The organism is Dermacoccus abyssi (assembly GCF_003515945.1).
Classification (GTDB): Bacteria; Actinomycetota; Actinomycetes; order Actinomycetales; family Dermatophilaceae; genus Dermacoccus; species Dermacoccus abyssi.
Map to the genome: position 1 here is coordinate 1 of NZ_QWLM01000006.1, position 56048 is coordinate 56048.

Consider the following 56048-nt stretch of genomic DNA (forward strand, 5'->3'; position numbering starts at 1 on the left):
CTGCCGAGCTCAACGGGCGCCCACGCAAAACGCTCAACTGGGACAACCCAGCCGAGCGCCTGCGTGATCTACTTCAAACCACGTGATCAATCAGGTGTTGCGAGGACCACGAGAATCCGCCGACGCTGCGGGGCCTTCGTCATGTCCCGGTTGCTTCAGGCGCGCACGCGTTCCGCACCGGCATACACGTTGAAGTGGTCGCGGCGCATCATGCCGACGAGCACGAGCCCGTACTCCTCGCAGAGATCGACGGCCATCGACGACGGCGCCGACACCGCGACGATGCCGCTCACGCCCGCGGCGACGGCCTTCTGCACGATCTCGAAGGACACACGTCCCGACACGACGAGCAGACGGTCGCGCGCAGGGAGCAGCCCGTCCATGAGTGCTCGGCCGAGCACCTTGTCGACGGCGTTGTGACGGCCGACGTCCTCGCGCACGACGTCGATCCGCCCGTCGTAGGTGGCGAGCCCGGCGGCGTGGAGACCTCCCGTGCGTTCGAACGCCCTTTGCTGTTCGCGGAGGGTGTCGGGCAGGTCGCGTGCGACGTCGACGTCGAGCACCTGAGCCGAGCGCGGCCCGACGGCGCCGAGCGTCAGTTGGTCGGCACTACAGACGCCGCAGGCCGCGCCGGTGACGAAGGATCGGGGGCGGGGTGGTGTCGTGTGCGGCGCGAGCGCGATCTCGATGACATCGACGTCGTTCTTCCAGCACCCGCGCAGCTGCGTGACGTCGGCCGGAGCCTCGACGCCGGATTCGACGAGGAGCCAGCCGGCAGCGAGTTCCGTGTCGTGCCCCGGGGTTCGCATGAGCACGGCGAGCGTCGTGTCACCGAGGTGGAGTTCGAGGGGCGCCTCGACGACGAGGTCGTCGGCGCGTCCGCTCATGCCACCGGCGTTGACGCGGTGGACGCGGCGACGGGCTGTCATCTGCGACACGCGGAAAGCGTACAGTCGCGAACATGGCTGACGCGAGAACCCATGTGAAGGAACGCACTTCGGCGCCTGAGGGCTTCTTCGAGACCGAGGCCGCCGGGTTGCGGTGGCTCGGTGAGGCAACGGCGAGTGGCGGAGCGGACGTCGTCGAGGTGCTCGACGTCGACTCGCGTTCGCTCACCTTGGCTCATGTCGAGTCGGCCTCCCCATACGCCGAAGCGGCTCACGCCTTCGGCAAGGCGCTTGCCGCGACGCACGCCGCCGGAGCCCCCGGCTTCGGCGCCCTTCCGCCGGGCGCGGGTCACTACTATTTCGGTCCGCTCAATCAGCCGATCTCGCTACCCACGGACGTGTACGACGACTTCGGCACCTTCTACTCGCGTGCCCGCCTGCACCCCCTGGCGGGGCGCGTCGACCTTCCCGGGCGGGAAACTCGCCTCCTCGACGATCTCTGCAGGGCACTGGAGAACGGCGCAGCCGAGTTCGGCCGTTCCGCCGTCACGCCGGCACGGGTGCACGGCGACCTGTGGAGCGGCAACGTCATGTGGTCACCGAACGGCGTGGTACTCATCGACCCGGCAGCGTGCGGCCACCACCCGTTGGCGGACCTCGCGATGCTCATGATGTTCGGCGCTCCGCACGTCGAGGAGATCGTCGCGGGCTACGAGGCGGCGCGACCGTTGCGCAGCGGTTGGCGTCAGGAGATCCCCCTGCACCAGCTCTTCGGCTACCTCGTGCACCTTGATCTCTTCGGTGGCGCCTACCTCTCCCCAACGACTGATGCGCTACGAGCAAGTGCCGAACTCTGCGGCGTCTGAGACGGAACCGATGTGACTGCGCTCACGTCGTAGTGTTGGCATATCAACCACGGGGCAGGGGAACATCATGTGCGAGCATGACGCCTTCACTCACACGCCAGGATCGGGCCACGGCACGACGCGACGAACGTTACTCACTGGCGCCCTCGCCGCGCCGCTCGTGGCGGGTGTCTCCGCCGGATCGGCCACGGCAGCCACCACGGTGACGCGCTGGGTGAAGCCGCCGTACACCGACGCCTACCCGGCGATGCAGGTCAAGAACGCCGTGGGCCGTCTCGGTGAGGCGGTGCCGGTCACCGGCTACTTCGTCAACACGACGTGGTTCAAGATCACCACCGGCGAAATGGCGGGTACGTACGTCTCCGGTTCGGGGCTGACCACGACGAACCCGGCCACCCAGACCTTCGCCTACCCCTCACCCGACCCGTTCTCGCTCCCCCCGGTTGGCTCCCGCCTCACGCGTTACGTCATCAGCCGCGACTTCTATGTCAGCACCCGCGCGTCCGCGTCCTTCTCCGCCGCGCGCAGAACATCGATCGCGCCCCCGCACGAAGGTCACCGGCAAGCTCGTCTCGAGCGACTGGGTGAGGCTGGACGACGGCCGCTACATCACGACCGCGCTGCTCGCCACCGCACCAGTCGTCCGTGCCTTCAACGGCCGCGTGCCGAGCGGAAGGCTCCGCGCGTTGCCCGCCTACCTACGAGCACCGTCGGCCGCCGCATCGTCCCTCGAGCGCGTTGCGGCCATGCAGTTCATCCGGATGGACACGGCGTTCGCGAAGGTCTTCGGCTACCACATCACCGTCGAAGAGGGCTACCGCTCGCTGTACTGGCAGAAGCACTGGTACGCCCAGTACGGCGCGCCTCGCGCTGCCTATCCGGGTACGTCGAACCACGGCATGGGGCTGGCCGTCGACATCCGAAGCGGTGCCGGATCGCCCTTCATCTTCGGTACACCTGCTGACAAGTGGCTGACCGCGAACGGCGCAGGTTTCGGCTTCGACCGCTCGTGGTGGCTCGACCAGGGCCGCCCGAACGCCGAGTTCTGGCACTACAACTTCATCGGCTGACAGAGACGGCGAACCTCAGGCGAGGTTCGCCGTCCACCACTGCGCGAGGTCGCGGGCCGAGGTGTCGACGGCCGTCGCCCAGTCGAGCGCCGATTCGTCGGCGTCGTCGGAGACGTGCTTGACCACGCGCACCGGCACCCCAAAGGTCTGGCAGGCCATGACGACCGCGTACCCCTCCATGTCGACGAGCGACGCGCGCTCGGCGAGCACGTCACGCACCGCAGGGTCGCTGACGAACAGGTCACCGGTCGCGAGAACGAGCTCGGGGTCGCCGAAACCCGTCGTCAGTCGCTCACGCGGGTCGTGGCCGAGCGCACGGATGGCGTCGGCACTCATGTCGTGGTTCAGCACGACGCCCGGCTCGAAGGCACCGCGCAGCACGGGCCGGAGCGCCCCGCAGCTGCCGAGGTTGACCACGGTGAGCCCCTCGCGACCGGCTTCCCCGCGCTCCGCGAGAGCACGCGTCGTGGCGATCGCCGCCGCCGCCTTCCCGAGCCCGGTGATGACGACCTCGACATTGTCGGGCAGATAGCGCGTCTCGCTGCGGGCAGCGGCAATGACGAGGAAACGCTCGCTCATGCCTCGAAGCGCTCCGTGTCACCGGAACCCACACGAACGACCTCCGGGTAACCCTCGGTGAAGTCGACCACCGTCGTCGGACGAGGCTCCACCGACTCCGCGTCGATGACGATGTCGACGAGGTGATCGAGTTCCTCCTTCACCGCCCAGCCGTACGTGAACGGCTCTTCCTGATCGGGCAGGATGAGCGACGTCGACAGCAACGGCTCCCCCAACGCCTCGACGATGGCACGCGCCACCGGGTGAGTGTCGAGACGCACGCCGACGGTCTTCTTCTTGGGATGGACAAGCTTGCGCGGCACCTCGCCCGTCGCCGGCAGAATGAAGGTGTACGGTCCGGGCGTCGCCGCCTTCACCGCGCGGAACGCTGCGTTGCTCAACTGCACGAGCTGCCCCAACTCCGCGAAGTCACGGCACACGAGCGTGAAGTCGTGCTTCGCGTCGAGCTTGCGGATCCGAATCATCCGCTCCTTCGCCTCGGCATTGCCGAGCGTGGCACCGAGCGCGTAACCCGACGACGTCGGGTAGGCGATGAGCGCGCCGTCACGCAACGCGACCACGACCTGCGCGATGAGACGCGGCTGCGGGTTCTCGGGGTGGATGTCGAGGAAAGTGGCCATGCCTCACGCTACGCCGCGCTGCTGCTCCCCGTCGATGCGTGGATCCTGGTCGAAACCCCGCCGGCGGGTGTGCAGAACGTAGGCCGCCATGATCAGGGGCCACTGCTCGTACGCCGCGCGGAACGCCGCGTTCGCCTCGCGCCATCCGTCGTGCTCGAAGTGCACCCGACTCCCCCAGTCGTTCTCCGAGAAGCGCACGGACACGTGACTCGGCGCGTCCTGTTCGCCCTGCCACCAGCACCACCACGTGACCTGCTCGCCGGGTTGGAGCACCTCGATTCGTCCCCACACGTCCACCCCGCCATCGGACGACGTCCACGTGACATCGGCGCCTGCGACACCGCCCAGTGAGGCGCTTTCGAACGTCAGGGGGTCGCGGCTGAACTCACGCGGCCACCATCGGGAGAACTCGTCGACGAAGAGAGCAAAGGCGAGCGACTGCGTCACCGGGACGTCGTACGTCAGCCGGATGGGATCCACGAAACGTCGCCCCCTTCTCACTCAACGGGTCGCTCCATCTGACCACAGCGGCTCCGTGTGTCGGGGGGTTTGGGCGCACCCGTTCGTCGTCAGGATTCGTTGGGCCACCGTCAGGGTTCGACGTGCATCCGAACGTCGGTCGGAAGGAGCACGGTACGGCTCACGGTGCACAGGCGTTCGTGCGAGAGCTCGACCGTCTCCGGGTACACCTTGCGAGCAGCGTCGCCCGCTTCACCCTCCGGGAAGCGCACGCTGAAGGTGACGTCGATCGGACCCATGTGGTTGCCCTGCTCGTCACGCAGCTTGTCGCCCTCGGCGACGACGTCGAACTGCTCGGGCTCGCTGCGGCGCGAGGTGAAGATGTCGACGTCGATCGCGCTGCACCCGGCGATGGCCGTGAGCAGGAGCTCGACGGGCGTGAACTGCTCGTCCTCGCCCGAACCGAAGTCGAGCGTGCCGCCGCGCGCGTTCGTCGCGGTGAAGCGACCGGCGCTCGTACGGGTGAGGGAAACACTGCGGTGGGCATCGGTAGAAGTCATGGGGCCATGGTGCCACTAGGCTCTTCGGGTGCCCCTCGTCACCGCTCCTCAAGGTCCCCCGCCCGGCAAGGGCCAGCTCGTCCTCGTCCGTCACGGCGAAACCGAATGGTCGCGCGACGGGCGTCACACCGGAACCACCGACCTCCCACTGCTTCCGGCCGGCGAAGCCGTTGCGCGCGCGGCGGGGCAGGCGCTCGCCGGTCGTCACTTCGTCGCCGAGTTCGTCTCACCGCTGACCCGGGCGCTGCGCACCGCCGAACTGATCGGCCTGAAGAACCTCGAGATCGACGAGGACCTGCGCGAGTGGGATTACGGCGGCTACGAAGGCAAGTCCACGCCGCAGATCCGCGACGAGGTCGGTTACGACTGGGAGATCTTCAGCCACGGCGTCGTGCCGGGTGAGACCCCGGGTGAGACGGTCGAGGACGTCGCGGCCCGCGCCTCGCACGTCCTGAACCGCGTCATGCCGTTGCTGGAGAGGGGGGATGTCATCCTCGTGGCCCACGGCCACCTCCTGCGCATCCTCGCAGCCGTCTACCTTCGGCAGGAGCCCCGCTTCGCCGCCCAGCTCATGCTCGACGCCGGCGCGGTCTGCGCCCTCGATCACCACCACGACGTGCCCGGGATCCTCAGCTGGAACACGACGCACCTGCCGTCGGCATGACCTGCGGGATCGGGTTGTCGGTGGTCGCTCCTAGGGTGTGAGCCATGCGCATCCTCCACACCTCCGACTGGCATCTCGGCCGGTCCTTCCACGGTGAAGGCCTCGGCGATGCGCACGCGCGCTACCTCGACCACCTCGTCGAACTGACCCGCGAGGAGAAGGTCGACGCCGTCGTCGTTTCCGGTGACATCTACGACCGGGCACTGCCGAACCCGCGCACCGTCGAACTGCTCGACGACGCCCTCGTGCGACTGCTCGACACCGGGAGCCGCGTCGTGGTGACCTCCGGCAACCACGACTCGGCCACGCGCCTCGGGTTCGGATCCCGCGTCATGGAGCACTCCGGGCTCCACATCCGCGCCGCCTACGAAGGCATCGCGCGCCCCATCGCGATACCGGGTTACGGCAGCCAGGACACCGCCGGCCATGTGGTGGCGCTCCCCTACCTCGAGCCGTCCGTTGCGGCCGGGGCGTTCGACACAGAGTCGACGCACCGGGCCGTGCTCACCGAGGCGGTGACGCGCGGTCGCACCGCGCTGCCTGACGACGGGCTGCCGGTCGTCGGCATGGCACACGCCTTCTTCGCAGGCGCCACGACGAGTGAGTCCGAACGCGACATCTGCGTCGGCGGTCTCGGCGTCGCGCCCCGCTCCGTCGTCGACGCCTTCGACTACGCGGCACTCGGGCACCTCCACGGCGCGCAAACCCTCAGCGAGTCGGTGCGCTACAGCGGCAGTCCGGTCGCCATGTCGTTCAGCGAAGCGGCCCACACCAAGGGCACGTGGCTCGTCGACGTCGCCCGCGGCAGTGTCTCCGCCGAGTTCATCGAGGCACCGATCCACCGTTCGCTCGCCATCCTGCGCGGCGAACTCGACAACCTGCTCGCCGATCCCAAGCTCGAACACGCCGAATCGGCCTGGTGCCAGGTCACGCTCACCGACGAGATCCGGCCCGCAGCGGCCATGGATCGCGTGCGAGCGCGTTTCCCCCACACCCTGCGCCTCATCTTCGACACGCCTCGTACCGAGACCCAACCGATCACCTACGCCGAGCGACTCAAGGGCCGTGACGACGTGGAGCTGTGCTGCGACTTCCTCGCCCACGTGCGTGGCGGACGCGGCCCCAACGCCACCGAGCGCACCGCTATCGGCAAGGCCGTCAGCGCGGCTCTGCGACGCGGTGACGAACCGATGGCAGACGACGGCTCGATGTTCTCCCTCGAGGATCTGCGATGAGACTTCACACCCTGCGCCTGGAGGCGTTCGGGCCCTTCCCTGACCGTGTGGACGTCGACTTCGGTGAACTCGACCAGGGCATCCTGCTCGTCAACGGCCCCACCGGCTCGGGCAAGAGCTCGCTCCTCGATGCCGTCGCGTTCGCGCTGTTCGGCGACGTTCCGGGCAGTCGACGCAGCCTGCGCAACGCTCTGCGGAGCCACCACGCCGCGCCAGAGACGGCGCCCTGGGTCGAACTCGAGTTCAGCGTCGGCCCCGAGCGCTGGCGCGTACGCCGGGCGCCCGCGTGGGACGCGCCGAAGCGCCGCGGTTCGGGAACCACCACGCGCCCCGCGTCGGTGAGGCTCGAGCAGTGGCGGGAGGGCCAATGGCACCTCGTCTCGTCCCGTATCGACGAGGCGGCCGACATGGTCACCGACACGCTGGGCATGGGTCTCGAGCAGTTCGCCCAGGTCGTCCTGCTCCCCCAGGGCGAGTTCGCCCAGTTCCTGCGCGCCAAGCCCGAAGACCGCCGGGCCCTGCTCGAGCGGCTCTTCGACGTCGCCCGCTTCGACGCCGTGGAGCGATGGTTCGCTGAGACGAAGAACGAACGCCTCCGTGCCAGTGAGGCCTCGCTCGAACACATCCGGGGTCACATGACGGTCGTCACCGACACGCTCACGCGTCTTGACGACGACGAGTTGCCACCGGCCGTCTGGTCCGACGAGAGCGTTGCCGACCTTCCCGAGGTGTTGCGGACCCTCCTCGCCGCCCTGCGCGGGCGCCGTGACGACGCGGGCACGCGGGCGGCCGAGGCCGCGGCCGCAGCCAAGCAGGCCGAACGCGCCGTCGAACGCGCCGGCGCGTTGCTGGCCCTGCGTGAGGCCCACGAGCGGGCGCGCACCGACCTCGACGCCTGGCCCGCCGAAACCGTCACCCAGATGAAGAATGACGCGGACGCCGCCGATCACGTGGCGGGCGTGCTTCGCCTCGCGCAACGCAGTGGACGCGCCGACAAACAACTCGAGCAGGCACGTGCCCGGCGCATCGAGACCGCCGGAGCACTCGCGGAGATCACCGGGCTCGAGGCGCCTGGCGAACGTCACGATGCCGACGCCGTTCTCCCGGCCGAGGCGCTGAAGGCTCGGTCACAAGCGCTTCAGGCGCTGCAGTTGCACCTGCCGCGAGCCCTGCGCGCCCTCGACGACGTCGCCGCCGCTCGGCGCCATGCATCAGCGGCCGAGCAGAAGGCCGTCGCCACGAGGGAGACGATGGGGACGGCGAAGGAGGAGGGCGAACGTGCCGACGAAGCTGTCGTCGTCGCGGAGGAGACGCTCAGCTCGCTGCCTGACGTGCGAGGCTCCCTCAACGCCGTTCACGCTGCGCGTCGGATTCTTCAGGAAGTCCCTGCACACAGCAGGGCCGTGACCACAGCAACCGAAGCGCGCGACGCAGCAGTGGCCACCTTCACCGAACGTGAGCACGACGCGGTGGCCCTGCGTCTGGCCCGGCTGGCCGGTATCTCCGCCGAGATCGCCACCGATCTCACGCCCGGCAAGGCGTGCCCCGTGTGTGGCTCGTGCGAACACCCGAACCCTGCGACTGCGTCACCGCAGGCACCCGGCCCGCAGGCGATCGAGGCGGCGGAACGGGCTGCCCGGGATGCTGACGAGAAGCGTCGCCGTGCCGAAGCCACACTCGCCGGCGCCGAGCAGGCCTGGGCGAGCCACCTCGCGCACCTGCAAGCCCGCCTCGACGACGTCGTGGCCGCTGTGCCGGACGGGGAGACATCCCCTGCGGGGAGCGATGACACAGCCGAAGCCCTCGTTGCCGCCGATCTCGTCGATGACGACAGCGCGCTGCGTCAGACCGAGCGCGACCTGAACGAGCGAGCCCAGCGTCGGGAAGAAGCGGCCGTGACGCTGGAAAAGGCTCGATCGGCACAGACGCGAGCCCACAGAGGCATAGCAACCGCGGAGAAGGACGCTGCCGCCGCCGTTGCACGCCGCGATGGCGCGAAAGAAGCACTGGCGGCTGCCCTCCAGCACCTCGCGGAAGCCGAGTCGTCCACACTGCAGTTCGTTTCGGACTACACCGACTCCAACAACTCCCCCGTGCTGCGCGGCACCACGCTGCCCGAAGGTGCCACCGACGGCACGAGCGTGGTTGCCACGGCCACCGGCGACGATGACGCTGCGCAGAACCTCGCGGACGAGGAGCACGAGGAGGCCGTGCGCACCCGCGTCCAGCAGCTCGCTCGGTCGGTCGACGACGCGCGTCGACAGCTGACTGCGATCGACCGCGCGCGTGACGCCTTCGCCCGCGCGGACGCGACCTTCCGTACCGCAGCGACGCAGAGCGAGAGCGCCCAAGTCGAGCTGTCCGACGAACTCGTCGCCAAGGGTTACGACGACGTCGAGGCGGCCTTCGCCGTCGCCCTCGACGAGGACGAGCTGACGAGTCTGCGCGCCACGTGGCAACACGCCATCGAGGTCCGCGCGGCCGCGGGCGCCACCTTGGCCGACGACAGTGTGGCGTCTGCGGCGCACTCCCCCGCTCCCGATCCTGCGCGGCTGCGGCGGAGGGCCGACATCTACGCACGCCGCGCGAACGAATCCTCCACCGAGGCGTCCCGATGGGCGCAGGCCTACGAGATCCTCGACTCGATGCGTGACCGCATCGCCGACGCCGTGCGCGAGCATCTCCCCGTCGCCCAGGCGGCCCGGGAGATGAGCGACCTCGCGAGCACGTTCTCCGGCATCGGCGAGAACACGCACCGCATGAGGCTCACGAGCTACGTGCTCGCCGCCCATCTCGAGACCGTGACGGTGATGGCGAACGAGCGCCTGCACTACATGACCGACGGGCGCTACCAGCTGAAGTACACCGACGAGCGGGCCAAGGGCACCGCCCGCAGCGGACTCGGTCTGGTCGTTGTCGATGCCTGGACCGGCCGCAGCCGCGACACCGCCACGCTCTCCGGCGGCGAGGCCTTCATGGCCTCCCTCGCCCTCGCGCTCGGGCTCGGTGACGCCGTGCGTGCCGACTCCGGCGGCATGGAACTGCACACCCTCTTCGTCGACGAAGGCTTCGGCTCGCTCGACCAGGACACGCTCGAGCAGGTGATGGAGGTACTGGACGGGCTGCGCGAAGGTGGGCGTCTCGTCGGCGTCGTCAGCCACGTCACCGAACTGCGCGCCCGAATCCCCTCTCAGATCGAAGTTCGCAAGACCTCCGAGGGTTCCACGGTTCACCCGATCGTGTCCGGATTCGCCGTGTCAGGCGCGGTCTGAGCGCCGCCCTGTGAAACGCTGGGCGCATGCGTGCGATCCGTCAGTCCAAGAAGCTTCAGAACGTGCGTTACGACGTGCGCGGCCCGATCCTCGAAGAGGCCCAGCGCCTCGAGGCCGAGGGCCACAAGATCCTCAAGCTGAACATCGGCAACACCGCCCCGTTCGGCTTCGAGGCACCTGAGGCAATCCTGGCCGACATGAAGCACCACCTGCACCACGCGCAGGGCTACAGCGACAGCCGCGGCATCTACTCGGCGCGCACCGCCGTCGCGCAGTACTACCAGAGCCGCGGCCTGCGCGAGACGCTCGTCGATGACGTCTTCATCGGCAACGGCGTCTCGGAGCTCATCAGCATGGTGCTGCAGGCCTTCGTCGACGACGGTAACGAAATCCTCGTTCCTGCCCCCGACTACCCCCTGTGGACGGGTGCCGTGACGCTCACCGGCGGCAAGGCCGTGCACTACCTGTGCGACGAGGAGAACGGGTGGAACCCGGACCTTGCGGACATCGAGAGCAAGATCACCGAGAACACGCACGCCATCGTCATCATCAACCCGAACAACCCCACGGGCGCCGTGTACTCCGAGGACGTCGTCAAGGGCCTCGTCGACATCGCACGCCGCCACAACCTCGTCGTCATGGCCGACGAGATCTACGAGAAGATCCTCTTCGAGGACGCGGTGCACCACCACGCCGCCACCTACGCAGGTGACGACGTGCTGTGCCTGACCTTCAGCGGCCTGTCCAAGGCCTACCGGGTGTGCGGCTACCGTGCCGGCTGGGTCATGATCTCCGGCCCAAAGCACCTCGCGGCCGATTTCCTCGAGGGGCTCACCCTCCTCGCCAACATGCGCATGTGCGCCAACGTCCCTGCCCAGCACGCCATCCAGACTGCCCTCGGCGGCTACCAGTCGATCCAGGAGCTCATCGGTCCGGAAGGTCGCTTCTACGAGCAGTCGATGCTGGCGTGGCGCATGCTCAACGACATCCCGGGTGTCAGCTGCGTCAAACCGATGGGCTCGCTCTACACGTTCCCGAAGCTCGACCCAGAGGTCTACCCCATCGAGAACGACCAGGACTTCGTCATCGACCTGTTGCGCGCGAAGAAGATCCTCGTGACGCACGGAACCGGGTTCAACTGGGTCAAGCCCGACCACTTCCGGCTCGTCACGCTGCCCGACGTCGACATGCTCGAAGAGGCCATCGGACGTATCGGGGACTTCCTCGAGGACTACCGCTCCTGATGCCCCGGTGCGGGTCGAACCTCCGCCCCTGAGCATGGAACGAAGCCCCATCGCCTTCTCGGCAATGGGGCTTCGTTCGTTCTCCGTCACACGGTGAGGATCAGTCCTCGAACGCCTCGGGCGGCGGGCACGAGCACACGAGGTTACGGTCGCCGTACGCACCGTCGATGCGACGAACCGGCGCCCAGTACTTCGCACGCGGGTCGGTGCTGCCCGGGTAGACGGCCTCGCGACGCTCGTAGGGGTGGTCCCATTCGCTCGTCAGCGACAGCGCGGTGTGCGGTGCGTGACGCAGGGCCGAGTCCTCGGCCGCGACCTTGCCGTCGATGACGTCCTGGATCTCGGCGCGGATGGCGAGCATCGCCTCGACGAAGCGGTCGAGTTCCTCGAGCGACTCCGACTCCGTCGGCTCGACCATGAGTGTGCCCGCGACGGGGAAGCTCATCGTCGGGGCGTGGAAGCCGTAGTCGATGAGGCGCTTCGCGACGTCGTCGACCGTGACGCCGGATTCCTTCGTCAGGGCGCGCAGGTCGAGAATGCACTCGTGCGCGACGAGACCGTCGGTGCCCGCGTAGAGCACCGGGTAGGCCTCACGCAGACGAGCGGCAACGTAGTTGGCGTTGACGACGGCGAACTGCGTCGCGCGCGTCAGACCCGCGCCACCCATGAGGCGCACGTACGCCCACGAGATCGGCAGGATGCTCGCCGAACCGAACGGCGCCGCCGAGATCGGACCGACGCCCGTCGCCGGGCCAGCCTCCGCGAACAGCGGGTGGTTCGGCAGGTGCGGAGCGAGGTGCTCACGCACTGCGACCGGGCCGACGCCGGGGCCACCGCCGCCGTGCGGGATGCAGAACGTCTTGTGCAGGTTGAGGTGCGACACGTCGCCGCCGAACTTGCCCGGCTGGGCGAGGCCGACCATCGCGTTGAGGTTGGCGCCGTCGACGTAGACCTGGCCGCCCGCCTCGTGCACGAGCGAGCAGATCTCGGTGATCGTGTCCTCGAAGACACCGTGCGTCGAGGGGTAGGTCACCATGATCGCGGCGAGGTTCTCGCCGTGCTCCTTGAGCTTGCCCTTGAAGTCCTCGAGGTCCACCTCACCGGAAGCCGCCGTCTTGACGACGACCACCTTCAGGCCGGCCATGACGGCGGACGCCGCGTTGGTGCCGTGCGCCGAGGCGGGGATGAGGCAGATGTTGCGGTGCCCCTCGCCGTTGGCCTGGTGGTAGGCGTGAATGGCGAGAAGGCCGGCGAGCTCACCCTGCGAGCCGGCGTTCGGCTGCAGCGATATGTCGTCGTAGCCGGTGATGTCGCACAGCCACTGCTCGAGGTCGGTGATGAGCTCGCGGATGCCCTCGTTCTGGTTCGCCGGAGCGAACGGGTGAAGGTTCGCGAACTCGGGCCACGTGATGGATTCCATCTCCGTCGTGGCGTTGAGCTTCATCGTGCACGAGCCGAGCGGGATCATGCCGCGGTCGAGCGCGTAGTCGCGGTCGGCCAGACGGCGCAGGTAACGCAGCATGGCCGTCTCGCTGTGGTGGCTGTTGAAGACGGGGTGGGTGAGGTACTCGTCCTCACGCACGAGCGCCTTGGGCAGCGCCGACGCCTCGTCTGCCTCGCGGGTGCGGAAGCCCCACGCGGCGCCGAGGGCGTCGATCTCGCCCTGCGTCGTCGTCTCGTCGAGGCTGATCAGGACGGTCTCCTCGTCAGCCTTCCAGACGTTGACGTCGTGCTCGAGCGCAGAGTCGACGAGCGCCTGCGCGCGTCCCTCGCTGCGAACGGCGAGCGTGTCGAAGAAGGTGTCGTGGACGACCTCCAGGCCGGCCTTCGGCAGCGCAGCGGCGACGAGACGCGCCTTGGCGTGAACGTCCTCGGCGATCTTCGCGAGCCCCTGCGGGCCGTGGTAGACCGCGTACATCGACGCCATGACGGCGAGCAGCACCTGCGCGGTGCAGATGTTCGACGTCGCCTTCTCACGGCGGATGTGCTGCTCACGCGTCTGCAACGCGAGGCGGTAGGCCTGGTGGCCGTCGGCGTCGAGCGAGACACCGACGAGGCGCCCCGGCATGTTGCGCTCGAGCCCGGCGCGCACCGACATGTAACCGGCGTGCGGCCCGCCGAAGCCCATCGGAACACCGAAACGCTGCGAGGTACCGACTGCGACGTCCGCACCCCACGAGCCGGGCGACGCGATGAGCGTCAGGGCGAGCAGGTCAGCGGCAGCCGTGACGAGCGCACCGTGCTCGTGGGCGGCCTCGGTGAGCGCCTTCCAGTCGACGATCTGACCGTCGGCGCTCGGGTACTGCACGATGACACCGAAGACGGACTTGCCACCCGCAGCTTCGACGAGCGCGTCCGCGTCCTTGACGTCGCGCAGGTCGGCGACGACGACCTCGATGCCGAGCGGCGTGGCACGCGTCTGCGTCACGGCGATGCTCTGCGGCATGACCTGCTCGTCGACGACGAGCACGGCGTCCTTGGCCGACTTGCTCGCACGGCGCATGAGCGTCATGGCCTCGGCGACGGCGGTGGCCTCGTCGAGCAGCGACGAACCGGCCGTCGTGAGACCCGTGAGGTCGGTGACGACGGTCTGGAAGTTGAGCAGAGCCTCGAGGCGACCCTGGGAGATCTCCGGCTGGTAGGGCGTGTAGGCCGTGTACCAGGCCGGGTTCTCGAGAATGTTGCGGCGGATGACGCCCGGCGTGTGCGTGCCGTAGTAGCCGAGGCCGATCATCGACGTCAGGACGCGGTTACGCGAAGCCTTCTCACGCAACTCGGCGAGCACCTCGGCCTCTGAACCGGCGGCCTCGAGGGTGAGCGGCTCCTTCTGGGCGATGGCCTGAGGAACGGCGCGAGCCACGAGGTCGGCGACGTCGCTCGCGCCGATCGTGGAGAGCATGTGCTCGAGGTCGGAGTCGCCCGGGCCGATGTGGCGGGCGACGAAGGGGGCGAACGAATCGCTTGTCATGGGTGACTCCCTGACGCGTGTCGATGGGCGACGGCCGACGGTCTGGTCGGCTGCTCCCCCTCTGTCACGCACGACGGCGCTTCAGAGTTGCTTCACCCGATGGTCCACTTCGCCTGAGAGGTTGCGGGGAGGCTTGCCCCTTCGGCGCCCCGGCTCGCGGCCGGAGTCTCTCCCACCGGATTCGACAGCGAGCACAACAGTACCCGACACCGCCGTTGCGGTGTCGGGTACGAGAAGGCTGGTGGAAGCGGTTCAGCCGGCGCGCTTCGCGGCGCGGCGCTTGCGCAGTTCGTCGCCCGGGTGCTCGGCGATCTCGGTGGCGTCGGGACGCTCACCAGGGAGTTCGGCAAGGGTGCCTTCGACCTCGGCCCAGACGCTTCCGAGTGCGATACCGAACACGCCCTGGCCGCCGCGCAGAAGGTCGATGACCTGGTCGTCGCTCGTGCACTCGTAGACCGACGCCCCGTCGGACATGAGCGTGATGCCCGCGAGCTCCTTGACGCCGTGGTCGCGCAGTGCTGCCACCGCGACGCGGATCTGCTGGAGCGAGACACCGGCGTCGAGCAGGCGCTTGATGACCTTGAGGACGAGGACGTCGCGGAAGGAGTACAGGCGCTGGTGGCCGGAACCGCTGACGTTGCGCACCGACGGTTCGAGCAGGCCGGTGCGGGCCCAGTAGTCGAGCTGGCGGTATGTCACACCGGCAGCGCGGCAGGCAGCCGGGCCGCGGTAGCCGAGCATCGCGTCGTCGATCTCGACCTCGCGCGTGACATCGGCGTCGATCGGCGCGGGAGCCTCGGAGTGAGACTCGGGCGCTTTGCCGGTGGAAACCACGGCGACCTCCTGGAAGAAACAAGGCGTGAGCACGTTGACCCGCGCCCTCTTGACTCCTCAAAGGTAGAGCCGATTCAGGGTCCGATCAATGACAGCGCGCACGACACGCCGGATAAATTTCCCGAAATTTCGCGGATCACGACTCGATCACAAACACTAAAGGTTCACTTGACGCTTAGTTTTGTCGAATCATTGGGGGGTCAACCAACACTTCACTCTTCGGGTTCTTCGAAGTCCTCTGCGCTGACATGGTCAAGGAATTCGCGGAACTTCTCGACCTCTTCCTCCTGCTCGTCAGCGACCTGAACGCCCACTTCGTCCACGATGGCGTCCGCGATGAGGATGTCCACAGAAGCGCGCATCGCGAGAGCGACGGCGTCACTGGCACGAGAGTCGACGCGTCCGCCGTCGTCGAAGACGAGGCTTGCTTCGTAGACGTCGTCGCGTAGCGCCGTGATCTCGACACGTTCCAGCGAACGGCCCGCCGCGCCCGCAACGTCGAGGACGAGATCGTGTGTGAGGGGCCGCGGGGAATCAACACCTTCGGCGAACAACGCGATCATCGAGGCCTCGGGCGAGCCGATCCAGATGGGTACGTGCGTCACTCCACCTTCAATACGCAGAAGGAGGACGGGGCTGGTCGTCGGCAACTCGACTCGGATGCCGGAAACTTCGGCGCGCTTCACATGTCCACGCTACCGCGCAACCGCGACCGGGAGCGACCTGCGGAACACCTCGGGTGCCACCGACCGGCGACACCTGCAACGTCAGTGACGCAGGCCGGCCTTCACGAGGGCCACGTGCAACGCGAGGCAACGCTGAGCGATGACGGCGCGCTGCGACTCGTCACGCAGTGGAACCTGCTCGACAAGACCGATCTCGCGGTCTGCCGCCAGGCGGAAAGGACGCAGATGACGGCCCTGAACACCGAACTCGGCAAGAGCGGCTGCAGCCGTCGCCACGGCGAGAGCCTCACCGTCGAAGTGCCCGTCCGCGCCGGGGCGCACGAGACCGAACGTTTCGAGCTCGGCGATGAGGGCGTCCGTGCCGCCGGCCCCACGAGCAAGCTCTTCGCGGGTGAGCGAGAGTGTCTCGGTCGCATCCGCGGCGAGCGTCTCGACATCAGGCACGTCGGGGTCGGCCGTCGGCGTCGGAACGCTGGGAACGGCGCTGACGAAGTCGGCGTCCTGCGGGGTGAGGCCACGGTCGTAGGCGTCGAGCGCCTCACGGATGACCTTGAGGGGCCAGAATCGATCGCGCTGGGCCCGCAGGACGAAGCGCAGACGCTCGACGTCCTCGTCGCTGTAGCGGCGATACCCGGAGTCGGAACGTTTCGGGGAGACCAGACCTTGGGCGTCGAGGAAACGAACCTTCGAGACCGACAGGTCGGGGAACTCCTCGCGCAGGGTCTTGAGAACCGCGCTGATCGTCAGGCCGTGCTGTGCCATGGAGCGGAAGTGCCTCAGCTCTGCTCGGGTGCGGAGTGTGCGGCGGCGTAGTACGTGAGTCGGTACTTGCCGATCATCACCTCGGCGCCGGTGACGAGCGGCAGATTGTCGACGAGCTTGCGGTCGACGTAGGTGCCGTTGAGCGATCCGATGTCCTGCACGCTGTAGCCGTTGCCGGAGCGAACGAAGATGGCGTGACGGCGCGAGACCGTGATGTCGTCGAGAAAGATGTCGCTCTTCGGGTGACGCCCAGCGCTGACCTCGTCTGCGTCGAGCAGGAATCGCGCACCGGAGTTGGGTCCGCTCAGCGCGATGAGCAGCGCGGTGTTCGGGCGTAGCGCCTCGACCATCGCCTGGTCGGCCGGCGAGAGCACACGGGGTGCCTCGTGCGACAGCTCACGCGGCTCCCAACCAGCTTCGCCGGGCACGCCGATCGTCGTGGCATCACCGGAATAGCCGTTGTACTCGTCAGCCATGGTGTACCCCATCCCCTGCGCCTTGCGGCGCCGTGTCGTGAGCGACTCGTCCGCACGGGGCGAGCCGTTCGATGTGGTGGTCAGACTACCGTCACCCGACGGAACCGAGGAACCGCCGGGTGACGAGAAGACTTACAGGACGTGTCAGTCGAGCGAGCCGGTGTAGGCGTCGGCGTCCATGAGGCCGTCGATCGCAGAGGCATCGCTGGGGCGGATCTCGAACATCCAGCCGGAGCCGTACGGGTCGGAGTTGACCGTGCCGGGCTCGGCGTCGAGCGTGTCGTTGACGGCGACGACCTCACCGTCGAGCGGCGAGTACAGGTCGCTGACGGACTTCGTCGACTCGACCTCGCCGCAGGATTCGCCCGCCGTGACGGAGTCACCGACGGACGGGAGGCTGACGTACACGACGTCGCCGAGGGCGTCCTGGGCGTACGCCGTGATGCCGACGCGCACGACGCCCTCGCCCTTGTCTGCGACCCACTCGTGGTCTTCGGTGTAACGAAGGTCGGCCGGGTACTGCAACTCGCTCATGGTTCTCCTCGAGTCGGTCGGTGAGCAGGCGTCTGGTCAGTCTCTTCGGTGCAGCGAGGTGATCTGCATCGAGGTTTCCTCGGAGACCTTAACGCGAGCGCCTGCTTGTGTCAGCGTATCGGTCACACCGCCCGGAATGGCCATCGCGGTGCTCATGGTGTGCGGATCGCCGATGGCGCTGATCGTGAACTTATCCGGCAGGCTTCGGCCTTCGACGCTCGGGCGGCCGTCCACGTCGGTGAACCAGGACGACGCGACGATGCGGTTGCCACCGACATCGATGGACTCGGCGCCGGCGTCGCGTAGCTCCTGGACAGCGTCGAGGATGTTGGCCGCTGTGACGTCTCCGCCGGCGGAATCGACCTCGATGATGATGCCGGGGCCCTTGACCTGCACCGTTCCGTTGAGGATGGCGAGTTGGTCGAGACGCTTCTGCGCGTCGGCCACGGCTGCCCGGTCTCCGCCGCGAGCGAGCTGTTCCTTGCTCGTCGTGAGGTCGTCGAGTTCCTTCTCCAGGCGCGCGGACTGGTCGTTGACGTTGCCCAGGAGCGCCACGAGGTCGGCCTGCGAGAGGTTGTCGAGGCCGGACTTCTCGTTCTGCTGCACCTGCGTCATGACAGCGAAGCCGAGGCCCAGGGCGAGCACCGCCGCCGTCAGACCGCCCGCGAGGGAACGCGGACCTCCGAAGGCGTAGCGTCGCCAGGGTTGGGCGGGAGCCTCGTGCCCGTCATCGGGCGTCGCGTCGGACTGCTCAGCCGAGGTCGCGATCGACGGGGAGGTCTCGGCGCCTTCCTCAGGAACGTGCTTCTCCCCCGGCAACGCCGCGTCCTCGGCCGGCTCCGACGACGCCTCAGCGGGGTCGATTTCGGTCGGTGCGTCGAGGTCTGGCGCCTCGGGCGTCTTCTTCTGCTTCTTGCTCATGCCTTGAACACGTGTCGGCGGATCGAAGCGACGTTGGTGAAGATACGCAGGCCGAGCACGACCACGACGCCGGTGGACAGCTGGTTACCGACACCCAGTTGGTCGCCGAGGAACACGATGAACGCGGCGACGACGACGTTCGACAGGAACGAGACGACGAAAACCTTGTCGTCGAACAATCCGTCGAGGGCTGCACGGATACCGCCGAACAGCGCATCGAGCGCGGCGATGACGGCGATCGGCAGGTACGGCTGCATCCACAACGGAACGTCGGGGTGCAGCCACAGGCCGAGCACGAGGCCGATCACGAGGCCGATGGCGGGAATCACGTCAGCTCCTAACGAGGGGAAGGGCGAAGTCAGCGCACCGGCTGAGCGTGGGCGATACGGATGGTTCCTTGCGCAGGCACCGTGACGTTGCCACGGGAGGTGGAGATGGTGAAATCCGATTTCCGCAGCGACGTGAGGTAGTCCCCCGAGAACCCGCTCTCGAACTTGTTCTGCATGTCGCTCGGACCGATCGCGGTGACGGTGTACGGCGTCGCGAGCGGACGGTAGTTGACGAGGATGGCCGAGCCGGCGAAGCGCACCGCGCTGAGTGATGTGATGCGCTGACCGTTGACGCTGACGGCGGTCGCCCCCGAGGACCACAGACCGTTGATGACGTGCTGCAGATCGCTCGAGGTGAGGGCGTTCTCGTCCTCACCGGTGCGCGGATCGCTGTCGGCTGCATCGGCCTCGGCGTCCTCGGGGTTCTCGATGACGACGGTGAGCCCGGGCCCGCTGACGGCGGCCGCTCCAGCGGTGCGCTCACCGGCCGTGAGGTCGGCGCTCAGGTTCGAGCGCTCCTGGCGGGTCAACGCTGACGAACGGTTCGAGTCCAGTTCCGTGCGTAGTGCCTCCACCTCGGCGGCGGAGTCGTCGTTCGCCTTCTGTTTCGCCTCGACCTGTTCCGCGAGTTGCGCGTGACGATCGGCCTGCACCGAATCCGGCACTCGCAGGGCATGGGCCGCCGCGCCGAGAAGGAAGCCGAGGGCGATGACCGTCACGACGAGCAGCGGCGAACGGCCCGGACGACGAACCAGCCCCTCACCCGTTGCCTCGCGCTTGCGGGCCACGTCTTCGTAGAGGGGGTCGATCGGCCGCTTCATGGCGTCGAAGATGAGCGCCATGCTCGCGGCCGGGTCCTGGACACGTACCTCGCGCGTCGTTCCCGGCGAGCGCGGCTTGCGTCGGATGAGTCGGTGCGGTGCCATCACACCGCCCGCGCGCGAACGACCTTCAGCATCTCGCGCACCTGGACGGCGTACAGCAGGCCGGCGAGCCAGTACAGGCACACACCCCACAGGACGAAGGCCCAGGCGGTAGGGCGCGCCAGGTCACCGGCAGCGCCCTCGATCTCGGCGAGCAGGAGAAGGGGGAAGGCGTACAGAAGGTTGAAGGTGGCCGCCTTGCCGATGAAGTGCACCGGCGGCAGCGGAAGGTTGTGCCGACGGACGGTGGGCGCCATCGTGAGGATGAAGACTTCGCGCAGAACCAGGGCGAGCACCACCCACATCGGCAGGATTCCACGCATCGCGAGGCAGACGATCGTCGCGACGATGTAGAGCCGGTCAGCCATCGGGTCGAGGATGGCTCCGAGACGCGACTGCATGTCGAACTTGCGGGCGATCTTGCCATCGAGGTAATCGGTGAACCCCGCCACCATGAGGACGACGAGGGCCGTCTTGTCCCACTCCGAAAGGATCAGCCAGACGAACGCCGGAACACCGACGAGCCGCAGGAAGGACAGCACGTTCGGCACCGTCCAGATGCGGCTCGAAAGCTCCGGTTCAGCGGTCGTCACAGGCCAAGACTAGGCGATGGCCCCGCGCGGCGCGCACCGACCGTCGAGCCCGCGGCCCCTAGCATGGAGCCGTACTGCACCGACCCCGAGGAGCTCATGTCCGCCGCACGCAACACCCTGTTCACCGCGCTCGCCTGCCTGAGCGCGGCCGCCGCCTCCCTGACGGCGCCGGCGTCCGCGCAATCACCCGCTGAGGCCTCTGCCCCCGCGAGCGCCGCGACGACGACCGCCACCGGCCTGCGTGCCGCGTCGAACGCCCTGTACGAGAACTGGGCCGGCTACCAGGTTGCGGCGAAGAACCCGACGCAGGCCCGGGGTTCGTGGACGGTACCGAAGGCGTCGTGGCCCGGACGTGACGGCTACTCGAACATGTGGGTGGGCCTCGGCGGCGGAAACCGTGCGCAGGGCCAGCTCATCCAGGCCGGAACGGAGCACGACTCGAAGTGTGTCGCCCTCCGGGCGGGCAAGTGCTCGAAGTGGAAGAACGACTACTACCTGTGGGTCGAGACGTTCCCTCAGCGCTCGCAGGAACGCATCACGAATCTCCCCGTCTCCCCCGGTGACCCTGTCCGGGTCGCGGTGCGCTGGTCGGCGCGGGACAGCCGTGCCTACTTCACGCTGTGCAACGAGCGCCTCCAGCGCTGTGTCGTGACCTCCCGCGCCACGAGCGCGCCGAAGGGCGTTGCCGAGTTCGTGCTCGAACGCCCGAGCCGCGCCGACGGACGCCCGCTCGCCCTCGCGAACACGGGCACCGTCTCGTTCCGTCAGCTCAGCGTCACCGACGCCTCGGGCACGCGGGTGCCGAAGAAGATGGCCCACACGCGCATCTTGATGTTCAACGGCAACCTGCTCGCATCGCCGGGCGCGTGGTCGGCGAGCGGCAACGGCTTCCCGGTGACGTTCAAGCGCGCGGCCTGACGCTGCCGGTTCAGCCCGCCTGGGGTTCGATCCGGCGGATGGTGTCGTCGCCGTCGTCCGCGCGGACCGCCGAGGGCTTGAGCAGCTGCTGGAGCCGCAGCGGGAACTTCATGGCGACGAGGAGGATGACGATTCCCGTGAACGACGCGGAGAGCACGATGATCGCTCGACCGAGCGACATCGTCTCCGCGAGCGCGGCTCCGACGACGGGCGACACCGCTCCACCGAGTGCGCCGACGTTGTAGGTGAAGCCGAGCGCTGCGGCGCGCTTCTCGATGGAGAACCAGCTCACCATCCACTTGGGCACGAGGCCGCCGACGCCGGCGCCGAAGCACTGCTGGACGAACAGCAGCAACCCGATGAGGGGCGCGTGGTCCGAGGTCAGCGTGAAGATCGGCCACAGCAAGGGTAGGGAGATGAGCAGGCTGCCCCAGTAGGCGCGAGTCGTGCCGAAGCGGTCGCCGGTGAAACCGGCCAGGATCGCACCGAAAGCCGTACCGAATCCGCTCCAGAAGAGGATGTCGCTGACTTCTCCGGGCGAGAGACCGAGGTCGGTCTTGAGGTAGGTCGGCAGCAGGGCCGTGATGGGCCAGGCGAAGAAGAACACGGTGAAGACCACGACCGTCACGGCAACGGCGGTGGGCCAGCGCTGAGGCTCGAACTGCACGAGGAACCAGACGAACACTGCCGTGATGAAGACGGACATCGGTGCGACGGTCCCTGCGCCGTGGACGTAACCACCGAAGATGGCGAGGAGAACCGCGAACGTCGCCAGGGTGAGGAGGACGTTGAGAATGCGGTGCGGGCCGCGGTAGAGCGTCGTGAACATGTCAGGCGTTGCATCCACCCGACCGGAGTCCTTCGCCCGGCGGAAGTCCTCCGGTTCGGGCAGACCACGGCGCAGCCAGAGGGCGAGCACGATCGGCACGAGACCGATGGCGAACAGCGCTCGCCAGCCCCACGCGGGCACCACGAAGCGGTAGACCTGAGCGACCAGCACTCCACCGATGGAGAAGCCGCTGATGAGGAAGGCGCTCGCCTTGTTACGCAGGTGCTGCGGCCACGACTCGATGACGTAGGTGGCGCTCGCGGAATACTCCCCCGCCATGCCGAAGCCGATGAGAAGGCGTGCGGCGAACATCATGACGTAGCCGGTGGAGACTGCACACAACAGTGAACCGAGGGAGAACGTGACGATGGCGAGCACCATGGCGTCACGGCGTCCGAGGGTGTCGGCGATGGCGCCGAGCACGAGACCTCCGAACCAGCGGGAGACGAACGCCGCGCTGATGAGGGTGGCGGCCTGGACGCCGTTGAGGTCGAACTCGTCGGCCACCTCGGTGAGGACGAGCGTGATGATGACGAAGTCGAAACCGTCGAGCAGGTACCCGAGCCACGCGGCCCAGAAGGACTTCCACTGCGTCGGGCTGACCTCGCGGTACCAGGGCAGGTCGGACGCGGGCGCGTCGTCACGCGGCGGGCGCTCGGAGGCGGATGGCGTCGTCATGGCGTCAGCATAGGCAGTGTCTGCAGCGTGGGGCGTAGCGTTGGTGCCATGGATGCCATCACGCTCATGCTGGACCTCGCACAGCGCCCCCTCGACGCGGCCGGGTACCTGCGCCCGCAGCTGACCCACGAGAAACTCAACGCCCACCCTGGCGGGCACGACAACTCGATCGGATGGCTGCTGTGGCACACCGCGCGCGAGATCGACGCCCAGGTCGCGCAGTTGTCCGGCGACGAATTGATCTGGACGGCACAGGGTTTCGATGCGCGCTTCGGACTCGATGTCGACGATGACGAGATCGGCTTCGGCCACAGCCCTGAGCAGGCGCGGGCGGTCGTCGTCACGGATGTCGCGTTGCTGTTCGAGCACCTCGAGGCGGCCGTGGCGGCGCAGAAGGCGTACATCAGCTCGCTGTCCGCCGCGGACCTCGACGACGTCGTCAACGACTCGTGGGATCCGCCCGTGACGCGCGGCGCACGCCTCGTCAGCTGCACCGAGGACGCGCTGCTGCACCTCGGCCAGGCGCTCTACGTCGCCGGCATGACATCGCTCGGGGAATGACGAGCCGTGGGCTGCGTCAGGCCGTCGTTCACGATGTACCAGGCTCCAGGGTGAACACAGAAACGTTCGGGCCTCACGCCATCGCGTGAGACCCGAACGTCCTCGGTCGGGCTGACAGGATTTGAACCTGCGACCTCTTGACCCCCAGGCGTCCAGACGGCTCCGCCAGAGCCGAAATCCCCATGATTCCGGGGCTCAGATCATGCAGAGGACGTCACGAGATGCATGGGTTACAGGAGTCTGGTCCCCTTCTGGTTCCCTTTCGAAGACGATCCCCGAGGTCTACCAGCCTTGCCTCAAGACCTCAGCTTCCTCAAGACCTACCCGAGAAAACTCAGAGGACAGACGCTCCACCACCCTCTGTGCATGGTCAGTCTTGAGGTCGCCAACCCATCGCCACGAACCGCCTCTCCCTTTCACTTTCACCTCGGAGAACCGCCCGACTTTCCGGTACCAGCGAACTTGCACGGTTCCGGCGGAGCCGCCGTTGAACTCACGCATCAGAATCCGCGAAGGCTTGGGAACTACCCGTAACCGCACATAGCCACCTGATGCCTGAGGGTCGGGAACCGTTAGATCACTCGGAGCGCGGTCCCCTTCGCTAACGGTTTCAAGCAGCAACAACGGGAACATCCTGGTCCCGTCGATCCGGACGCTATCGCAAAGTGGTTGAACGCACACCGCGTATTCTCCCTTTTGCTCCACGATCGTTCCGAGTTGCAAGACCGGCGATGGGTTGGCGTACCTGCTGCGTAGCGACATTCGCATCGAGAACACCTGATCTGAAAGCCGCTTCTCCTCCAGAGTCTCCACGAAAAGATGAGTTGCCTCGGCGGCGAGCTTCTTCCTTCCGATGCCAACGTCCTGCAGCTTCTGCACTGTTTCGGGGCTGAACCCTTCCGCAAGAAGCTGGAGCCGGAGCTCCGCGGTCATTGAGTCGAGGGTCGACACACCTCGCGAGCCAATCCCGCTGTTGTGCTTGAGCCACTCACGAACACGCGGTAAGCCCACATGCGAACCGACTTCATGGTCCTGCACGATCGCCGCCAACTCAGACGAAATCAGGCCTTCAACCTGTCGCTCGACGTCTTCTGGATGAACTAGAGATACGCGCTGGCCAAGCACGGCGCCGTCGATCTCTGGCCCCAGGGCGGCGAGCAGCCGGTGAGCATCGTTTCGGATACCCGCGAGAGCGGAGAGCGAAGCAGTCGTTACAAGCCCGACGCTATGGCGACCAAATTCCTCAACGACGACATTTGGCAAGTCAGAAACGGCGCGGCGGCGATCCGCGAGCTCCGTCGAGATGCTCTGCACATGCTCCTTTGCGAAGACAGAAACTCGGACCGGACCGCGGCTGAACGCTACGTGACGATCATCGTCCCATTTCAGCTCGTCCTCGTCCAAGCTATCGCTGGTGGCATCGGCTATACGATCCGTGATCTGCCTAAGGTCTGGTTCCCCTGTATACACCGTGACCAAACGGAGCCGCCTGCGGGGAGACTTAGTGTCGTCGCGTAAAACTGCTCGGATCAATTTCTCTGATGTCGCACCATTGTCGCCGTTGAGGTTCCAATCTAGAATTAGCGCGTCGGCTCGCTTCGCTGTGCGAACGAATGCCGACCTGAAATCTTCATTCTCTTCCGCCGACTGCGGCGACAGAATGGCGCAGGATAGAGCCGCCTCTGCAAAACTTCGCGAGACTGCTTGAACATCAAGTTCATCGCCTTCGGTTGATGAGTTCGGTGCGATCAGCTTGAGTGGTGAACCAGCCGACGAAAATTCGTCGTTATCCCAGTCCTCATCGGCGACCTGCGTCGGTTCCGACTCTCTGCGAAACGCCTCGTCGTCGATCATCAAAATCGTCTGTAGAAACTCCATCACCTGTCGGCGTACATGAAGCTCGAATCTCGTAGCCAACTCAACTCTCGCTTTCATCAGGGAGAATGATCTTGAACTGAGCTCCTCGATCTGCGGCCGGAGCGGCGAGGGTGATATCTGCGCCGTCCCGCCGCAGAACCTCTCGGGCCACGAACAACCCGTAACCGGACCCGGAGGGCTTTCTTGAGAAGCCTTGCTCGAAGACTGCTTCTTCATCCCCCACGCTGATCCCCGGCCCTGAATCTGTCACAGTAATCGACCCAGGTGACTTGTCGAGGTAGATCACCCGATCGCCCGCGTAGCGACTAAGCCAGTAGATTGCGTTATCGATGAGATTGACTATCACTGGGTACAGGGTCGATGGGTACATGCGAACATGCATCTTCTCAAATGACTCCGAGAATTGGAGCACGATCTGCTCCTGGACGAGACGTTTCTCAAAAACATCGTGAAGGTAGCGCTGAATGTCTATGCCCCGAATTTCGACAGGCTCGCGGTAGAGTCGGCGATGAAGTGGCGTGAAGAGCTTCAGGTACCCATCGAGGTGGTCGAAGGAGACTCGCAAGTCGGTATACAGCGGCCGCAGTCCAGAATTCTGCTGCGCCCACGACCGGAGGCGCCGAAGATTGTCACGGACGGACTTGATGCTGTTCTCAAACTCGTGCGTAACTATGTTGACGGCCATTCCGATCTGTACAAGTTCGAAATCCTGAGCCGCGCGATCGGTCAGCGCTTCAACTCGTGCCTCTAGCTGTTCGACTTGGTCCACCAGAGATACATCGTCAATTGATCCCTCTTGCGACGACCAGGCAACAGCACGCAGTTGCTCCGAGATGGCATTGAGTTCTTCAACTTGAATGACTGCCACGTTCCGCACGCGTCCTTCAAGTGAGTTTCGAAGCAATGTGAAGGCCTCATCAGGCATACCCGAAACATCAGTGGCGCTTGCTTCTTGCAGGACACCGACAGCGGCATCCTCAACAATGCGGTGGGCATTCCTGACGGACTCTCTGGCATGATCACCAATCTCTGTCGAACGTCTCCTGAGTTCCTGCCTTGCTTCGTTGGCAAGAGCTCGCGCCTCCGAGACTGCTTCGCTGACAGCCTGGTCGAAACGAAGCCGTCTGTGCAGGGCAGCATCTAGAGCGAGTCCCGCCTCGCCCAATGTCGATTCAATCTCGCGTTCGGCTGGCTCAACGACCGTGGCGAGCACTTCAGAACGAGCCGCCTCGTATGCGACTGAACGACGACTCAGGTCAGCGCTTAGTGCTACGCCGCGGGGCCGCTTGACCTGAAGGTCCGAAGACAGCTCGCGGAGCTTGGTCCGTGCGGCCAGCTCGGCTCGAACCAGCCGATCGGCGCCCGCCGAGGGATCAGTATCGCGTTGCGCTGTCTCGATCGCCGAGAGGACGTCAGCCCGTATTTCCTCGACTCGCGCTTCGGGAACCCGCGTGTCCACGGCATCAAAGAATCGATCGAGCGCGGCGCTGTACTCAGATCGACGGACTCGGACCTGTTTACTTCGCGCGCGTCGCGCCTTCTCCATTCGTTCGTTTGCGAGACGTCCTTCTTCATACGTCTCAGCCTGAGCGCCGCCCTCTCGGAAGAACTCCGACGCAACCTGGAGCAGGAAGTTCTGAAGAACAGCGCGAAACTGACGGTACGCCTCGTTCGTGGCGAACCCCTCGCGACCCGCCTTCTCTCGAAGGTGGCTATTCTTGGCGCGCGAAATCTCCACGGCTCCAAACATGCGGCGATAGGAGAAGAAATGATCCGAAGCAGACTTGGTTCGCCGCAACTCCACATCGAGCCAATCGAATCTGCTGTCGCCGTATGGTAGAACCATAATTCCGTCTCGGTAAATGTAGAGACCGCCGTATCGATCCAGCTTCTCCGTGATGAGAAAGTAGTCGTTGGGATCGAGTCGAGACTGCTTCGCCCTGCCCTGGATATAGGCAAGATTCAGTTTGAATGGCCCACATTGAGTTTTGACGCCTCGGGCGGCAGGCCAGGCGAGTGGAAACGCTATCGGCTCGCCGCCGAAAATCGACACCGTTCCCGTGAACTGACCATACTCATCAAACTGGCCCTGAAAGTGGTGGTCAGCATTCAGAAACTCTTCAACTGTGAAAAACTCTTGTTCCTCGATCAGATCACGAACGTTGTCCGGAGCACGATGATCCCGGAACACTGTGCGCAGCTCGGGAGCGCTATGACCCGGCGTCATGGTGTTTGCGAAGCCGATCAGGGTTCTGAGCAGTGGCGCCGCCTCCTTCGGCGTAGGCGGCTCAAGGTCTGCCTCTAGGTCCGGCGAGGTCGGCAAGATCAGGAATGCAGTCCCCGAGTCGAAGGACGATAGGTCGACACCAGCCACGCTGGAAATTTCGTCCAGGTCGGTTTCGCCCCAGCGCCTGATATCCCGTTCGATCCGCTCGTATAGACCCTCATCATCGTCAGTTACAAGCTCGCGAAGGTTGGAAAGGATCTGCTCCCCCATCTTCCGAGCGTCTGGCGCCTCACCCTCAGACAGTTCTTCAACGGGCACGACCAGTTGCGCAAGATCAGCGTGGGAGAGCTCGAATACACCCCAATGGATCAGCGATGTGACGCGAGGATGCCCTTGAGCTTTGGTTACGACCAGCGTCTGCGGTCCGATCGCTGCGATCGCGAGTCGGCCGATTCCCTTCTCGCCCAGGATCGCCCGCTGAGGGCCTGCGTGACTTCGAGCAGTTGAACTCTGCGTGGACTTGGATGAGGTGCCGAGGGTGAGCCATCTTCCTTCAAAGTCCGCACGCGACATGCCGTCCCCGTCATCCCGGATGACGAAGGCGTCTTTGAACCTAATGAAGTCTGCTTCCGCTCTGGTGGCGTAGGCGTCATGCGCATTCTTAAACAGTTCGCTAATTGCACTCGGGATGCCAGCAATTTGCTGCCGGCCCAACATGTCGACGGCCCTGGCACTCGTCTTGAACTCAGCCATGTTCGCCAGTTCGGACGGTCTTCAAGTGCTCGCTGATGTGCTCGCCCATCGCTTTCGATACAAGCACGGGCACCGCGTTCCCGATCTGTCGCGTGACGGACTTGAAGCTTCCAAGGAAATTAAAGTCGAGGGGGAAGGTCTGCAACAACGCAGCTTCACGAACGCTGATAGCGCGATGTTGCGTCGGATGCCCGTACCGGCCATTCGTGATATCCGTGCATTTGGTCGTGAGAACGGGCGCTGTGTCGTCGAACCTCATTCTGCCGTACGTATCCTGGTGCCCTTTGCTCTTGCGGTGGCAGTCAAGCCATAGCTCCTCCGGCCACTCCGATCGGCTTCCGCCCTCAGGCAGAGTCATGATTCGACGCAGGTTCAGATCGCCAAGGGCTCCAGAACGATGGAGTGGGTCATCTGCGTGTGCTTCACCGGCCTGGATAGCAGGCAAGGCACCGATCCAGTCTCGCACCGTGGAGTAGGGTTCTCGGTCAGGTCCGTGTGTTGGCACAGGAAAGTCGATAGAACCATGTCGAGATGCCAGTAATACCAAGCGCTTACGACGCTGCGGAACACCGTAGTTCCGGCAGTCCACTACTTCCCATCGAGTCGAGTAGCCGGCGCGAGAGAGATAACGAAGGAATCGGTTCCAGGTCGAGCCGCCCGGAATCCTCTGCAGACCTGGAACGTTTTCGACGATGAGAGCGTCAGGTCTCAACCGATCCAGGAATGGAATGAGCGTCAGCAACAACGACCGCTCCTGCGGGCGGGCTCTAGACCCAGTCGGCCGCATTGAACTGTACGGCTGACACGGCGCGCAGGCCGAGAAGACTAGCGGGGAATCGTCATCAACTAGGTGGTCGAAGGCATCCACACTGAGCTTGCGGACGTCGACCTCGTGAAACTCCGCTTCGGGGAAGTTGGCGCGATAGGTAGCCGAGGCGGCAGCGTCGAAATCGACTGCCGCGGCGATCCGCATCCCCGCGGCACGAAGACCGGCGCTCGTTCCTCCACAGCCGGAGAAGAAATCGATCACCGTCGGTCGGTGCACACATTGCTCATGGGTCGTTGAAGTAGCCACCTCTGTCAGTGATGAGGTCACCCGTTTCCCCCATCTCGCCCACGCTGGCTATCGATTCCACGTACGAAGGACAGAACATCGCTTCGAAGGAAACGCCAGGCTCGTCCCATCTTCTCCCCAGGCAAAGCCCCAGAGTTGACCAGGGAGGGCACAGTCTTGGTACTGACTCGAAGGAGGGTTGCGGGCTCCTCGGTAGTCAGGACCTCGTGTTCTGTCATCTTCTCGCAATCTCTCACTGTCGCTCGTAAGTTCAGTCTAACCGTGGACGCGGACGTGACGAGGCTCCCGCGCCGTCCCTGGCAGCAGCGCGCTGGGAAGCATCTCTGCTGCGGATGCCCGTCTGAAGCTCGCCTGAGGATCATGCGGACCGCTCGACTCGTTCACGGGGCCTTGACGTCGGACGCTCGGCTCGAAGTAGGGAGACAAGGCTCACAGGTCCGATCCAGAGGAACTTGATGGCGTTCCAGATGAGCAGCAGGACCAGCAGATGGGGCCAGCCGGGACCGCCGTCGTTGATGATCGTGGTGCAGATCGCGGCGGCGTGGAGGTAGGGCACGGCCAGGAGCATCGCGGGGATGCCCCACTTGAGGCCGCGTCTGGTCCGGATGGCGTTGAGCAGCAGGTTGGTGGGTGCGTAGCGGAGTACGCCGTAGCCTCGTGCGCTGAGCGCGACCGATGTGCGGAGCATCGCGGGTCTCTCTTTCCTCGTCATAGCGCGACGGTGTTCCGTCGTGGAGGCGGCTATGAACCGAGCGCTCTCAATGGGGCCGTCCCGTAGGACCCGCGTAGCTGAAGAACCTGCCTCGCCGTCCAGTCTACGACCGTGCTCTGACAGAGGGAACCCGTCGTCGGCAGGCAGGTGTGTACCTCGTCGGTGACCTTGGAGCGAGAGGACACCGATCATGGCGACGTTGGCGCAACACGTACAGGGTGGGCGGATGGCGCGAGTCGCATTGTCGATGCTCGCCGAGCCGAACGACGCCGCCACCGGGCGCGTCCTCGCCCAGGTCGGCGGGATCGAGACGCGGCGGCTGATCGAATCCAACGACTCGGTGCCGGGCCTTGCCCGCGCGGATGCGCTGATGTGGCGCGAACGGCTCGCCGCTCGGATCACACCCGACTGCCCGACCGGGTGATCGAGACGAAAGGCGGAGAGTTCGGCACTCTCATCCCGGGGGGCAAGGAATGGCCCGCCGGTCTGAATGACCTGCGTGCGCCATACCTTTTGTGGACGCGCGGGGCGACATCGTTCCTGATGGCGGCGCTGAGCGATCGCGTCACGATCACCGGCTCCCGAGCCTCAACGTCGAACGGGGAGCATGTCACCGGCGACTTGGCGACGGGAATGGCCGACGAGGAACGCGTTGTTGTCGCCGCCGGCGCCTACGGGATCGAGGGAGCCGCGCACAAGAGCGTGCTCGCCGCGGGCGGTCAGACCATCACGATCCTGGCGAACGGGCTGGACCGCCCGTACCCGGCCGGGCACCGTGAGCTGCTGAACCGGATCGGGGATGTCGGCCTGCTGGTGAGTGAGCTGCCGCCAGGAGCTGCGCCGACCAGGCACAGGTTCTTGGCCCGCAACCGGCTGCTTGCGGTGCCCTCGGGTGTGACCGTGATCCCTGAGGCCGGTCCCCGATCCGGGTCGATGACCACGGTCATCGCCTCACGCGAACTCGGCCTAGCCGCCGGCGCGGTGCCCGGCCCGTTGACCCGCGTCGCGAGCGCGGGCCGAACGAACTCATCAAGCAGGGTCTCGCGTCGCTCGTCACTCAGCCCAGCGACGTGATCGCCTTGCTCGACGCCGACCCGAACCCAGGGCGGGCCGTGACCCGGCCTGAGGCTGGGCGATTTCGGGCACCAATATCCGTCACAGAGCGCGCCCGGATGCTCTCTCTGACGGCCGCTTGCGCTAGCCGGGTTTCACAGGCTCGGAGCAGGGCCTGCCGCGGCGCTCTGCCGCGGGGGCTCGGTCGTTGTGCCCTCGATGGTGGCGGCGTGTGCGCGGTTCAGGGGGGCGCGGGCGCGGATGGCGTCGATCTCCTGGCTGGTGCTCTCCGGCGCCGGGCCGAACGGGGTTCGGTCGTCGGTGATGCCGTAGCGGTCGCGGTAGGCGGCGACGGTGCGGGCAGCGCTCCACCATGCCGCCTGCTGTTTCTCGCCCTTCGATGCCGTGCCAAGGTCGGCCGTCCACGGTTCCTCATCGGTGAAAGCGCCACGGAGCACGGCGTCAGCGCGGGCTTCGATCAGCTCGCTACGCTCGTCCAGTGCTTCTGCATGTCCTCGGCCATCTGCCCGCTGGCGTGCGGGATCAGTCAGACGATCAGCCTCGGGGGCTTGCGGGTGCGGCCTGATCCGGCGGACCGGATGGTGATGCGCGCGACGCGGGTGTGAAGGACGGAGGCGATGTCGTCGGCCTCGTCCAGGCTCCGCACGGCGACTAAGCGCGGGAGCAGGGAGTCGAGGTCGTGGTGGTTGGCTTCGGCGTGACGCGGCTCGGCCGACAGCGCGCCCAGGGCAACCTGGATAGCCGACGCAGGCATCCCTTTGCACGTCATCCAAGACATCCTCGAACACGCCTCAATGGAGACCACTCGCGGCTATCTCCACCCCGACGACCGCCACCTCGCCTCAGCAGCCGAGCAGGCCAACGCCTTCCCCTTCGCCACCGGACAGCGCAAGCAGGCCCGGCGCAGCGGCCCCTCGACCAGGGGTCTGTGATGTGCGCCCGCGTCCGCGCGAGCAGCCTCGCAGTCGTTCTGGTCCCCTTTTGGTGCCCTTCTCCACAGGGGAGCGGGTCGAGGCGGTCTCGCTGTCCACAGGCGCCCGCCCGGCGCGACACCGAGGGGACCAGAGGGGGACCACCGAAAACCACCCTCGGACATGAAGAAGCCCAGGCGAGAAACCTACTCTCACCTGGGCTTTTACGTCGGGCTGACAGGATTTGAACCTGCGACCCCCTGACCCCCAGTCAGGTGCGCTACCAAACTGCGCCACAGCCCGTTGCGCCCGAGAGCGCAAGCCCCGAAGGGCGAAATGAACCTTACCCCACGGTGGCGGGCGCCTCACAATCGGGTGACGCGCGCCCCACTCGCAGGGGTCAGCGAGGCTCAGAAGTCGAAGATGTCCCCCGCGATGTCGCCGATGGCGTCACCGACGGAACCGAATACGTCGCCGAGGCCGCCGGCCATGTCGCCGAGGTCGAACAGGCCCGCACCGTCACCGAGCAGATCAGCCAGTCCGCCGATGGCCTCGATGCCGAGATACGCAATGTCGTCACCGAAGAACAGCCAGAAGAAGGGGTCGGATGCCAGGCCGCCCATGATGTTGCCGTAGCCCTCGAGTTGGGCCGCCTTGGCGACGTCGCCGATCACCGACGCCCAGCGCTCTGTCAGCCCGAAGATCATGGCGTACGGCAGGTAGCGGCTGAACAACCCTGCTGCCTCTTCGTACTTGATCTGACTGGCCTCCGCCGTCGCGATGTACTTGCGGAAACCGAGCGTCTGGATGCGAACAGCCGTGCCGTCGGCCGTGCGCGGCGAACGGCCCGCGAGGCCGAGGAAACCCTTGCTGCGCGGGTCACGCTCGTACCAGCCGCGCTCTATCGTCTCGCGGTACAGCGAGTCCGTGATGTGCCGCAGTGGCCCCCGCAGCTGGCGCTTCATCTGCTCCAACCCGACGTACTTCACGCCGGGCGGGAAAAGCGCGTTGAGGAAGTCGGCCTCCACCTGCGTGATGATGTCGTCGCGCGGGAACTCGTTCTGCACGAACAACCACGAGTCATCCTGCTTGTCGATGCGAAACCACCCGCGAAGGGACAGATCGATCATCATGGCCCCGATGTCACGCGGGTCCACCTTGCCGTCGACCACGGTGCCCGCGAGAGCCGCGCTGACGCCCTTGGGCGGCGCGAACTGCACGGCGGCCTCACCGGCCCACTCCTTGCGCCCCTTGACGCGGCGGACCTCCCCCGTGCCGTCAGCCGGCGTGAGACCGGGCGTGACGCCGACGTACTCGTAATCGTGGTTCCAACCGAACATCGATGACCTTTCGTTCGCGGGGCGCTCACAGCCTAGCCACCGCGCTCAGCCTCTGGCAGACCGGCTCAGCGATCTCCGGAAAACTTCGCGCCGTAGTTTCGCGCCACGGCGAGCACATACAAGATCGTCAAGCGAGAAACCGCCCGATGACGCAGCAGCCATGCCGACCAGCATCGGGTTGCGGTGCATCTCGGCGAGCATCTGCCCAGCCACGGACGTCGGACGTCCCGTCTGGGCGGTGTCGAGTTCCTTGGACCACGCACCGACGAGTTCGAACGCCACCGCCTAGGCGAGGTAGCCGCCCACGAAGCCCTCGCTCTGATCGTTCGCGAGCTGCTTGCTTTCGACCTTCGCGAGGTAGTGCTTGAACGACGCCGCCTCCCGCTTGAGACGCTCGCCGTCGGAGCTCAGCCATGACCCCCGGCGCCCCAGCATCCCGCGGAACGCCGGATTGCGGGTTGCGACGCCGTGGGCCACCATCTCGTCGCCCAGCGCCGTCGCCACCTCCTCGACATGCCCCTGGAGGCGGTGCTTGAGCGACGACAGAGACACGTACTGACGCGGCACGGCGTCACCGGGCGTCTGCGTCAGGCCGGGCCGGAAGAGAGCATCCATGAGCAGTTCCTCAGCGCGGCTCGCGGTGTCACCGCGAGGCGGCAGTTGCGTCGCAGAGACGAGTGCCCAGTCTTTACCCTCCTGCTCGATGGCGAACCAACCGCGCAGTGACAGGTCGATCAGCATGGCGCTCACCCCGCACGTGCCGAGCTTGCCGTCGAGCAGCGCTCCGACGTAGGGGGCACGAAGCCCCCGTGGCGGGTCGAAACGCACCACCTGCGCCTCCCGATGGACATCCGGCACACCCGAGGCCGTCTGGTTGGCGTCCTGCGACGGCTGGTCCTTGTGCGAGCGGCTGAACATGGCGACCCCGTTTGAGTGTGCTGGCTCGCCATAGGCGACGGCCGACGTCTCGAACAGAGACGGCGGCCGGTCGTGGCCACAGCTGGATCAGCGCTGCTTGCGCTTCTCGCGCACGCGCACCGAGATCTCGATGGGCGTGCCGTCGAAACCGAACTCCTCGCGCAGGCGACGCTCGATGAAGCGGCGGTAGCCGGCCTCGATGAAGCCGCTCGCGAAGATGACGAAGCGCGGCGGACGCGTCGAGGCCTGCGTCGCGAACAGGATGCGCGGCTGCTTACCACCACGCACCGGGTGCGGGTGGGCCGCCACGACCTCGCCGAGGAACGCGTTGAGACGGCCCGTCGGGACGCGCTGGTCCCACGAGTCGAGAGCGACCTCGAGCGCCGGGACGAGACGGTCCGTGTGACGCCCCGTGGCGGCGGAGATGTTGACGCGCGGCGCCCACGGCACCTGCACGAGCTCGCGCTCGATCTCCTTCTCCAGGTAGTAGCGGCGCTCCTCGTCGAGCAGATCCCACTTGTTGTACGCGACGACGAGGGCGCGGCCTGCGTCGATGACCTGCTGGACGACACGCACGTCCTGCTCGGCGATGCTCTGCTCCGCGTCGATGAGGACGACGGCGACCTCCGCCTTCTCCAGCGCCGTCTGCGTGCGCAGGGACGCGTAGAAGTCGGCGCCGCGGGTCTGGTGAACGCGTCGGCGGATACCGGCGGTGTCGACGAAGCGCCACGTCTTGTCACCGAGTTCGATGTATTCGTCGACCGGGTCACGCGTCGTGCCCGCGACGTTGTCGACAACGACGCGCTCGGAGCCGGCGAGCTTGTTGAGCAGCGACGACTTGCCGACATTCGGGCGCCCGAGCAGCGCGACGCGACGGGGGCCGCCGCGCGGGTAGGCGCCGGCGACGGCCGACTTGTCCGGAAGCTCGTTGATGATGGCGTCGAGGGCATCACCCGTGCCGCGCCCGTGAAGGGCCGAGACCGGGTAGGGTTCGCCGAGTCCGAGCGACCACAGCATCGCGGCGTCCGCCTCGGTGCGGTTGTCGTCGACCTTGTTGGCCACGAGCACGACAGGCTTCTTCGAGCGGCGCAGCAGCTTGACGACGGCCTCATCGGTGTCGGTGGCACCGACGGTGGCGTCGACGACGAACATCACGGCGTCGGCGAGTTCGACAGCCACCTCGGCCTGCTCGGCGACACGCAGGTGAATACCCGTGGCGTCGACCTCCCAGCCGCCGGTGTCGACGAGCGTGAAGCGACGTCCGACCCACTCGGCGTCATACGCCACGCGGTCACGCGTCACACCCGGAACGTCCTCGACGACGGCCTCACGGCGGCCGAGGATGCGGTTGACGAGAGTCGACTTGCCGACGTTGGGGCGGCCGACGACGGCCACAACGGGGCGCAGGTCGGCTTCGCTGAAGCCCTCGTCGTCACCGCCCTCGCCGCTGAGGAGGGCGCGGTCCTCGTCGCTGAGGTCGAAGTCCTCGAGCCCGACCCGGAGGGCCTGCTCGACGGACTCGTCGCCTGGGAAGTTCTGCTCGTCGCTCACGCGTCATACCTTCGAATGTCGGAAAGTTCTGCGCGGTTCGCTCGTCGATCGGAGTCTGATCCGTGTCGCGCCGCGCCATGACGCCGAACGGGCGTCAGACACTATTCTCGCGCACTTGGGCGAAAAGTCAGATTCGGGCAGCGCGCACGTGCTCCGCGAGGCGCATACGCAGCGCCTCGGTGGCCACGGCAACGCGCTCGCGACCGGTGACGGCAGCGACCTCGGGCACGCCTGCGAGGTCGAACGGTTCGCCGAACGTCACCGACAGGCGTGAACGCACGCGCGGCAACGCACCCTTCGAGCGACCCGCCGTTCCCGACAAGGCAACCGGAACGACGACCGCCTTCGTTCCCAGCGCAAGGAACGCGGCTCCCTGCTGGGCGCTCGCCACCTCGCCACTGCCGCGCGTTCCTTCGGGGAACACGCCGACGACCCCGCCTGCGCGCAGGACCTCCCGTGCGCTGGTGAGCGCCTCACGGTCGGCGCTGCGCTGCGTGATCGGGATCTGCCCGACGCCGCGCAGGAGCCAACCGACCGGCCCGACGAAGTACGCCCGCTTGACGAGGAAGTGCACCGGTCGCGGGGACGTGATGAACCCCAGCGGCCCGTCGATGAAGCCGACGTGGTTCGCGACGAGAATGACCGGCCCACGCGAAGGCACGTGCGCTTGACCCGTCACCCGTGCGCGGTACAGGAGCCGCAGCAGCCCGACGCCCAGACGTTGGCCTACTCGTACGCCTCGATCAGCGTCCACGGGACGCGGCAGCCGAGAGGCCAGCCGCTCGTCCAGGTGTTGCGCAGCGCTGCGCAGACGCTCAGGCGGTTGCACGCTCGACGAGGGTCAGCACAGCTTCGACGGACTGCTGGAACGTCAGTTCGCTCGTGTCGAGGGTGACGACACCGTCAGCGGCGGTCATGAACTGGGAAACGGTCGAGTCGGCCTTGTCCCGGTCGACGATCTGGGCGTGCGTCGCGGCGATCATCGACTCGTCGGCACCACCGTGCACCTCCTTGGAGCGACGAGCCAGGCGGGCCTCCTCGCTCGCCACCATGAGGATTCGCACCTCCGCGTCCGGCGCGACGACCGTGGTGATGTCGCGGCCCTCGGCCACCACTCCCCCGTGGTCGGCGGCGATCTGTGCCATGAGCTCGCGCTGACGCTGCTGCAGCTTGGGGCGCACCGCGAGGTTCGTCGCGACCTTGGAGACCACCTCGGCGATGCGCGTGGTGCGGATGTCGGAATCGATGGGGTTTCCGCCCATGGAGATGCTAGCAGCCTTCGGATCGGTACCCATCTCGAGTGGCATCGCGGCGACGGCGTCGGCGACGGCCTCGGTGTCGTCGAGGTCGATGCCCGCGTCGAGGCAGTACCACGTGAGGGCCCGGTACATGGCGCCCGTGTCGAGGTAACCGATGCCCAGGTGCGCTGCGACCTTCTTGCTCACGCTCGACTTGCCGGAGCCCGAGGGCCCATCGATGGCAACCCGGAAACCGCTGCTCGTACTCGTCATGCGGGGATCCTAGTGCGTCTCGAGCACATGAACCGACCAGCCCTTGGCCGCCAGGGCCTCGCGCAGCACCTCGGCCCGGACCGGCAGCACGTCGATCTCCAGCAGACCTGCGGCGACCGAGGCGTCGTGCTCGAGGCGCAGGTCCTCGACGCTGACGCCGCTCTCCCCGACGACGACGAAGAGTCTCCCGAGAGCGCCCGGCTCGTCAGGGACGACGACGGCAACGGTCGCGTAGGTCGTCGGCGGCGTGCCGTGCTTGCCGGGAATGCGCGCCTGCCCGTCCTGGCCCGCCGCGATCGTGCCTGCGATCACAGCGCGGGGGCCCGGCCCGAGGCCGTCACCCGCCGCAGGCGAGTCTGGCTGCTCGACGGCACGCAATGCGTCGCGCACTGCGGTGAGTTCCTCGATGAAGCGGTCCACGACGGGGCGCACGGCGCGCGCGTTACCCGCGAGGATCTGCGTCCAAAGGAGCGGGTCGCTCGCGGCGATGCGTGTGACGTCACGGACGCCCTGGCCGCTCAACCCGACAGCGGGTTCCGAGAGCTCGCGCAGTTGCGCCGCGACGAGGCTGGCGGCCAGCTGCGGCACGTGCGAGACGGCCGCGACGGCGGTGTCGTGCTCCTCGGGCGCCATCGTCACGACGCGCGCGCCGACGGACTCCGCGAGCGAGATGACATCACGCACCCGCTCCGCCTCGGCACCGTCGGGGCACACGACCCAGGTGCGGCCCTCGAAGAGGTCGCTGCGCGCGGCGACGGCGCCGCTTCGCTCACGTCCCGCCATCGGGTGCCCAGGAACGTAACGGGCAGCGGCGTCGGCGCCGGCGAGCTCTCGCACCGCGACGACGACGGCGTTCTTCACGCTCGCGACGTCGGTGACCGTGGCTTCCGGCCAGCGTTCGAGCTCGGCCGTAATGACATCGGCCGTGACGTCCGGTGGGGCCGCGACCACGACGACATTAGGCGCTGCATCGTCATCCGACGCGAGACGACCGCCGCCCATGTCGGCGGCCAGAGCCGCGGAAACCGGCGAGGTGTCGGTCAGCGTGACGTCGACACCCCGCACCCGCAGCGCGAGCGCGATCGACGTACCGAGCAGCCCGGCGCCGACGACGCGTACACGCTGCGGAACGCTCACAGCCCGGCGGTCTTGTACAGCGCCGCGACCTCGCGCTTGTTGAGCGGGCGCATCTTGCCCGGGCGAAGGTCGCCGACCTTGACGGGGCCGACCTGCGGGCGGGCAAGGGCGATGACCGGGTGGCCGACGGCCTCGAGCATGCGACGCACGATGTGGTTGCGGCCCTCGTGGATGACGACCTCGACGAGCGCCATACCCGGCTGGCTGTCGACGACCTTGAACGAGTCGACCTTGACCGGCCCGTCCTCCAGTTCGATGCCTTCACGCAGGCGCTTGCCCAAGTCGCGCGGCACCGGACCCTGGATCGTGGCGAGGTAGACCTTCTCCACGCCGTAGCGCGGGTGCTGCAGACGATTGGCGAGATCGCCGTCGTTCGTCAGCAGGAGAAGGCCCTCGGTGTCCTGGTCGAGGCGTCCGACGTGGAAGAGGCGCTCGGTGCGTCCTTCGAGGTACTCCCCCACGGACGGGCGACCCATGTCGTCCTCCATCGTGGAAACGACGCCGGTGGGCTTGTTGAACGCGATGTAGACGAGCGTGTCGTCGAGCTGGATGCGCGCACCGTCGACGTGGATGACCGAGGTCTCGGGGTCGACACGCGTGCCGAGCTCGCTCACGATCTGACCGTCGACCTCGACGCGCCCTTCGGCGATGAGGTTCTCGCAGTGACGGCGCGAGCCGACGCCGGCCTGCGCGAGCACCTTCTGCAGGCGCGTTCCCTCGTCGACGTGCACGTCGCGCTGCGCAGCCTTCTTGGGCTGACGCTCGCGCGGCGGAGCGACCGGCTGGCCGTCCCTCGTCGTGCCGATGCCGAGCACGTCGGCCTCGTAGCGGCTGACCTTGCCTCCGGAGCGCGGTTGACGCGGGTGCTGCGCTTGTCGCGCGCACCGGGGCGGGGCTTCTTGTTGTTCATCCGTGTCCTTGTTCCACTAGTTCGTCGATGATCGCAGCGTCCGGCAGGTAGGGCGCCAGCGGCGGCAGCTCGTCGAGCGAGCCGATGCCGAGACGCTGCAGGAAGTACGGGGTGGTGCCGTAGAGCGTGGCGCCGCTCTCGGCGTCGGAGCCGACCTCGGTGATGAGGCCGCGCGTGACGAGCGTGCGCGTGACGCCGTCGACGTTGACACCGCGGATCGCGCCCACGCGCGAACGCGAGATCGGCTGGCGATACGCGATGACGGCGAGGGTCTCCAGGGCAGCCTGTGTGAGCTTCGCCTGCTGGTTGCCGAGAAGGAACTTCTCGACGGCGTCGGCGTAGACCGGCCGGGAGTACATCCGCCACGAGCCGTCGACCTCACGCAGGGTGAAGCCGCGCTGCTGGGCGCGGTACTCGACCTCCAGGCCTTCGAGGTTGGCGCGGATCTCGCTCTCGCCCACACCGAACGCGGACGCGAGATCGGGCACCGAGACGGGCTCGTCGACGACCATGAGAACGGCTTCCAACGTCGAGCGCAGACCGCCCGGAAGGTGGTGCACGACAAGGGGTTCGTCACCGTCGCGCGGCGCCGCCCGGTCGGGCTGCTCCTGCGGCATCTCAGTCATCTCCACCTCCGTGCACTCCTTCATTGTCCCAGGGCTCACCGTCGAACTCGTCCGAGACGACGATGCGCGCGTCGGGGGCCGCGCTCCAGCGCACGCTGAGCGGCTCGAGATGGGCCTCCTGCTCGAACGTCACGGCGGATTCCTTGAACAGTTCGAGCACCGCGAGGAAGCGCGCCACGACGACGAGCGTGTTGTCCGCGTCGGCGACGAGCTGCGCGAACGTCAGCTGCTTACTGCGTCGCAGTTTCGACGTGACGATCGTGGCCTGCTCGCGCACGCTCACCTGCACGGCGTGGAGGTGATCCACCGCCACAGTCGGCGGCACCTTCGGCGTCAGTGCCCGCGCCGCGACGACGGCGAGTTGCTCCGGCGTCGCCGTCATGACGAGTTCGGGCAGGAGCCCCGCGAAGCGCTCCTCGAGTCCGGCCTGACGCGCGACGAGGCGGCCGTGGGTCTGCATCCGCTCGTCGAGGAACGTCGCCATGTCCTTGAACGCCCGGTACTGCAGCAGCCGGGCGAAGAGCAGATCGCGGGCCTCGATGAGCTCGAAGTCGTCCTCGTCGGCGGTGAGGCTCGGCACGAGCCGCGCGGCCTTGATCTCGAGCAGGGTCGCTGCGACGAGGAGGAACTCGCTCGCCTCGGACAGATCCCACTCGTCGCTCGCGGCGCGCGCACGACGAATGTGCGCGATGAACTCGTCGGTGACCTGCGAGAGCGAGATCTCCGTGACGTCGAGACGGTGCTTTGAGATGAGGCCGAGCAGGAGGTCGAACGGGCCGTCGAAGACCTCACCGAGGTGGACGTGGAACGGCGTCGTCGCGGCCCGCCTCGTGAGAACTCCGCCGGGTGTCTCCTGCGTCTCCTGCGCCTCAGGCGCCGACGCGGTCGGCGCCTCGTCGCTCACCGGCGTCTCGGTCAGGGTGCGCCGCCGCGCGAGATGAGCTCACGCGCCAGCTGACGGTAGGACTCGGCCGCACCGTGGTTCGAGGCGTACTGCGTGATCGGCTCCGCGGCGAGCGTGGCGTCGGGGAACTTCACGGTGCGCGAGATGACGGTGTGGAAGACCTTGTCACCGAAGTGGTCGACGACCGAGCGCACGACGTCACGGCTGTGCAGCGTGCGCCCGTCGTACATCGTGGCCAGGATGCCGTCGATCTCGAGACGCGGGTTGAGGCGGTCCTGAACCTTCTCGATCGTCTCGACGAGCAGGGCCACTCCGCGCATCGCGAAGAACTCGGCCTCGAGCGGAATGACGACGCCGTGCGAGGCGGTGAGCGCATTGACGGTGAGCAGTCCGAGCGACGGCTGGCAGTCGATGAGGATGACGTCGTACTCGTCCTCGACGGCGCGCAGCACGCGAGCGAGAACCATCTCGCGGGCCACCTCGCCGACGAGCTGGACCTCGGCGGCCGACAGGTCGATATTGGCGGGCAGAACGTCGAGGCCCGCCATCCGGGTGTGCTGGATGACGTCGTGAATGTCGTGGTCCTTCTCGACGAGAAGGTTGTAGATCGTCACATCGAGATCGTGCGAGCGCACGCCGAGGCCGACCGACAGCGCACCCTGCGGGTCGAAGTCGACGAGCAGCACCTTACGGCCGTACTCGGACAGCGCCGCGCCGAGGTTGATGGTCGACGTCGTCTTGCCGACGCCGCCCTTCTGGTTGCACATCGAGATGATGCGCGCCGGGCCGTGCGAGTCGAGCATCGGAGGCGTCGGGAAGCCGGGCAGGGGTCGACCGGTCGGTCCCCACTGCCCCGTCGCGTCGATTCCGGGCAAACGGTCAAGTTGACCTTGAGGATTCGCCGCCTTGGGCGTGCCGTCGGACGTCACTCGCAAGCCTCCAGTGATAGTTGAACGTTTGGCATCTCGCCAATCCCCTCAAGACTAGCGCGCGGCCTCGCGCCATGCCCAAACGAGCGGCGGATCAGCGGGCTCGCGGGTGCGCCGCGGCGAAGGTCTCGCGCAGCTGTTGCACCGAGACCATGGTGTAGATCTGCGTTGTCGTGACCGACGCGTGCCCGAGCAGTTCCTGCACGACCCGGACGTCGGCGCCGCCCTCGAGCAGATGCGTGGCGAACGAGTGACGCAGGGTGTGCGGCGATATCTCCCCCGTGAGCCCGGCGGTCTCGGCGCTGCGACGAATGACATCGAACACGCTCTGGCGCGTGAGGCGCGAACCGCGCTGGTTGAGGAACACGGCCGGCGTTCCCTTGCCCTTCTGGGCGAAGCTCGGCCGCTCGCGGGTGAGGTACGCGGTGAGGGCATCAGCCGCGTACGAGCCGAGCGGGACGATGCGTTCCTTGCTGCCCTTTCCGAACAGGCGCACCGATTTCGTCGTGAGGTCCACGTCGTCGACGTCAAGGCCGACGAGTTCGCTGACGCGCGCGCCGACCCCGTAGAGAACTTCGAGCAGGGCACGATCGCGCAGACCGCCGGGGTTGCCCTCTCCCCCCGTTGCCTCGAGAAGCCGCTCGACGTCGTTGATGGGAATGGCCTTCGGCAACTTGCGCGCCGGCGTGGGTGGTGCGACGTCGGCCGCCGCGTCGTCGCTGCCCGTCTCCAGCGACGTGAAGGTGTGGAAGCCGCGCACGGCCACGAGGGTGCGGGCAGCCGAACTCGCAGCCAGCGGCTTGTGCTCCGCATCCCCCTCACGCAGGTGACGAAGGAAGGCCTCGACGTGCTTCTCCTCGATGCCCTCGGGCGAGCTCACACCGTCGGCGGCAAGGAAGGCGAGGTAACGGGCGACGTCCCGGCGATACGCGGCCAGTGTGTTCGCCGAGACGCCCCGCTCGACCTGGAGGTGGTGCAGCCACGCCGTCGCGGCGTCACGCAGCGCGGCGGGCGCCTCGTTCATGTCGCCTCGTTCGTTCCTCAGCCGGGCAGGTGCAGCGTCGGCTGCGCGTCCTCGGCCGGGAGCGTCCACGTGTGGCGATCGGCGTCGCTCTGGTCGCCGGAGCGCAGATCCTTCACCTGATCGGCGTTGGGAACGCCGTCGCTCTCGCCGCCGAGGAACCACACGAAGGGGATGCCGCGACGGTCGGCGAACTGGATCTGTTTGCCGAACTTGGCTGCCTTCGGCGAGACGAGCGTCGGGATGCCACGAGCGCGCAGTGCGGCCGCCACGCGCATGCTCTCGTCACGCGATGCCTCGTCCGTCACGGCGACGAGCACCGCGGTGGGCGTCGGGCGCGTGGCGGCGAGGCCCCGCTCACCGATGAGCTTCGCGAGCAGGCGTGAAACACCGATCGAGAGGCCCACACCCGGGTAGGTCTTCTTGCCGTCGCTGGCGAGCGCGTCGTAGCGGCCACCGGAGCAGATCGAGCCGTACGCCTCGTCACCGACGAGCTGCGTTTCGTAGACCGTGCCGGTGTAGTAGTCGAGACCGCGCGCGATCTTGAGTTCCGCGACGAGCAGACCGGGCGCGTGCTCGGCCGCGGTGTCGATGACGGCCTTGAGCTGCGCCAGCCCCTCGTCGAGAATCTCGTGCTCGACGCCGAGAGCGCGCACCTTCTCGACGAAGCTGGAGTCGCTCGTCGAGATCGCGGCGAGGGCGAGCACCTTGTCGGCGTTCTCGTCGCTGACGCCTTCGGCGACGAGCAGTTCCTTGACCTTCGCCGGTCCGATCTTGTCGAGCTTGTCGACGATGCGCAGCGTGCCGGTGATGTCGTCGATGCCGAGGCCGCGGTAGAAGCCCTCGGGGATCTTGCGGTTGTTCACCTGGATGCGGAAGTCACCGATGGGCAGGCGCTTGAACACGTCGGCGATGACGAGCGGGAGCTCAACCTCGTAGTGGAACGGCAACTCCCCCCCGTCGACGATGTCGATGTCGGCCTGAACGAACTCGCGGTAGCGCCCCGCCTGCGGGCGCTCGCCGCGCCAGACCGGCTGGATCTGGTAGCGGCGGAACGGGAACGTCAGCTTGCCGGAGTTCTCGAGCACGTACCGGGCGAAGGGCACCGTGAGGTCGAAGTGCAGGCCGAGTCCGGCCTCCTTCGCGTCGCTCTCGTCGGCAGCCAGGCGGGAGACGGCGTAGATCTCCTTGTCCGCGTCACCACCCTTGCCGACCAGACGCTCGACGGGCTCCACGGCCCGCGTGTTGATCGGCTCGAAGCCGTGGAGCTCGAAGACCTCGGCGATGACGTCGAGCACCATCTGCTCGGCGTAACGCTGTGCGGGAAGCCATTCGAGGAAGCCGGAGATCGGCGTGACCTTGCTCATGAGGTGAGTCCTTGGAGATACGGGTTGGTGGCGCGCTCACGCGCGATCGTGGTGGCCGGGCCGTGCCCGGGAAGAACGAGGGAGGAATCGGGCAGCGGAAGCACCTTGTCGCGCAGGCTGCGCTGCATGGCTTCGGCGCTGCCGCCGATGAGGTCGGTGCGGCCGATCGAGCCGGCGAACAGGACGTCACCGGTGACGACGGTGCTCGTCACCGACGCCGCCGTGGCGTCGTCGAGCCCCTGGGGAACGTCGTCGATCGTGAACATGACCGAACCCTCCGTGTGCCCCGGCGCATGGGTGACGCCGAACGTCAGGCCGGCGAGCTCCAGTGGGGCGCCCTCGTGGATCGAGACGACCTTCTCGGGCTCCTGCCACGTGGCGGCCTTGCCGAACGACTGCTCGAGCATGCCGCGAAGCTGCGGGCCGAGCTGGGCGTACGGATCGACGAGGCGGTAGCGGTCGTCCTCGTGGATGTGCGCCGCGATCGTGCCGCCGCACACCGGCGTCACGGAGAAGGTGTGGTCGAGATGGCCGTGCGTGAGCAGTACCGCGGTCGGCTTGAGGTCGAAATCGGCGAGCACGTGCTCGAGCTGGTCGGTGACGCCGATGCCCGGGTCGACGACCACACACTCGGAGCCGCGCTCACGCGCGACGACGTAGCAGTTCGTGCCCATGGCGGCAGCAGGGAAGGAAACGGTCAGCACCCGCCCAAGCCTACTGGCCGCGGCCTCTCGGCTTTCGCGCGTACCTCAGTGCCGTGAAGTGTGTTGCCCGTCCGGGCGTGACATTGGCCGCATCCCACCTAGACTGATCGGGTTGCTGCCGGGGTGACGCATGACCGATTCCCCGGCTACGTCGAGAAAAAGGCATGAACGTGTCCGAGGACTCCACCACTCCCACCCCGACGCCCGGTTCCATCAAGTCGAGCGCAATGCCGAAGCCCACCGCGGTTCCGGCCGCCGCCGAAGCGTCCGGGACGCCCGCTGCCGCTCCTACAGCGCCCATCGCCCCCGTTGCCGAGTCCACGTCCAACGCGGCCTCGTTCGGCCGTGTCGGCGAGGACGGCACGGTCTACGTCAAGACCCCGGACGGTGAGAAGGCTGTCGGTTCCTACCCCGGCAAGAGTGAGGACGAGGCGCTCGCCTACTTCGCGCGCAAGTACGACGAACTGCACGCCAGCGCAGCCCTGCTCCTGCAGCGCGTCACGCAGACTGACGTTTCGGCCCACGACGCCACCGAGTCGCTGAAGAACCTGCGCAAGCAGGTCGGCGAGGCGAACGTCGTCGGTGACCTGCCGGCGCTCGACGGCATCGTCGAGGACATCTCGACGGCGCTGCGCGTCAAGGCGCAGGTCGAGGGCGAGCAGCGCGCCGCCGCGAAGGCCGAGGCGCTCAAGCAGCGTGAGGCTCTCGTCACCGAGGCCGAGCAGATCGCCGCGCAGGACCCGGAGAAGGTGCAGTGGAAGAAGTCCACCACCCGCATGCGTGAGCTCCTCGACGAGTGGAAGACCCACCAGAAGGGCGGCGCGCGCCTCGACCGTGACGTCGAGTCGACGCTCTGGCAGCGCTTCTCCGCGGCCCGCAACGGCTTCGACAAGACGCGACGCGCGCACTTCAGCAAGCTCGACGAACAGCACGGTGCGGCGAAGAAGGAGAAGGAGCGCCTTGTCGCCGAAGCCGAGAAGCTCCAGAACTCCACCGACTGGGGTTCGACGGCGTCCGCGTTCAAGCGCCTCATGGGTGATTGGCGTGCCGCCGGCCGTGCGTCGCGCGCCGACGACGACGCGCTGTGGCAGCGTTTCAAGGCCGCGCAGGACGCGTTCTTCGCGGCCAAGGACGAGGTCGTCGCAGAGGAGAACAAGGAGTTCGAGGCGAACGCCAAGGTCAAGGAGGAGCTGCTGGCCCAGGGCCAGAAGATCCTGCCGGTCAAGGAACTCGGCGCCGCCAAGGCGCAGCTGCGCGCGCTCCAGGAGAAGTGGGACGCCGCGGGCAAGGTGCCGCGCAAGGACATGGACCGGCTCGAGAAGGGCATGCGCCGCATCGAGAACGCCGTGCGTGACGCCGAGCAGGCGCAGTGGAAGAAGTCCGACCCCGAGGTCAGCGCCCGCGCCAACTCGATGGTCGCGCAGTTGGAGTCGGCCATCGCCGACCTGCAGGCCGGCGTCGACGCCGCCGAGGCGTCGGGCAACTCCAACAAGGCCAACAAGCTGCGTCAGGAGCTGAACGCGAAGCAGTCCTGGCTCGACCAGGTGCGTTCCACCGCCAGCGAGCTCGACGGCTGAGAGGTTTGATCTGATGTTCGGATCCGGTCGGTTCACGACGGATTCGGCCGCCGAAGGGCTGGTCGCTTACCTGAGCACCAGCCCTTCGCCGTTCCACGCGGTCGAGTCCACGGTACGTCTGCTCGAGGAGGCGGGCTTCGTCCGTCTTGACGAGGTCGACGTGTGGCCCACGGCGCCAGGGCGCTACGTCACGACGCGGGGCGGTTCGCTCGTCGCGTGGTCGAGCGAGCAGGTTGGTGAAGGCGCCTTCACGAAGGCTTCGGCGGAGGCGGTGCCCGGCTTCCGCATCGTCGGTGCGCACACCGACTCCCCCAACCTGCGCATCAAGCCGCGCCCCGATCACGAGCGCGCCGGATGGCAGATGCTCGGTGTCGAGCCCTACGGCGGCCTGCTGCTCAACTCGTGGCTCGATCGCGACCTCGGCCTTTCGGGGCGCGTCTCCGTTCGCCAGGCCGACGGTTCGGTCGGCACGCGCATGTTCCAGTGCGACGAGCCGCTGCTGCGCGTCTCCCAGCTCGCCATCCACCTCGACCGTTCCACGAACGACGGGCTGACGCTCAACAAGCAGACCCACATGGAGCCGCACTGGGCGCTCTCGCAGGTGCCGACGTTCGCCGAGTGGCTCGCCGACCAGGTCGGCGTCGAGGCCCTCGACGTCCTCGCGTGGGACGCGATGACGCACGACACGCAGGCTCCGGCCCGCACGGGGCTGCATCACGAGTTCGTCGCCGGCGCCCGTATGGACAACTTGGCCACGAGCTTCGCAGCGACGACGGCGCTCCTCGACGCGGTGGAGAACCCGGCGGACGAGCCCGTCATCCCCCTCATCGTGCTGTTCGACCACGAGGAAATCGGCTCGATGTCGGAGCGGGGCGCGTTCTCGGCGTACCTGCCCACCGTTCTCGAGCGCATCGTCTTGGCCCTCGGCGGGTCACGCGACGCCCTGCACCGTTCCCTCGCGCGCACCGTCATCGCCTCGGGCGACATGGCGCACGCCACGCACCCCAATTACGCAGACCGTCACGAGCCGGCGCACCACATCGCGATGAACGGCGGCCCGGTGCTCAAGGTGAACACGAACCTGCGCTACGCGACGGACGCCGTCGGGGCGGCGCACTTCGCGGCCGCGTGCCGTCAGGCGGGCGTACCCATGCAGGAGTTCGTCGTGCGCTCGGATCTGCCCTGCGGCTCGACGGTCGGCCCGATGACGGCGGCCCTCTCCGGTGCGACGACGGTCGACTTCGGCGCCCCCACGCTCTCGATGCACTCCATCCGTGAACTCGTCGGTGCGGCCGACCAGGCGATGTACGCGGCCGCGCTCGCGGCCTTCCTCGCCCCACGAGGTGCGTGAGACGCGGGCTGCTGCTCGACTGACGAGGAAAGTGCAGGTTGTGCGTGGTATTTCACGCACAACCTGCACTTTGGTGCATCAGTCATCGAGCGGGCTTAATTCGGTTGCGTCGAATTGGCGCACCGGCGTCAACTGGGACGATGTTTGAGCACTTCGCACTTCGTCCGCTCCAGGTCGGCGACGCAGCCGACATGTCCGAGGTGCTGTCGGATCCTGAGCTCTATCGGTTCACGGGCGGTCATCCCCCAACGACGGGCGAACTGGAACGCCGCTACGCGGTTCAAACCCGAGGTGGCTCCCCCGCCGGCCTCGAGATCTGGATCAACGAACTCGTCGTCGTCCGGACTGACAGCGGCGAGCGGCCAGTGGGCTTCGTTCAGGCCACCATCCCTGTCGACACCGGGCCCACAGAGATCGCCTGGGTGATCGGAGTCCCCCGTCAGGGAAACGGTTACGGCCACCGCGCAGCCTCGCTCCTCATGGAGCAGCTTCGAGAACGAGGCATCACCGACGTGCTCGCTCACATCCATCCCGACCACACGGCGTCACAGCAGATCGCGCAGCGGCTTGCGATGGAGCCGACCGACATCACGATCGACGGCGAGCCCCTGTGGAAGGGCACGACTCCCGAACCAACGCGAGGTTGACTGAAGCCCTCTGCGCGCCCAGGTCGAACGGGTCAGGTCTCCTGTGTCGCTACCCCGGTCTCGTCGGCACTGTCGCCCGGCTCCCCCGGCTGGTCCTTGGCCTTCGCTCCCGTGCCCGTCAGTCGGTAGACGTCGAAGACGCCGCTGACGCGCCGGACGGCACGCATGACGTGGTCGAGGTGGCTCGCATCGCCCATCTCGAACGTGAACTTGCTGACGGCCACGCGATTGCTCGCCGTCGTGAGGGCCGCCGACAGGATGTTGACGTGCTGGTCGCTCAGGGCGCGTGTGATGTCCGAGAGCAGGCCGTTGCGGTCGAGCGCCTCCACCTGCAGCTGGACGAGGAAGACGCTCGCCTGTCCCGGCGCCCAGGCCACCTTGATGAGGCGCTCCGGCTGACGCTTGAGGTCGTCGATGTTCGTGCAGTCGCTGCGGTGCACCGACACGCCGCGTCCCGTCGTCACGAAGCCGACGATGTCGTCGCCCGGCACCGGCATGCAGCAGCGCGCGAGCTTCACCCACACGTCGTCCGTGCCGACGACGGTGACGCCCGGGTCGGCCTTCATCCGCGGACGGCCGGTGCGCGGCGTCGCCGCCTCCGCCATGTCCTCGGTGGTCGCCTCTTCCCCACCGAGCGCCGAGACGAGCGAGCGCACGACCGCCTCGGTGGAGATGTGCCCGTCACCGATCGCGGCGTAGAGCGCGTCGATGTCGGCGTGGTTGAGGCGGGTGGCGACGTCCGTCAGGCTGTCGTGCGACATGAGCCGCTGCAGCGGCAGACCCTGCTTGCGCAGCGTCTTCGCGAGGGCGTCCTTGCCCTTCTCGATGGCCTCCTCGCGACGCTCCTTGCTGAACCACTGCTTGATCTTGCTCTTGGCTCGCGGCGACTTGACGAAGCCGAGCCAGTCGCGGCTCGGACCCGCGCCATCGGCCTTGGACGTGAGCACCTCGACGACGTCACCCGTGGCGAGGGTCGTCTCCAGCGTGGCGAGGCGTCCGTTGACCCGGGCACCGATGCAGTGGTGCCCCACCTCGGTGTGCACGGCGTACGCGAAGTCGACGGGCGTCGAACCCGCCGGCAGCGCGATGATGCCGCCCTTGGGTGTGAAGACGTACAGCTCGCGGCTGCCGACCTCGAAGCGCAGCGACTCGAGGAACTCCCCTGGATCTTCCGTGTCGCGCTGCCACTCGAGCAGCTGCCGCAGCCAGGCCATGTCGTTCGTGCCGGCAGCAGGCGACGCAGCCGGGCCGGCGTTCTCGACGCCGCGCTTCGCGTCGTCCTTGTACTTCCAGTGCGCGGCGACACCGTACTCCGCGCGACGGTGCATGTCGTACGTACGGATCTGGATCTCCACCGGCTTGCCGCCGGGGCCCACGACCGTCGTGTGCAACGACTGGTACATGTTGAACTTCGGCATCGCGATGTAGTCCTTGAACCGCCCCTGAATGGGCGTCCATCGCGTGTGCAGGGTGCCGAGCACTGCGTAACAGTCGCGTACCGACTCGACGAGCACGCGCACCGCGACGAGGTCGTAGATGTCCTCGAAGTCGCGCCCCCGCACGATCATTTTCTGGTACACGGAGTAGTAGTGCTTCGGGCGTCCGGTGACCTCACCCTTGATGCGCGCCGCGCGCAGATCGCTCGCGACCTGCTCCTTCACGGTGCGCAGGTAGGACTCGCGAGCCGGCGAACGATCGGCCACGAGACGCACGATCTCGTCGTAGATCTGCGGGTACAGCGTCGAGAACGACAGATCCTCGAGCTCCCACTTGATCGTGTTCATCCCGAGGCGGTGAGCCAGCGGAGCGTAGATCTCGAGCGTCTCGGTGGCCTTGCGCTGGGCCGAGGCTTGCGAGACGTAGCGCCACGTGCGCGCGTTGTGGAGACGGTCGGCGAGCTTGATGACGAGCACCCGGATGTCCTGCGCCATCGCGACGACCATCTTGCGCACCGTTTCGGCCTGCGCAGCGTCGCCGTAGGTGACCTTGTCGAGCTTCGTCACGCCGTCGACGAGGCGGGCGATCTCGGGCCCGAAATCCTTCGTCAGCTGGTCGAGGGAGTAGTCCGTGTCCTCGACGGTGTCGTGCAGCAGCGCGGCGGCCAGCGTCGGCGGCGTCATGCCGAGTTCGGCAAGGATCGTCGCGACGGCGAGCGGGTGCGTGATGTACGGGTCGCCGCTCTTGCGCACCTGGTGACGGTGGCAACGCTCCGCGACCTCGTAGGCCCGGACGATCAGCGCGGTGTCGGCCTTGGGGTGGGTCTCGCGAACGGTGCGAAGCAGCGGTTCGAGAACGCGGTTGTTGCTCGGGCGCGGACCGCCGAAGCGCACCAGCCTCTGGCGCACTCGCGACGACGAACTCGAACCGGACTGCTCAACCATGGGCCGATAGTAGTGGCAAACGCCACTCAGTCGACGACGAGGCCCGTGTGAACGGGCCAACGCTCCAGGCGTGCTCGGCCGTCGAGGAAGGCCAGTTCGACCAGGACGTCGAACCCGACGACGCTTCCGCCGACCTTTTCGACGAGCTCGCACGACGCCACAGCCGTGCCACCGGTGGCGAGGACGTCGTCGATGACGAGCACTCGCGCGCCCGGCTTCACGGCGTCGGTGTGCATCTCGATGGTCGCCGAGCCGTACTCGAGGTCGTACGACTGCGCGACGACCTCACCGGGCAGCTTGCCCTTCTTGCGAATCGGGACGAATCCGACGCCCATGCGCTGGGCGAGCGGTGCCCCGATGACGAACCCACGCGCCTCGACGCCCGCGACGACGTCGACGCCGCCCTCGTGACGCTCCGCGAGGAGATCGAGCACCGAACCGAAAGCCGCGGCGTTCGCGAACAGCGGCGTGATGTCCTTGAACACCACGCCCGGCGTCGGGAAGTCAGCGACGTCCCGAGTGTGCCGAGCGACGAGGCCCGCCACCCGCTGCTGGTAGTCCGTCATCACTCGTCTCGCTGCGCAGCCGGGTGTGCACCACGACGACGCATCGTCGCCGAAGCGCCGCTCGCTGCACCGGAGGCAGCCCGGCTCGTCAGCACACCCGAGGACTCGGCGCCGTGGCCGGCTTCCTCGTCACTGTCACCCGCGGCCCGCTTCTGGTAGGCCTTGGCGCGACGCGCCAGCTCCTGCACGCCCTTCTCACGACGACGCAGGTCGGTGAGCGCCGGCGTCGCGATGAAGATCGAGGAGAACGTACCGACGGCCACACCGATGAACAGGGCGACCGCGATGTCGAGCAGCGTGCTCGGGCCGATGAAGAAGACACCGACGACGAGGATCGCCGCGATCGGCAGGAGGGCCACGACCGAGGTGTTGATCGAACGCACGAGCATCTGGTTGACGGCGTAGTTCGCGGCTTGGTCGAAGCTGCGGCGTCCCGTCGCGAAGGCCTCGGACGCGTTCTCGCGCACCTTGTCGAAGACGACGACGGTGTCGTAGATCGAGTAACCGAGGATCGTGAGGAAGCCGATCATCGTCGCCGGCGTCACCTCGAGACCCGTAAGGGCGTAAATACCGACGGTGAAGAACAGGTCGTGGATGAGGGCGATGAGCGCAGCAGCCGCCATCTTCCACGTGCGGAAGTACAGCGCGAGCACGACCGACACGAAGGCGAGGAAGACGAACAGGGCGACGATGGCCTTGTTCGTCACGCTTTCACCCCAGGAAGGGCCGATGAACGAGGTCTCGGCACTCGTGGCCGGAACGTCGAACTCCTTGGCCAGGGCGTTCTTGACGGCCTCCGTGGTGGCCGGGGTGCCGTCGCCGAGCTTCTCGGCCTGCACGCGGACCGTGCCCTCACCGAGCTTCGAAACACGCAGGTTCGATTCGGTCTTCGTCACCGACGTGACGGCGTCGGCAGCACGCGTGTCGTAGCTGGCCGTGTTCGAGATACCGGGAACGCGGATCTCGGAGCCACCGGTGAACTCGAGGCCGAAGTTGAGGCCACGACCGAACAGACCGGCTGCGGCGAGGACGAGCAGCACGGCGGTCAGGGCGTACCAGCGCTTGCGCTTGCCGATGAAGTCGAACTGACGACGACCCGTGTAGAGGTCGTTTCCGAACGTTGCGAAGCTGGCCATCAGGCGGTGCCCTCCTGAGCTGTGCGGCGACGGTCGGCCAGCGTCACGCGGCCGCGACCCGCGTACGTGGCGGTGCGCGCACCGAGACGCTCCGGGTCGAGACCCGAGGCCGGGTGGCCGTTACCGAAGAACTTCGTACGGGCGAGAAGTGCCACTACGGGGTGGGTGAACAGCATGACGACCAGGAGGTCGATGAGCGTCGTAAGGCCGAGCGTGAACGCGAAGGCCTTGACCGTGCTCTCCGACAGGACGTACAGCACGACGGCCGCGAGGAAGTTCACCGCGTCCGAGATGATGATCGTGCGCTTGGCCCGGGCCCAACCGGTGTCGACCGCGGCTCGTAGTGGCCGTCCCGAGCGCACTTCGTCTCTCACGCGTTCGAAGTACACGATGAACGAGTCGGCGGTGATACCGATCGCGACGATGAGGCCCGTGACACCCGCCATGGACAGACGGAAGTTGTTGACCGAACCCAGCAGCGTCACGGCGAGGTAGGTCATGGCCGCTGCGACGAGCAGGGACGCGACCGTCACGAGGCCGAGCGCACGGTACTGGAGGAGCGAGTACAGGACGACGAGGCCGAGACCGATGGCGCCGGCGATGATGCCCTTCGTCAGCTGGTCGGAGCCGAGCTCCGGGCTCAGCTGATCGGACGTGAGTTCCTTGAACGACATCGGCAGCGCACCGAACTTGAGGGAGTCAGCGAGCAGCTTGCCGCTCTCGGCTGTGAACCCACCCGTGATCTGGGCCTGGCCCGACGTGAGCGGCTCACGGACGTTCGGGGCCGAGATCGACTGACCGTCGACCGTGATGGCGAAGCGGTTGCGCGGCTCCTGAAGGAGCGCCAATCGGCGCGTCACGTTGGCGAAGGCCGTCTTGCCCTCACCGTTGAGCTTGAGGTCGACGGCGATCTCGCCCGTCTGGTTGCCCTGCTGGTTCGTGGCCATACCGCTGCTCGCGTCCGTGAGATCGGCGCCCTTGACCTCGACCGGTCCGAGCAGCAGCTTCTCGTTGCCCTCCTTCGAACAGACGACAACCGGCTTGTTCGCCGGGATGCTCGCCGCGACCTCCTGGTAGGAGGGCGTGCAGGCATAGACCTGGAGCAGCTGGTTGTACGTCATGTTCGACGAGGCGATGCCGGCCTTGACCCACGCGGCGTCGACCTTCTGCTCGCCCCACGCGGTGTCGCTGGCGTTCTCCGGGCCGGCCTGCTTGTAGGCCGAGGGCAGGACGTCCTTCGACGAGCTGGAACTCGACGGTGCAGGCGACGACGATCCACCCGAGGAGCTCGCCGACGGGGAGGTCGATGCCGAAGCCGAGGGCGTCGCCTGGTTCGCGCCGGAGGTCTTGATGACCTCGGGCAGGCGGTAGGGCGACTGTCCCTGCTTCGAGCCCTGGGCCGTCGCGACGACGGCGCGGAAGTCGAGCTGCGAAGAGCGCGACAGGGAGTCGAGCACCTGACGGCTCGGGTTGCCCGGAATCGACACGACGATGTTGCGCGCACCGAGCGTCGTCACCTCGGCCTCGGCGGTGCCGGACGCGTCGACGCGGTTACGGATGATGTCGACGGCCTGCTTGACCTGCGACTCGTTGACGGACGAACCGCCGGTGACGACAGGTTCGAGGACGACCTCACGGCCACCCTCCAGGTCGAGACCGAGCTTCGGCAGCCAGCTGTCCGTTGCCGCGATTCCGCCGATGAGAGCCAGGAACACGATGAGGAGGCCGGCGAGGCTCTTCTTCGGGCTGGACGGCGGAGTCTTCTTCGCCTTCGCGCGGTTCGGGCGGTTCGAGTCGATGTTGTGCGGCGCGCCGGTCGGCGTGCTCATCGTGCGTCGCCCTCGGCGCCTGCAGCGTCGTCGCCTCGGTTCTCGTCCTGAACCCGACCGGAGACCGGGTCGACATTGGCCGGCAGCAGCGCGCGGCGGTCGAAGCGGATCACCGTGCCGGGCGCCACCTCGACCTCACCCGTGGCGTCGTCGAGGCGACGCAGCGTGCCGTACATTCCACTCGTCGTACAGACCTCGTCGCCCACGCTCAGCGCAGCCTGCGCCCTCTGGGTCGCCTGGGCTCGCTTGCGTTGGCTGAAGAACATCAGCGCAATGAGGAGGAAGGGCAGGAGCAGCAGGAGCATCGAGAAGCCGGAGCCTCCCGACTGCGATGCGGCAACCATGTTCGGCATGAAAATCCTCACGTAGTTCTCGGGTCTGCCGGGGTCCGCATCCACGTCAGGTGCCGGACCACTGGCCGCACCACCCTACCCGGTGAAGCGCCCGTCCCCACCCTCGGCCGGGTCGAACAGCGCGCCGCCCAGGGACGATTCCGGTGGGGTGAGCCCGAGGTGACTCCACGCGAGCGGCGCCGCAGCGCGCCCCCGCGGCGTGCGGATCATGTAGCCCTCGCGCACGAGGTACGGCTCGGCCACGGTCTCGACGGTGTCGGGCTCCTCACCGACGGCGACGGCGAGTGTCGACAGGCCCACAGGCCCACCACCGAACCGGCGGCACAGGGCCTCGAGCACGGCACGGTCGAGCCTGTCGAGACCGCTCGCGTCGACATCGAAGAGGTCGAGCGCGGCTCGGGCCGACCCCAGGTCGACGACCTGACGGCCGTGCACCTGCGCGTAGTCACGGACGCGGCGCAGGAGTCGGTTCGCGATGCGCGGGGTACCGCGCGAGCGACCGGCGATCTCCTCGATGCCCTCGCGTGTCGCGGGCACGCCGAGCAGGTCGGCGTTGCGCGCGAGGATGGCAGCAAGATCGCTCGCCTTGTAGTAGTCGAGGTGGCCGGTGAAGCCGAAGCGGTCACGCAGCGGCGCGGGCAGCAGCCCCGCACGCGTGGTGGCGCCGACGACGGTGAACGGCGGCAGTTCGAGCGGGATGGCCGTCGCGCCCGGCCCCTTGCCGACGATGACGTCGACTCGGAAGTCCTCCATCGCGAGGTAGAGCATCTCCTCCGCCGGGCGGGCCATGCGGTGGATCTCGTCGAGGAAGAGCACCTCGCCCTCGGTGAGAGAGCTGAGGATGGCCGCCAGGTCACCCGCGTGCTGGATGGCTGGTCCGCTCGTGATGCGAATAGGGGCCTCGAGCTCGCTCGCCACGATCATGGCGAGCGTCGTCTTGCCGAGCCCGGGAGGGCCTGAGAGGAGGACGTGGTCCGGCGGAGCACCGCGTCGGCGCGCCGCCTCGAGCACGAGACCGAGCTGATCACGCACCCGCTCCTGACCGGGGAAGTCGGCCAGCTTCTTCGGCCTCAGGGCCGCTTCGAGCTGCTGCTCGTCCTCGGAACCGTTCGGGTCGACGAGGCGCGGCGAGATGTCGGCGCTGTGGTCCTCGAAGTGTGCCGGACTCATCGGCCGAGCTCCCGTAGGGCCA

The 56048-nt window shown here is 67.2% G+C and carries 57 protein-coding genes, 1 tRNA gene and 1 riboswitch (1 of these 59 running past the window's edge); of the genes, 14 read left to right on the forward strand and 44 right to left on the reverse strand.

Features of this window, described 5'->3' with window-relative positions:
• Window positions 1–155: 155 nt before the first annotated feature.
• Window positions 156–929, reverse strand: coding sequence for a formate dehydrogenase accessory sulfurtransferase FdhD (gene fdhD / locus D1832_RS06560; protein WP_118913160.1), 774 nt, complete (start codon window positions 927–929; stop codon window positions 156–158).
• On the opposite strand from fdhD, the gene D1832_RS06565 reads away from it, so the two are divergent.
• A complete protein-coding gene (locus tag D1832_RS06565; protein WP_338067301.1) occupies window positions 923–1753 on the forward strand; it encodes a fructosamine kinase family protein in 831 nt (276 codons plus the stop codon). The two genes, fdhD and D1832_RS06565, sit on opposite strands and share 7 nt — an antisense overlap.
• A 485-nt stretch (window positions 1754–2238) precedes the next feature.
• A complete protein-coding gene (locus tag D1832_RS06570) occupies window positions 2239–2823 on the forward strand; it encodes a M15 family metallopeptidase (RefSeq protein WP_118913162.1) in 585 nt (194 codons plus the stop codon).
• A gap of 15 nt (window positions 2824–2838) precedes the next feature.
• On the opposite strand, the gene D1832_RS06575 is transcribed toward D1832_RS06570, so the two are convergent.
• From D1832_RS06575 to D1832_RS06590, 4 genes are all read right to left on the reverse strand, one after another.
• On the reverse strand, window positions 2839–3402 hold the full coding sequence (locus tag D1832_RS06575; RefSeq protein ID WP_118913163.1) for a nucleosidase: 564 nt from the start codon (window positions 3400–3402) through the stop codon (window positions 2839–2841).
• Window positions 3399–4022: an L-threonylcarbamoyladenylate synthase gene (locus D1832_RS06580; RefSeq protein ID WP_118913164.1), complete on the reverse strand. Its 624-nt coding sequence runs from the start codon at window positions 4020–4022 to the stop codon at window positions 3399–3401. Before D1832_RS06580 ends, D1832_RS06575 begins: the two co-directional genes overlap by 4 nt.
• Window positions 4023–4025: 3 nt before the next feature.
• Window positions 4026–4502, reverse strand: a complete 477-nt coding sequence (locus D1832_RS06585; RefSeq protein WP_182434698.1) for an SRPBCC domain-containing protein — start codon at window positions 4500–4502, stop codon at window positions 4026–4028.
• Between the two features lie 110 nt (window positions 4503–4612).
• A complete protein-coding gene (locus D1832_RS06590; protein ID WP_118913166.1) occupies window positions 4613–5041 on the reverse strand; it encodes an OsmC family protein in 429 nt (142 codons plus the stop codon).
• Between the two features lie 28 nt (window positions 5042–5069).
• On the opposite strand from D1832_RS06590, the gene D1832_RS06595 reads away from it, so the two are divergent.
• Genes D1832_RS06595 through D1832_RS06610 form a run of 4 tightly spaced genes read left to right on the forward strand, consistent with a single transcriptional unit; the run spans window position 5070 to window position 11456 of the window.
• Window positions 5070–5705 (forward strand): histidine phosphatase family protein, encoded by a 636-nt coding sequence (locus tag D1832_RS06595; protein ID WP_047311614.1) that lies wholly within the window; start codon window positions 5070–5072, stop codon window positions 5703–5705.
• Between the two features lie 44 nt (window positions 5706–5749).
• Entirely contained in the window at window positions 5750–6940 is a 1191-nt protein-coding gene (locus D1832_RS06600) for an exonuclease SbcCD subunit D (RefSeq protein WP_118913167.1), read from the forward strand.
• On the forward strand, window positions 6937–10212 hold the full coding sequence (locus tag D1832_RS06605; protein ID WP_118913168.1) for an AAA family ATPase: 3276 nt from the start codon (window positions 6937–6939) through the stop codon (window positions 10210–10212). Before D1832_RS06600 ends, D1832_RS06605 begins: the two co-directional genes overlap by 4 nt.
• A 26-nt stretch (window positions 10213–10238) precedes the next feature.
• Window positions 10239–11456, forward strand: coding sequence for a pyridoxal phosphate-dependent aminotransferase (locus D1832_RS06610; RefSeq protein ID WP_047311611.1), 1218 nt, complete (start codon window positions 10239–10241; stop codon window positions 11454–11456).
• A 100-nt stretch (window positions 11457–11556) separates the two neighbouring features.
• Here the strand turns inward: D1832_RS06610 and gcvP are convergent, their stop codons facing one another.
• From gcvP to clsA, 10 genes are all read right to left on the reverse strand, one after another.
• Window positions 11557–14424 (reverse strand): aminomethyl-transferring glycine dehydrogenase, encoded by a 2868-nt coding sequence (gcvP, locus tag D1832_RS06615; protein ID WP_118913169.1) that lies wholly within the window; start codon window positions 14422–14424, stop codon window positions 11557–11559.
• A 90-nt stretch (window positions 14425–14514) separates the two neighbouring features.
• Window positions 14515–14609, reverse strand: a riboswitch (glycine riboswitch).
• A gap of 67 nt (window positions 14610–14676) precedes the next feature.
• Window positions 14677–15258 carry a MerR family transcriptional regulator gene (locus D1832_RS06620; RefSeq protein ID WP_370633431.1) on the reverse strand — a complete coding sequence of 194 codons (582 nt, stop codon included), beginning with the start codon at window positions 15256–15258 and terminating at the stop codon, window positions 14677–14679.
• A gap of 212 nt (window positions 15259–15470) precedes the next feature.
• Window positions 15471–15944 (reverse strand): bifunctional nuclease family protein, encoded by a 474-nt coding sequence (locus D1832_RS06625; protein WP_118913170.1) that lies wholly within the window; start codon window positions 15942–15944, stop codon window positions 15471–15473.
• A gap of 81 nt (window positions 15945–16025) precedes the next feature.
• The gene (gene ftsR, locus D1832_RS06630; RefSeq protein WP_118913171.1) at window positions 16026–16706 is read right to left on the reverse strand and encodes a transcriptional regulator FtsR; all 681 of its coding nucleotides are present in this window, start codon (window positions 16704–16706) and stop codon (window positions 16026–16028) included.
• Between the two features lie 14 nt (window positions 16707–16720).
• Window positions 16721–17182, reverse strand: a complete 462-nt coding sequence (locus D1832_RS06635; protein ID WP_052946992.1) for an FHA domain-containing protein — start codon at window positions 17180–17182, stop codon at window positions 16721–16723.
• 144 nt (window positions 17183–17326) lie between these two features.
• Window positions 17327–17716: a glycine cleavage system protein GcvH gene (gene gcvH / locus D1832_RS06640; protein WP_047311607.1), complete on the reverse strand. Its 390-nt coding sequence runs from the start codon at window positions 17714–17716 to the stop codon at window positions 17327–17329.
• 36 nt (window positions 17717–17752) lie between these two features.
• Window positions 17753–18637 carry a DUF881 domain-containing protein gene (locus D1832_RS06645; RefSeq protein ID WP_118913172.1) on the reverse strand — a complete coding sequence of 295 codons (885 nt, stop codon included), beginning with the start codon at window positions 18635–18637 and terminating at the stop codon, window positions 17753–17755.
• Complete coding sequence (locus tag D1832_RS06650; protein WP_047311606.1) at window positions 18634–18966, reverse strand: small basic family protein; 333 nt, start codon at window positions 18964–18966, stop codon at window positions 18634–18636. The genes D1832_RS06645 and D1832_RS06650 overlap by 4 nt, the downstream gene beginning before the upstream one ends.
• A 29-nt stretch (window positions 18967–18995) precedes the next feature.
• On the reverse strand, window positions 18996–19892 hold the full coding sequence (locus D1832_RS06655) for a DUF881 domain-containing protein (protein ID WP_118913173.1): 897 nt from the start codon (window positions 19890–19892) through the stop codon (window positions 18996–18998).
• Window positions 19892–20482: a cardiolipin synthase ClsA gene (clsA, locus tag D1832_RS06660; protein WP_118913174.1), complete on the reverse strand. Its 591-nt coding sequence runs from the start codon at window positions 20480–20482 to the stop codon at window positions 19892–19894. Before clsA ends, D1832_RS06655 begins: the two co-directional genes overlap by 1 nt.
• Before the next feature lie 63 nt (window positions 20483–20545).
• On the opposite strand from clsA, the gene D1832_RS06665 reads away from it, so the two are divergent.
• Window positions 20546–21400 (forward strand): G1 family glutamic endopeptidase, encoded by an 855-nt coding sequence (locus D1832_RS06665; RefSeq protein ID WP_118913175.1) that lies wholly within the window; start codon window positions 20546–20548, stop codon window positions 21398–21400.
• 10 nt (window positions 21401–21410) lie between these two features.
• On the opposite strand, the gene D1832_RS06670 is transcribed toward D1832_RS06665, so the two are convergent.
• Window positions 21411–22907, reverse strand: coding sequence for a sialate:H+ symport family MFS transporter (locus tag D1832_RS06670; RefSeq protein ID WP_118913176.1), 1497 nt, complete (start codon window positions 22905–22907; stop codon window positions 21411–21413).
• A gap of 48 nt (window positions 22908–22955) precedes the next feature.
• On the opposite strand from D1832_RS06670, the gene D1832_RS06675 reads away from it, so the two are divergent.
• Complete coding sequence (locus D1832_RS06675; RefSeq protein ID WP_118913177.1) at window positions 22956–23468, forward strand: mycothiol transferase; 513 nt, start codon at window positions 22956–22958, stop codon at window positions 23466–23468.
• Window positions 23469–23750: 282 nt separating this feature from the next.
• Here D1832_RS06675 and D1832_RS15140 read toward each other — a convergent pair whose 3' ends face one another.
• The 5 genes from D1832_RS15140 to D1832_RS06705 form a co-directional block, all read right to left on the reverse strand.
• Window positions 23751–25403, reverse strand: a complete 1653-nt coding sequence (locus D1832_RS15140) for a response regulator receiver domain (RefSeq protein WP_338067294.1) — start codon at window positions 25401–25403, stop codon at window positions 23751–23753.
• Window positions 25387–28326, reverse strand: a complete 2940-nt coding sequence (locus D1832_RS06690) for an ATP-binding protein (RefSeq protein ID WP_118913180.1) — start codon at window positions 28324–28326, stop codon at window positions 25387–25389. Before D1832_RS06690 ends, D1832_RS15140 begins: the two co-directional genes overlap by 17 nt.
• Entirely contained in the window at window positions 28319–29356 is a 1038-nt protein-coding gene (locus tag D1832_RS06695) for a DNA cytosine methyltransferase (RefSeq protein WP_206609363.1), read from the reverse strand. Before D1832_RS06695 ends, D1832_RS06690 begins: the two co-directional genes overlap by 8 nt.
• 62 nt (window positions 29357–29418) lie before the next feature.
• The gene (locus D1832_RS16100; protein WP_338067295.1) at window positions 29419–29763 is read right to left on the reverse strand and encodes a helix-turn-helix domain-containing protein; all 345 of its coding nucleotides are present in this window, start codon (window positions 29761–29763) and stop codon (window positions 29419–29421) included.
• Window positions 29760–30089, reverse strand: coding sequence for a sulfate permease (locus D1832_RS06705; protein WP_118913183.1), 330 nt, complete (start codon window positions 30087–30089; stop codon window positions 29760–29762). Before D1832_RS06705 ends, D1832_RS16100 begins: the two co-directional genes overlap by 4 nt.
• A 214-nt stretch (window positions 30090–30303) precedes the next feature.
• Between D1832_RS06705 and D1832_RS15315 the strand changes: the two genes are divergently transcribed.
• Both D1832_RS15315 and D1832_RS06710 read left to right on the forward strand, forming a co-directional pair.
• A complete protein-coding gene (locus tag D1832_RS15315; RefSeq protein WP_182434699.1) occupies window positions 30304–30537 on the forward strand; it encodes a hypothetical protein in 234 nt (77 codons plus the stop codon).
• The gene (locus tag D1832_RS06710; protein WP_182434700.1) at window positions 30534–31187 is read left to right on the forward strand and encodes a DNA-processing protein DprA; all 654 of its coding nucleotides are present in this window, start codon (window positions 30534–30536) and stop codon (window positions 31185–31187) included. The genes D1832_RS15315 and D1832_RS06710 overlap by 4 nt, the downstream gene beginning before the upstream one ends.
• A gap of 134 nt (window positions 31188–31321) precedes the next feature.
• Here D1832_RS06710 and D1832_RS16105 read toward each other — a convergent pair whose 3' ends face one another.
• Both D1832_RS16105 and D1832_RS16110 read right to left on the reverse strand, forming a co-directional pair.
• Window positions 31322–31624, reverse strand: a complete 303-nt coding sequence (locus tag D1832_RS16105) for a hypothetical protein (RefSeq protein ID WP_206609364.1) — start codon at window positions 31622–31624, stop codon at window positions 31322–31324.
• Window positions 31625–31713: 89 nt separating this feature from the next.
• Window positions 31714–31941, reverse strand: coding sequence for a hypothetical protein (locus tag D1832_RS16110; protein WP_206609365.1), 228 nt, complete (start codon window positions 31939–31941; stop codon window positions 31714–31716).
• Window positions 31942–31981: 40 nt separating this feature from the next.
• Here D1832_RS16110 and D1832_RS06720 point away from each other — a divergent pair, with 40 nt between their 5' ends.
• On the forward strand, window positions 31982–32119 hold the full coding sequence (locus D1832_RS06720) for a hypothetical protein (RefSeq protein WP_241510910.1): 138 nt from the start codon (window positions 31982–31984) through the stop codon (window positions 32117–32119).
• A 208-nt stretch (window positions 32120–32327) separates the two neighbouring features.
• On the opposite strand, the gene D1832_RS06725 is transcribed toward D1832_RS06720, so the two are convergent.
• The 14 genes from D1832_RS06725 to D1832_RS06790 all read right to left on the reverse strand — a co-directional run bounded on the left by D1832_RS06725 (window position 32328) and on the right by D1832_RS06790 (window position 45016).
• A tRNA-Pro gene (locus tag D1832_RS06725) sits at window positions 32328–32401 on the reverse strand.
• A gap of 107 nt (window positions 32402–32508) precedes the next feature.
• Entirely contained in the window at window positions 32509–33438 is a 930-nt protein-coding gene (locus tag D1832_RS06730) for a DUF2207 family protein (protein ID WP_118913186.1), read from the reverse strand.
• Window positions 33439–33723: 285 nt separating this feature from the next.
• Complete coding sequence (locus D1832_RS06735; RefSeq protein ID WP_118913187.1) at window positions 33724–34356, reverse strand: DUF2207 domain-containing protein; 633 nt, start codon at window positions 34354–34356, stop codon at window positions 33724–33726.
• Between the two features lie 87 nt (window positions 34357–34443).
• The gene (gene der, locus D1832_RS06740) at window positions 34444–35907 is read right to left on the reverse strand and encodes a ribosome biogenesis GTPase Der (protein WP_118913188.1); all 1464 of its coding nucleotides are present in this window, start codon (window positions 35905–35907) and stop codon (window positions 34444–34446) included.
• Between the two features lie 127 nt (window positions 35908–36034).
• The gene (locus tag D1832_RS06745; protein ID WP_241510902.1) at window positions 36035–36586 is read right to left on the reverse strand and encodes a lysophospholipid acyltransferase family protein; all 552 of its coding nucleotides are present in this window, start codon (window positions 36584–36586) and stop codon (window positions 36035–36037) included.
• A 136-nt stretch (window positions 36587–36722) separates the two neighbouring features.
• Window positions 36723–37418, reverse strand: a complete 696-nt coding sequence (gene cmk, locus D1832_RS06750; RefSeq protein WP_118913189.1) for a (d)CMP kinase — start codon at window positions 37416–37418, stop codon at window positions 36723–36725.
• 9 nt (window positions 37419–37427) lie between these two features.
• The gene (locus D1832_RS06755) at window positions 37428–38555 is read right to left on the reverse strand and encodes a prephenate dehydrogenase (RefSeq protein WP_118913190.1); all 1128 of its coding nucleotides are present in this window, start codon (window positions 38553–38555) and stop codon (window positions 37428–37430) included.
• Window positions 38552–39370, reverse strand: a complete 819-nt coding sequence (locus tag D1832_RS06760; RefSeq protein WP_338067296.1) for a pseudouridine synthase — start codon at window positions 39368–39370, stop codon at window positions 38552–38554. The genes D1832_RS06755 and D1832_RS06760 overlap by 4 nt, the downstream gene beginning before the upstream one ends.
• 91 nt (window positions 39371–39461) lie before the next feature.
• Complete coding sequence (gene scpB, locus D1832_RS06765; RefSeq protein ID WP_118913191.1) at window positions 39462–40082, reverse strand: SMC-Scp complex subunit ScpB; 621 nt, start codon at window positions 40080–40082, stop codon at window positions 39462–39464.
• A gap of 1 nt (window position 40083) precedes the next feature.
• On the reverse strand, window positions 40084–40995 hold the full coding sequence (locus tag D1832_RS06770; RefSeq protein ID WP_182434701.1) for a segregation and condensation protein A: 912 nt from the start codon (window positions 40993–40995) through the stop codon (window positions 40084–40086).
• Window positions 40996–41006: 11 nt separating this feature from the next.
• Window positions 41007–41924, reverse strand: coding sequence for a ParA family protein (locus D1832_RS06775; protein ID WP_118913193.1), 918 nt, complete (start codon window positions 41922–41924; stop codon window positions 41007–41009).
• Between the two features lie 94 nt (window positions 41925–42018).
• Complete coding sequence (gene xerD, locus D1832_RS06780) at window positions 42019–42948, reverse strand: site-specific tyrosine recombinase XerD (protein WP_118913194.1); 930 nt, start codon at window positions 42946–42948, stop codon at window positions 42019–42021.
• Between the two features lie 17 nt (window positions 42949–42965).
• Window positions 42966–44312 (reverse strand): histidine--tRNA ligase, encoded by a 1347-nt coding sequence (hisS, locus tag D1832_RS06785; RefSeq protein ID WP_118913195.1) that lies wholly within the window; start codon window positions 44310–44312, stop codon window positions 42966–42968.
• Entirely contained in the window at window positions 44309–45016 is a 708-nt protein-coding gene (locus tag D1832_RS06790) for an MBL fold metallo-hydrolase (protein ID WP_118913196.1), read from the reverse strand. Before D1832_RS06790 ends, hisS begins: the two co-directional genes overlap by 4 nt.
• A gap of 164 nt (window positions 45017–45180) precedes the next feature.
• Here D1832_RS06790 and D1832_RS06795 point away from each other — a divergent pair, with 164 nt between their 5' ends.
• The 3 genes from D1832_RS06795 to D1832_RS06805 all read left to right on the forward strand — a co-directional run bounded on the left by D1832_RS06795 (window position 45181) and on the right by D1832_RS06805 (window position 48591).
• Window positions 45181–46593 carry a DUF349 domain-containing protein gene (locus tag D1832_RS06795; RefSeq protein WP_241510904.1) on the forward strand — a complete coding sequence of 471 codons (1413 nt, stop codon included), beginning with the start codon at window positions 45181–45183 and terminating at the stop codon, window positions 46591–46593.
• A gap of 13 nt (window positions 46594–46606) precedes the next feature.
• Window positions 46607–47944, forward strand: a complete 1338-nt coding sequence (locus D1832_RS06800) for a M18 family aminopeptidase (RefSeq protein WP_118913197.1) — start codon at window positions 46607–46609, stop codon at window positions 47942–47944.
• A 140-nt stretch (window positions 47945–48084) separates the two neighbouring features.
• Window positions 48085–48591 (forward strand): GNAT family N-acetyltransferase, encoded by a 507-nt coding sequence (locus D1832_RS06805; RefSeq protein ID WP_118913198.1) that lies wholly within the window; start codon window positions 48085–48087, stop codon window positions 48589–48591.
• Between the two features lie 32 nt (window positions 48592–48623).
• On the opposite strand, the gene D1832_RS06810 is transcribed toward D1832_RS06805, so the two are convergent.
• From D1832_RS06810 to ruvA, 7 genes are all read right to left on the reverse strand, one after another.
• Window positions 48624–50972 carry a RelA/SpoT family protein gene (locus D1832_RS06810; protein ID WP_118913199.1) on the reverse strand — a complete coding sequence of 783 codons (2349 nt, stop codon included), beginning with the start codon at window positions 50970–50972 and terminating at the stop codon, window positions 48624–48626.
• 26 nt (window positions 50973–50998) lie between these two features.
• Window positions 50999–51538, reverse strand: coding sequence for an adenine phosphoribosyltransferase (locus tag D1832_RS06815; RefSeq protein WP_118913200.1), 540 nt, complete (start codon window positions 51536–51538; stop codon window positions 50999–51001).
• On the reverse strand, window positions 51538–52674 hold the full coding sequence (gene secF, locus D1832_RS06820) for a protein translocase subunit SecF (RefSeq protein ID WP_118913201.1): 1137 nt from the start codon (window positions 52672–52674) through the stop codon (window positions 51538–51540). The genes D1832_RS06815 and secF overlap by 1 nt, the downstream gene beginning before the upstream one ends.
• A complete protein-coding gene (secD, locus tag D1832_RS06825; RefSeq protein ID WP_118913202.1) occupies window positions 52674–54503 on the reverse strand; it encodes a protein translocase subunit SecD in 1830 nt (609 codons plus the stop codon). The genes secF and secD overlap by 1 nt, the downstream gene beginning before the upstream one ends.
• Complete coding sequence (gene yajC / locus D1832_RS06830; protein WP_047311570.1) at window positions 54500–54856, reverse strand: preprotein translocase subunit YajC; 357 nt, start codon at window positions 54854–54856, stop codon at window positions 54500–54502. Before yajC ends, secD begins: the two co-directional genes overlap by 4 nt.
• Before the next feature lie 75 nt (window positions 54857–54931).
• Window positions 54932–56026: a Holliday junction branch migration DNA helicase RuvB gene (gene ruvB, locus D1832_RS06835; RefSeq protein WP_047311569.1), complete on the reverse strand. Its 1095-nt coding sequence runs from the start codon at window positions 56024–56026 to the stop codon at window positions 54932–54934.
• Window positions 56023–56048: the final stretch of a Holliday junction branch migration protein RuvA gene (gene ruvA, locus D1832_RS06840; RefSeq protein WP_338067298.1), read on the reverse strand. It continues 427 nt past the right edge of the window; only the last 26 of its 453 coding nucleotides appear in the window; its start codon lies off the right edge, out of view; it ends in the stop codon at window positions 56023–56025. The genes ruvB and ruvA overlap by 4 nt, the downstream gene beginning before the upstream one ends.

Excerpts from the sequence above, each read along its gene's own strand:
- fdhD (WP_118913160.1), bottom strand. The coding sequence starts at position 929 with ATGACAGCCCGTCGCCGCGTCCACCGCGTCAACGCCGGTGGCATGAGC.
- D1832_RS06570 (WP_118913162.1), top strand. The coding sequence starts at position 2,239 with ATGTCAGCACCCGCGCGTCCGCGTCCTTCTCCGCCGCGCGCAGAACAT.
- D1832_RS06575 (WP_118913163.1), bottom strand. The coding sequence starts at position 3,402 with ATGAGCGAGCGTTTCCTCGTCATTGCCGCTGCCCGCAGCGAGACGCGC.
- D1832_RS06580 (WP_118913164.1), bottom strand. The coding sequence starts at position 4,022 with ATGGCCACTTTCCTCGACATCCACCCCGAGAACCCGCAGCCGCGTCTC.
- D1832_RS06590 (WP_118913166.1), bottom strand. The coding sequence starts at position 5,041 with ATGACTTCTACCGATGCCCACCGCAGTGTTTCCCTCACCCGTACGAGC.
- D1832_RS06600 (WP_118913167.1), top strand. The coding sequence starts at position 5,750 with ATGCGCATCCTCCACACCTCCGACTGGCATCTCGGCCGGTCCTTCCAC.
- D1832_RS06605 (WP_118913168.1), top strand. The coding sequence starts at position 6,937 with ATGAGACTTCACACCCTGCGCCTGGAGGCGTTCGGGCCCTTCCCTGAC.
- D1832_RS06610 (WP_047311611.1), top strand. The coding sequence starts at position 10,239 with ATGCGTGCGATCCGTCAGTCCAAGAAGCTTCAGAACGTGCGTTACGAC.
- gcvP (WP_118913169.1), bottom strand. The coding sequence starts at position 14,424 with ATGACAAGCGATTCGTTCGCCCCCTTCGTCGCCCGCCACATCGGCCCG.
- ftsR (WP_118913171.1), bottom strand. The coding sequence starts at position 16,706 with ATGGCACAGCACGGCCTGACGATCAGCGCGGTTCTCAAGACCCTGCGC.
- D1832_RS06635 (WP_052946992.1), bottom strand. The coding sequence starts at position 17,182 with ATGGCTGACGAGTACAACGGCTATTCCGGTGATGCCACGACGATCGGC.
- gcvH (WP_047311607.1), bottom strand. The coding sequence starts at position 17,716 with ATGAGCGAGTTGCAGTACCCGGCCGACCTTCGTTACACCGAAGACCAC.
- D1832_RS06645 (WP_118913172.1), bottom strand. The coding sequence starts at position 18,637 with ATGAGCAAGAAGCAGAAGAAGACGCCCGAGGCGCCAGACCTCGACGCA.
- D1832_RS06655 (WP_118913173.1), bottom strand. The coding sequence starts at position 19,892 with ATGGCACCGCACCGACTCATCCGACGCAAGCCGCGCTCGCCGGGAACG.
- D1832_RS06665 (WP_118913175.1), top strand. The coding sequence starts at position 20,546 with ATGGAGCCGTACTGCACCGACCCCGAGGAGCTCATGTCCGCCGCACGC.
- D1832_RS06670 (WP_118913176.1), bottom strand. The coding sequence starts at position 22,907 with ATGACGACGCCATCCGCCTCCGAGCGCCCGCCGCGTGACGACGCGCCC.
- D1832_RS06675 (WP_118913177.1), top strand. The coding sequence starts at position 22,956 with ATGGATGCCATCACGCTCATGCTGGACCTCGCACAGCGCCCCCTCGAC.
- D1832_RS15140 (WP_338067294.1), bottom strand. The coding sequence starts at position 25,403 with ATGAAAGCGAGAGTTGAGTTGGCTACGAGATTCGAGCTTCATGTACGC.
- D1832_RS06690 (WP_118913180.1), bottom strand. The coding sequence starts at position 28,326 with ATGGCTGAGTTCAAGACGAGTGCCAGGGCCGTCGACATGTTGGGCCGG.
- D1832_RS16100 (WP_338067295.1), bottom strand. The coding sequence starts at position 29,763 with ATGATCCTCAGGCGAGCTTCAGACGGGCATCCGCAGCAGAGATGCTTC.
- D1832_RS06705 (WP_118913183.1), bottom strand. The coding sequence starts at position 30,089 with ATGCTCCGCACATCGGTCGCGCTCAGCGCACGAGGCTACGGCGTACTC.
- D1832_RS15315 (WP_182434699.1), top strand. The coding sequence starts at position 30,304 with ATGGCGACGTTGGCGCAACACGTACAGGGTGGGCGGATGGCGCGAGTC.
- D1832_RS16110 (WP_206609365.1), bottom strand. The coding sequence starts at position 31,941 with ATGCCTGCGTCGGCTATCCAGGTTGCCCTGGGCGCGCTGTCGGCCGAG.
- D1832_RS06720 (WP_241510910.1), top strand. The coding sequence starts at position 31,982 with ATGGAGACCACTCGCGGCTATCTCCACCCCGACGACCGCCACCTCGCC.
- D1832_RS06730 (WP_118913186.1), bottom strand. The coding sequence starts at position 33,438 with ATGTTCGGTTGGAACCACGATTACGAGTACGTCGGCGTCACGCCCGGT.
- D1832_RS06735 (WP_118913187.1), bottom strand. The coding sequence starts at position 34,356 with ATGTTCAGCCGCTCGCACAAGGACCAGCCGTCGCAGGACGCCAACCAG.
- cmk (WP_118913189.1), bottom strand. The coding sequence starts at position 37,418 with ATGACGAGTACGAGCAGCGGTTTCCGGGTTGCCATCGATGGGCCCTCG.
- scpB (WP_118913191.1), bottom strand. The coding sequence starts at position 40,082 with ATGCCGCAGGAGCAGCCCGACCGGGCGGCGCCGCGCGACGGTGACGAA.
- xerD (WP_118913194.1), bottom strand. The coding sequence starts at position 42,948 with ATGAACGAGGCGCCCGCCGCGCTGCGTGACGCCGCGACGGCGTGGCTG.
- hisS (WP_118913195.1), bottom strand. The coding sequence starts at position 44,312 with ATGAGCAAGGTCACGCCGATCTCCGGCTTCCTCGAATGGCTTCCCGCA.
- D1832_RS06795 (WP_241510904.1), top strand. The coding sequence starts at position 45,181 with ATGAACGTGTCCGAGGACTCCACCACTCCCACCCCGACGCCCGGTTCC.
- D1832_RS06800 (WP_118913197.1), top strand. The coding sequence starts at position 46,607 with ATGTTCGGATCCGGTCGGTTCACGACGGATTCGGCCGCCGAAGGGCTG.
- D1832_RS06805 (WP_118913198.1), top strand. The coding sequence starts at position 48,085 with ATGTTTGAGCACTTCGCACTTCGTCCGCTCCAGGTCGGCGACGCAGCC.
- D1832_RS06810 (WP_118913199.1), bottom strand. The coding sequence starts at position 50,972 with ATGGTTGAGCAGTCCGGTTCGAGTTCGTCGTCGCGAGTGCGCCAGAGG.
- D1832_RS06815 (WP_118913200.1), bottom strand. The coding sequence starts at position 51,538 with ATGACGGACTACCAGCAGCGGGTGGCGGGCCTCGTCGCTCGGCACACT.
- secF (WP_118913201.1), bottom strand. The coding sequence starts at position 52,674 with ATGGCCAGCTTCGCAACGTTCGGAAACGACCTCTACACGGGTCGTCGT.
- secD (WP_118913202.1), bottom strand. The coding sequence starts at position 54,503 with ATGAGCACGCCGACCGGCGCGCCGCACAACATCGACTCGAACCGCCCG.
- yajC (WP_047311570.1), bottom strand. The coding sequence starts at position 54,856 with ATGCCGAACATGGTTGCCGCATCGCAGTCGGGAGGCTCCGGCTTCTCG.
- ruvB (WP_047311569.1), bottom strand. The coding sequence starts at position 56,026 with ATGAGTCCGGCACACTTCGAGGACCACAGCGCCGACATCTCGCCGCGC.